This is a genomic window from Dyadobacter sp. OTU695, assembly GCF_038440355.1.
In the GTDB taxonomy this organism is placed as follows: domain Bacteria; phylum Bacteroidota; class Bacteroidia; order Cytophagales; family Spirosomataceae; genus Dyadobacter.
The window spans coordinates 57,672-115,342 of sequence record NZ_JASATN010000018.1 but is presented as its reverse complement, the minus strand read 5'-3'; the positions used below and the strand labels follow the sequence as shown (position 1 = coordinate 115,342).

At 49.4% G+C, this 57,671-nt stretch carries 54 protein-coding genes (1 of these 54 only partly in view); 26 read left to right on the top strand and 28 right to left on the bottom strand.

The features are described from left to right. Nucleotides 1–55: 55 nt before the first annotated feature. The 22 genes from AAHB90_RS26085 to AAHB90_RS25980 all read right to left on the bottom strand — a co-directional run bounded on the left by AAHB90_RS26085 (nucleotide 56) and on the right by AAHB90_RS25980 (nucleotide 22,765). Nucleotides 56–757: a hypothetical protein gene (locus AAHB90_RS26085; RefSeq protein ID WP_342088170.1), complete on the bottom strand. Its 702-nt coding sequence runs from the start codon at nucleotides 755–757 to the stop codon at nucleotides 56–58. Beyond that, a complete protein-coding gene (locus tag AAHB90_RS26080) occupies nucleotides 733–1,539 on the bottom strand; it encodes an urease accessory protein UreD (protein WP_342088169.1) in 807 nt (268 codons plus the stop codon). The genes AAHB90_RS26085 and AAHB90_RS26080 overlap by 25 nt, the downstream gene beginning before the upstream one ends. Continuing rightward, nucleotides 1,536–2,171, bottom strand: coding sequence for an urease accessory protein UreG (gene ureG / locus AAHB90_RS26075; RefSeq protein ID WP_342088168.1), 636 nt, complete (start codon nucleotides 2,169–2,171; stop codon nucleotides 1,536–1,538). The genes AAHB90_RS26080 and ureG overlap by 4 nt, the downstream gene beginning before the upstream one ends. Nucleotides 2,172–2,173: 2 nt before the next feature. Then, the gene (locus tag AAHB90_RS26070) at nucleotides 2,174–2,860 is read right to left on the bottom strand and encodes an urease accessory protein UreF (protein ID WP_342088167.1); all 687 of its coding nucleotides are present in this window, start codon (nucleotides 2,858–2,860) and stop codon (nucleotides 2,174–2,176) included. Nucleotides 2,861–2,867: 7 nt separating this feature from the next. Further along, entirely contained in the window at nucleotides 2,868–3,368 is a 501-nt protein-coding gene (locus AAHB90_RS26065) for an urease accessory protein UreE (RefSeq protein WP_342088166.1), read from the bottom strand. A gap of 36 nt (nucleotides 3,369–3,404) precedes the next feature. After that, complete coding sequence (gene ureC / locus AAHB90_RS26060; protein WP_342088165.1) at nucleotides 3,405–5,141, bottom strand: urease subunit alpha; 1,737 nt, start codon at nucleotides 5,139–5,141, stop codon at nucleotides 3,405–3,407. After that, the gene (locus AAHB90_RS26055; protein ID WP_446717929.1) at nucleotides 5,138–5,506 is read right to left on the bottom strand and encodes an urease subunit beta; all 369 of its coding nucleotides are present in this window, start codon (nucleotides 5,504–5,506) and stop codon (nucleotides 5,138–5,140) included. Before AAHB90_RS26055 ends, ureC begins: the two co-directional genes overlap by 4 nt. Nucleotides 5,507–5,516: 10 nt before the next feature. Continuing rightward, nucleotides 5,517–5,819: an urease subunit gamma gene (ureA, locus tag AAHB90_RS26050; RefSeq protein WP_342088164.1), complete on the bottom strand. Its 303-nt coding sequence runs from the start codon at nucleotides 5,817–5,819 to the stop codon at nucleotides 5,517–5,519. A gap of 81 nt (nucleotides 5,820–5,900) precedes the next feature. Further along, nucleotides 5,901–6,563, bottom strand: a complete 663-nt coding sequence (locus tag AAHB90_RS26045) for a response regulator transcription factor (protein ID WP_342088163.1) — start codon at nucleotides 6,561–6,563, stop codon at nucleotides 5,901–5,903. 36 nt (nucleotides 6,564–6,599) lie between these two features. Next, nucleotides 6,600–8,435 (bottom strand): sensor histidine kinase, encoded by a 1,836-nt coding sequence (locus tag AAHB90_RS26040; protein ID WP_342088162.1) that lies wholly within the window; start codon nucleotides 8,433–8,435, stop codon nucleotides 6,600–6,602. 83 nt (nucleotides 8,436–8,518) lie between these two features. After that, nucleotides 8,519–9,229, bottom strand: a complete 711-nt coding sequence (gene urtE, locus AAHB90_RS26035; RefSeq protein WP_342088161.1) for an urea ABC transporter ATP-binding subunit UrtE — start codon at nucleotides 9,227–9,229, stop codon at nucleotides 8,519–8,521. Nucleotides 9,230–9,232: 3 nt separating this feature from the next. Then, on the bottom strand, nucleotides 9,233–9,988 hold the full coding sequence (urtD, locus tag AAHB90_RS26030) for an urea ABC transporter ATP-binding protein UrtD (protein ID WP_342088160.1): 756 nt from the start codon (nucleotides 9,986–9,988) through the stop codon (nucleotides 9,233–9,235). 50 nt (nucleotides 9,989–10,038) lie between these two features. Next, the gene (gene urtC / locus AAHB90_RS26025; protein WP_342088159.1) at nucleotides 10,039–11,145 is read right to left on the bottom strand and encodes an urea ABC transporter permease subunit UrtC; all 1,107 of its coding nucleotides are present in this window, start codon (nucleotides 11,143–11,145) and stop codon (nucleotides 10,039–10,041) included. A 23-nt stretch (nucleotides 11,146–11,168) separates the two neighbouring features. After that, complete coding sequence (gene urtB, locus AAHB90_RS26020; protein WP_342088158.1) at nucleotides 11,169–12,806, bottom strand: urea ABC transporter permease subunit UrtB; 1,638 nt, start codon at nucleotides 12,804–12,806, stop codon at nucleotides 11,169–11,171. A 48-nt stretch (nucleotides 12,807–12,854) separates the two neighbouring features. Further along, entirely contained in the window at nucleotides 12,855–14,159 is a 1,305-nt protein-coding gene (urtA, locus tag AAHB90_RS26015) for an urea ABC transporter substrate-binding protein (RefSeq protein ID WP_342088157.1), read from the bottom strand. Between the two features lie 71 nt (nucleotides 14,160–14,230). Further along, entirely contained in the window at nucleotides 14,231–15,508 is a 1,278-nt protein-coding gene (locus AAHB90_RS26010) for a hypothetical protein (RefSeq protein ID WP_342088156.1), read from the bottom strand. A 309-nt stretch (nucleotides 15,509–15,817) separates the two neighbouring features. Then, complete coding sequence (locus AAHB90_RS26005; RefSeq protein WP_342088155.1) at nucleotides 15,818–16,561, bottom strand: amidohydrolase family protein; 744 nt, start codon at nucleotides 16,559–16,561, stop codon at nucleotides 15,818–15,820. Nucleotides 16,562–16,563: 2 nt separating this feature from the next. Beyond that, nucleotides 16,564–17,505, bottom strand: coding sequence for a hypothetical protein (locus AAHB90_RS26000; RefSeq protein ID WP_342088154.1), 942 nt, complete (start codon nucleotides 17,503–17,505; stop codon nucleotides 16,564–16,566). Nucleotides 17,506–17,538: 33 nt separating this feature from the next. Further along, complete coding sequence (locus AAHB90_RS25995; protein ID WP_342088153.1) at nucleotides 17,539–18,045, bottom strand: hypothetical protein; 507 nt, start codon at nucleotides 18,043–18,045, stop codon at nucleotides 17,539–17,541. A gap of 52 nt (nucleotides 18,046–18,097) precedes the next feature. Next, nucleotides 18,098–20,752, bottom strand: a complete 2,655-nt coding sequence (locus AAHB90_RS25990) for a hypothetical protein (RefSeq protein WP_342088152.1) — start codon at nucleotides 20,750–20,752, stop codon at nucleotides 18,098–18,100. Continuing rightward, nucleotides 20,721–22,043 (bottom strand): hypothetical protein, encoded by a 1,323-nt coding sequence (locus tag AAHB90_RS25985; protein ID WP_342088151.1) that lies wholly within the window; start codon nucleotides 22,041–22,043, stop codon nucleotides 20,721–20,723. Before AAHB90_RS25985 ends, AAHB90_RS25990 begins: the two co-directional genes overlap by 32 nt. A gap of 11 nt (nucleotides 22,044–22,054) precedes the next feature. After that, entirely contained in the window at nucleotides 22,055–22,765 is a 711-nt protein-coding gene (locus tag AAHB90_RS25980; protein WP_342088150.1) for a hypothetical protein, read from the bottom strand. Between the two features lie 347 nt (nucleotides 22,766–23,112). Between AAHB90_RS25980 and AAHB90_RS25975 the strand changes: the two genes are divergently transcribed. Next, the gene (locus tag AAHB90_RS25975) at nucleotides 23,113–24,381 is read left to right on the top strand and encodes a sigma 54-interacting transcriptional regulator (RefSeq protein ID WP_342088149.1); all 1,269 of its coding nucleotides are present in this window, start codon (nucleotides 23,113–23,115) and stop codon (nucleotides 24,379–24,381) included. A gap of 52 nt (nucleotides 24,382–24,433) precedes the next feature. On the opposite strand, the gene AAHB90_RS25970 is transcribed toward AAHB90_RS25975, so the two are convergent. Beyond that, nucleotides 24,434–25,525, bottom strand: a complete 1,092-nt coding sequence (locus AAHB90_RS25970; RefSeq protein WP_342088148.1) for a Gfo/Idh/MocA family protein — start codon at nucleotides 25,523–25,525, stop codon at nucleotides 24,434–24,436. A gap of 138 nt (nucleotides 25,526–25,663) precedes the next feature. Here AAHB90_RS25970 and AAHB90_RS25965 point away from each other — a divergent pair, with 138 nt between their 5' ends. Both AAHB90_RS25965 and AAHB90_RS25960 read left to right on the top strand, forming a co-directional pair. Continuing rightward, a complete protein-coding gene (locus tag AAHB90_RS25965; RefSeq protein WP_342088147.1) occupies nucleotides 25,664–26,029 on the top strand; it encodes a winged helix-turn-helix transcriptional regulator in 366 nt (121 codons plus the stop codon). Nucleotides 26,030–26,173: 144 nt separating this feature from the next. Beyond that, nucleotides 26,174–27,424, top strand: a complete 1,251-nt coding sequence (locus AAHB90_RS25960; protein ID WP_342088146.1) for a phthiocerol/phthiodiolone dimycocerosyl transferase family protein — start codon at nucleotides 26,174–26,176, stop codon at nucleotides 27,422–27,424. On the opposite strand, the gene AAHB90_RS25955 is transcribed toward AAHB90_RS25960, so the two are convergent. Further along, nucleotides 27,396–27,758 (bottom strand): winged helix-turn-helix transcriptional regulator, encoded by a 363-nt coding sequence (locus AAHB90_RS25955; RefSeq protein WP_342088145.1) that lies wholly within the window; start codon nucleotides 27,756–27,758, stop codon nucleotides 27,396–27,398. The two genes, AAHB90_RS25960 and AAHB90_RS25955, sit on opposite strands and share 29 nt — an antisense overlap. A gap of 129 nt (nucleotides 27,759–27,887) precedes the next feature. Between AAHB90_RS25955 and AAHB90_RS25950 the strand changes: the two genes are divergently transcribed. From AAHB90_RS25950 to AAHB90_RS25895, 12 genes are all read left to right on the top strand, one after another. Next, nucleotides 27,888–28,673 carry an SDR family oxidoreductase gene (locus tag AAHB90_RS25950; protein WP_342088144.1) on the top strand — a complete coding sequence of 262 codons (786 nt, stop codon included), beginning with the start codon at nucleotides 27,888–27,890 and terminating at the stop codon, nucleotides 28,671–28,673. A 78-nt stretch (nucleotides 28,674–28,751) separates the two neighbouring features. Then, complete coding sequence (locus AAHB90_RS25945; protein WP_342088143.1) at nucleotides 28,752–29,075, top strand: nuclear transport factor 2 family protein; 324 nt, start codon at nucleotides 28,752–28,754, stop codon at nucleotides 29,073–29,075. 126 nt (nucleotides 29,076–29,201) lie between these two features. Next, nucleotides 29,202–29,627, top strand: a complete 426-nt coding sequence (locus AAHB90_RS25940) for an XRE family transcriptional regulator (RefSeq protein ID WP_342088142.1) — start codon at nucleotides 29,202–29,204, stop codon at nucleotides 29,625–29,627. A 45-nt stretch (nucleotides 29,628–29,672) separates the two neighbouring features. Further along, nucleotides 29,673–30,710, top strand: coding sequence for a PDDEXK nuclease domain-containing protein (locus AAHB90_RS25935; RefSeq protein WP_342088141.1), 1,038 nt, complete (start codon nucleotides 29,673–29,675; stop codon nucleotides 30,708–30,710). Nucleotides 30,711–30,798: 88 nt separating this feature from the next. Further along, nucleotides 30,799–31,728, top strand: coding sequence for a hypothetical protein (locus AAHB90_RS25930; protein WP_342088140.1), 930 nt, complete (start codon nucleotides 30,799–30,801; stop codon nucleotides 31,726–31,728). A gap of 148 nt (nucleotides 31,729–31,876) precedes the next feature. Beyond that, entirely contained in the window at nucleotides 31,877–32,782 is a 906-nt protein-coding gene (locus tag AAHB90_RS25925) for an alpha/beta fold hydrolase (RefSeq protein ID WP_342088139.1), read from the top strand. 78 nt (nucleotides 32,783–32,860) lie between these two features. After that, a complete protein-coding gene (locus AAHB90_RS25920; RefSeq protein ID WP_342088138.1) occupies nucleotides 32,861–33,700 on the top strand; it encodes a helix-turn-helix domain-containing protein in 840 nt (279 codons plus the stop codon). A gap of 124 nt (nucleotides 33,701–33,824) precedes the next feature. Beyond that, on the top strand, nucleotides 33,825–34,421 hold the full coding sequence (locus AAHB90_RS25915; protein ID WP_342088137.1) for an RNA polymerase sigma factor: 597 nt from the start codon (nucleotides 33,825–33,827) through the stop codon (nucleotides 34,419–34,421). After that, a complete protein-coding gene (locus tag AAHB90_RS25910) occupies nucleotides 34,418–34,906 on the top strand; it encodes a hypothetical protein (protein ID WP_342088136.1) in 489 nt (162 codons plus the stop codon). The genes AAHB90_RS25915 and AAHB90_RS25910 overlap by 4 nt, the downstream gene beginning before the upstream one ends. 21 nt (nucleotides 34,907–34,927) lie before the next feature. Next, complete coding sequence (locus tag AAHB90_RS25905) at nucleotides 34,928–35,350, top strand: hypothetical protein (RefSeq protein ID WP_342088135.1); 423 nt, start codon at nucleotides 34,928–34,930, stop codon at nucleotides 35,348–35,350. Between the two features lie 21 nt (nucleotides 35,351–35,371). Next, complete coding sequence (locus AAHB90_RS25900) at nucleotides 35,372–36,763, top strand: S41 family peptidase (protein WP_342088134.1); 1,392 nt, start codon at nucleotides 35,372–35,374, stop codon at nucleotides 36,761–36,763. A gap of 334 nt (nucleotides 36,764–37,097) precedes the next feature. Continuing rightward, complete coding sequence (locus tag AAHB90_RS25895; protein ID WP_342088133.1) at nucleotides 37,098–38,150, top strand: DUF5694 domain-containing protein; 1,053 nt, start codon at nucleotides 37,098–37,100, stop codon at nucleotides 38,148–38,150. Nucleotides 38,151–38,220: 70 nt separating this feature from the next. Here AAHB90_RS25895 and AAHB90_RS25890 read toward each other — a convergent pair whose 3' ends face one another. Next, nucleotides 38,221–40,896, bottom strand: coding sequence for a cation-translocating P-type ATPase (locus AAHB90_RS25890; RefSeq protein ID WP_342088132.1), 2,676 nt, complete (start codon nucleotides 40,894–40,896; stop codon nucleotides 38,221–38,223). A gap of 167 nt (nucleotides 40,897–41,063) precedes the next feature. Here AAHB90_RS25890 and AAHB90_RS25885 point away from each other — a divergent pair, with 167 nt between their 5' ends. The 6 genes from AAHB90_RS25885 (at nucleotide 41,064) to AAHB90_RS25860 (ending at nucleotide 47,394) form a co-directional block, all read left to right on the top strand. After that, complete coding sequence (locus tag AAHB90_RS25885; protein WP_342088131.1) at nucleotides 41,064–42,248, top strand: acetate/propionate family kinase; 1,185 nt, start codon at nucleotides 41,064–41,066, stop codon at nucleotides 42,246–42,248. A gap of 20 nt (nucleotides 42,249–42,268) precedes the next feature. Next, nucleotides 42,269–44,674 (top strand): phosphoketolase family protein, encoded by a 2,406-nt coding sequence (locus tag AAHB90_RS25880; RefSeq protein ID WP_342088130.1) that lies wholly within the window; start codon nucleotides 42,269–42,271, stop codon nucleotides 44,672–44,674. Nucleotides 44,675–44,829: 155 nt separating this feature from the next. After that, nucleotides 44,830–45,135 carry a hypothetical protein gene (locus AAHB90_RS25875; protein ID WP_342088129.1) on the top strand — a complete coding sequence of 102 codons (306 nt, stop codon included), beginning with the start codon at nucleotides 44,830–44,832 and terminating at the stop codon, nucleotides 45,133–45,135. Continuing rightward, nucleotides 45,119–45,595: a hypothetical protein gene (locus AAHB90_RS25870; RefSeq protein WP_342088128.1), complete on the top strand. Its 477-nt coding sequence runs from the start codon at nucleotides 45,119–45,121 to the stop codon at nucleotides 45,593–45,595. The genes AAHB90_RS25875 and AAHB90_RS25870 overlap by 17 nt, the downstream gene beginning before the upstream one ends. A 37-nt stretch (nucleotides 45,596–45,632) precedes the next feature. Then, nucleotides 45,633–46,424, top strand: coding sequence for a hypothetical protein (locus AAHB90_RS25865; protein WP_342088127.1), 792 nt, complete (start codon nucleotides 45,633–45,635; stop codon nucleotides 46,422–46,424). A gap of 118 nt (nucleotides 46,425–46,542) precedes the next feature. Then, nucleotides 46,543–47,394 (top strand): HEPN domain-containing protein, encoded by an 852-nt coding sequence (locus AAHB90_RS25860; RefSeq protein WP_342088126.1) that lies wholly within the window; start codon nucleotides 46,543–46,545, stop codon nucleotides 47,392–47,394. Between the two features lie 114 nt (nucleotides 47,395–47,508). Here the strand turns inward: AAHB90_RS25860 and AAHB90_RS25855 are convergent, their stop codons facing one another. After that, nucleotides 47,509–47,700: a hypothetical protein gene (locus AAHB90_RS25855; protein WP_342088125.1), complete on the bottom strand. Its 192-nt coding sequence runs from the start codon at nucleotides 47,698–47,700 to the stop codon at nucleotides 47,509–47,511. A 128-nt stretch (nucleotides 47,701–47,828) separates the two neighbouring features. Between AAHB90_RS25855 and AAHB90_RS25850 the strand changes: the two genes are divergently transcribed. Further along, nucleotides 47,829–48,971 carry an ankyrin repeat domain-containing protein gene (locus AAHB90_RS25850; RefSeq protein WP_342088124.1) on the top strand — a complete coding sequence of 381 codons (1,143 nt, stop codon included), beginning with the start codon at nucleotides 47,829–47,831 and terminating at the stop codon, nucleotides 48,969–48,971. 245 nt (nucleotides 48,972–49,216) lie between these two features. On the opposite strand, the gene AAHB90_RS25845 is transcribed toward AAHB90_RS25850, so the two are convergent. Together AAHB90_RS25845 and AAHB90_RS25840 are read right to left on the bottom strand one after the other, a co-directional pair. Then, a complete protein-coding gene (locus tag AAHB90_RS25845) occupies nucleotides 49,217–49,870 on the bottom strand; it encodes a DUF2306 domain-containing protein (protein WP_342088123.1) in 654 nt (217 codons plus the stop codon). Between the two features lie 246 nt (nucleotides 49,871–50,116). Next, a complete protein-coding gene (locus AAHB90_RS25840; protein WP_342088122.1) occupies nucleotides 50,117–51,259 on the bottom strand; it encodes a hypothetical protein in 1,143 nt (380 codons plus the stop codon). Between the two features lie 795 nt (nucleotides 51,260–52,054). Here AAHB90_RS25840 and AAHB90_RS25835 point away from each other — a divergent pair. The 4 genes from AAHB90_RS25835 to AAHB90_RS25820 form a co-directional block, all read left to right on the top strand. Next, nucleotides 52,055–52,663, top strand: a complete 609-nt coding sequence (locus AAHB90_RS25835) for an RNA polymerase sigma factor (protein WP_342088121.1) — start codon at nucleotides 52,055–52,057, stop codon at nucleotides 52,661–52,663. 157 nt (nucleotides 52,664–52,820) lie between these two features. Then, complete coding sequence (locus AAHB90_RS25830) at nucleotides 52,821–53,771, top strand: FecR family protein (protein WP_342088120.1); 951 nt, start codon at nucleotides 52,821–52,823, stop codon at nucleotides 53,769–53,771. Nucleotides 53,772–53,807: 36 nt separating this feature from the next. Next, nucleotides 53,808–57,347 carry a SusC/RagA family TonB-linked outer membrane protein gene (locus tag AAHB90_RS25825; RefSeq protein WP_342088119.1) on the top strand — a complete coding sequence of 1,180 codons (3,540 nt, stop codon included), beginning with the start codon at nucleotides 53,808–53,810 and terminating at the stop codon, nucleotides 57,345–57,347. Nucleotides 57,348–57,369: 22 nt separating this feature from the next. Further along, on the top strand, nucleotides 57,370–57,671 hold the 5' end (the start) of the coding sequence (locus tag AAHB90_RS25820) for a SusD/RagB family nutrient-binding outer membrane lipoprotein (protein ID WP_342088118.1). The gene runs 1,300 nt beyond the window's last position; only the first 302 of its 1,602 coding nucleotides appear in the window; its start codon is at nucleotides 57,370–57,372; its stop codon lies beyond the right edge, outside the window.

Genomic DNA, 57,671 nt, shown 5'->3' with positions numbered 1-57,671 from the left:
ATTTACGAGTACTGATGCCATTTTCATTGCCATCAGACGCGATAAATTCAGCAACCTACCAGTCCAGAAACACCATTCCAGCGCCACAAATCGTGATCGTAAGCCCGCCCAGGGCGTGCATGTACTTTTCAAGAGAGGACAAGCGAAAAATTGAAATACCAAAGAAACCCAGCAGGACCATGAGGAGCATCATAGCCAGCGTGCAAACCGTGTAGACGGCGATCATGGTTACCATTGTCGCCCAGGAGCTTTTCGCTGCCGGGAAGTACAGCAGCGGGATCATCGGCTCACAAGGCCCTAGCAGGAATATGATAAACATCACCCACGGCGTGACCTTATGCCGGTCGCCCGATGCAACTACCTGATTATGATTATGCTCGTACACATACAGTTCCCCGTTGTCACCGGCGTCGAAATGTTTGTGAGAATACCCACGCCGCATTTTCCATAGGCCCCATATCCCATAAACAATCCCGAGGCCTAATAACATCCAGCCTGCAATGCCTCCCCTAACACCTTCCAGCCATTCTATCCTGCTCAGCGACCAGCCCGCCGCTGCACCGCCGAGACCAAGCAGCACCGAACTCCAAACATGGGCGCAGCCGCAAATTACCGTCCAGCCAATAGTCCTCGGAAGCGACCAGTTTCTGCTTCGGGACAATGCAATAAATGGAACATAATGGTCGGGGCCGCTTAGCGTGTGCAGACAAGCGATGCTAATCGCCGCAGCCATTAATACCTGAAACTCGGTTTGCATAATATATCGTCGTTTGTAATCATTTCCGATGTCATTTTGAGCGCGTTCATAAGCTGTTCGGAATGGTTGCCCAGCATTCTCAGCGCGAACCCGTTTACCGACAAACCGGTAATACCAAAGTCGATACCCGGGATTGCAGCCAGCATTTCCGACAAGAGCGGGATCACGCGCACAACATCCACCTGCGCATCAATGCAAAGCAGCCCTCCCTGGTGTGTAAAACCTTCCAGCTGCCCAATGCCGCGGGGATCGGTGCGTTGCGGAAGCAGGCGCAGATTTTCTTTTAAAATGAGTTTGCCTTCCAGGAACACTTCGGTCACCGAGCGGTAATTGGAAAACTGAAACACCTCACCGTTCAGCTTACGCCCGCAAGTGACGATTTCGCCCCATATCAACCTGCTGTTCGCAGAGATGGATATCCGGTTATCGGCCCGGAAATCTGCCCCGGCCTGGGGTACGCAGGGATGTGGCAAATAGGTGAATGAAGCCCCGGGCGCCAGGCCCACCCGCACCTGCTGCCGCGCCGCCGACGCCATGCTGAACAAGCGCTGATACGATTGCGTATGCCAATGCACAGCCGCACCTTCTTCCAGTTGAATGCCTATTTGGTAATGGTCCCCGGCCAGCACGCCTGGCGATGCGCTCATTTGCATTAAATGCAAGGTGGGACGTCGCCTGTCTTCGGTAACGTCCGCTATTTTGAACGGAGGTTGCCAAAAACTCTTTTTCAGGTAAGTGCGACCGTCTCGCCGGGCGGCTGTAATATCCAGGGAGGCGATCATCGGACCAGCTCGGGCTCGGCGATGTCCTCCATCAATGCGTACCGGCGTATCCATCCGATCACCTGATCGAGGCCTTCGAGCGTCATCAGGTTGGTGAAAACAAAGGGAGCGCCATTTCGCATCCTGCGCGCGTCGCGCTCCATCACGCCCAGGTCCGCGTGCACATAAGGCGCGAGGTCTATCTTATTGATCACCAACAGATCGCTGCGGGTAATGCCCGGGCCGCCTTTTCGCGGAATTTTATCCCCCTCGGCTACGTCGATTACAAAAATACTCAGGTCGGCAAGGTCGGGGCTGAATGTGGCAGAAAGGTTATCGCCGCCGCTTTCGATGAAAATAATTTCCAGATCGGGAAAGCGCTCCGCCATTTCCTCGACGGCTTCCAGGTTCATACTCGCATCCTCACGGATGGCCGTGTGAGGGCAGCCCCCCGTTTCGACACCGATGATCCGCTCCGGTGGCAACAGGCTGTTGACGGTCAGGAACGCGGCGTCTTCGCGGGTGTAAATGTCGTTGGTAATCACCCCGACGCTATAAACCGAAGCCATGTGCCGCGTAAGCCGCTCGATGAGGGCCGTTTTACCGGAACCTACCGGCCCGGCCACCCCGATTTTGATGTAGTTGCGGGTCATATTTAGGACATATAAAGTCTTGAATACAAAGTTTCATGCTGCATGCAGCGGATATCGAACCCGGTACAGCAAAGTCCGAGCAGGTCGCGGTCCGGGTTCATCGTGTTTTCAACCAGCTCCGCTATCAATGGTTGCAATGAAAACAGCAGCTCCTGGCCCTCCTGCTGACCAAGCGGAACCATTTTGACGCTATTGGTAACCATTCCTACGCTGGTGTTGTAATAAAATCCAGCGAGCATATCTTTTTTAAGAATGCCCATCGCTGCAGCGCACATCCCGAAAGCCAGGCAATAATGCCCTGAAGCGCTCTTTTTACGAATGGCTTTGGCATACTGGTCCAATACAGGGCTTTGCAAAACTGGCTGGAAGACTTTTAATAACCTGTTGCCCAGCTTCGCGCTGGCTTCGCGGATCTCCCTGGGCAGTTTAAGCGCCGTGCATTCGGTATCCAGGCTCATGCATTCCTCAATATCGTTACTACAAACCGCGTCGTAAGCCAGCGAAGCAAATGCGGCATCGCCATAACGGATATTTTCGGTGAGCATATGCCGGATATAATCGCAGGCGCTGTCCCGGCTCCGCACTATTCCCGACTGCACGTAAGTTTCCAGCCCGCCCGAATGCGCATATCCGCCGATTGGCAGGGTGGGATCGCTTAATTGTAACAGGCTCAGCATGCGCATTTCCATAGCTATTTCAGGAGTTGGTTAACTGCATGATTTTCGAAAACAAACTGCCGCTATTATTCGACGGATGTGGCGAAACGGTTGTTTTAAGCGGTTGGAGCAACTTCCGGTCTTCCCGCCGCACAGCATAACCCTGCGCTACCAGTAAGCGATAAAGCGGCGCCTCGAAAGGCACCAGCAAGGCATCATCTTCGAAAAATAGCGGCAGGTGCTTGTTCCCTATTTCGTAACAGAGCGAGGCCGTTTCAAACAGGCTGCCGGGTTTCACCACCATACAATCGCAAGCGAGAATGCGGGCAACGACCAGCCGTTCCGCGTCGGCATACAGCACATCTCCTTCCGTGATTTCAGGAGATTCCGCCAGGAATTTCAGAGAGACGGCTATTCCCCGGCTGGTTGTTTTGTGTAAAATGCGTTTTCTGGTCTCAAACCATTCGAGGTCAAGCCAGTCCGGTTCTGCTCCCAGCCCCTTGTAATCGCCGATGCGTCCAGCCTTTTCTCTGATGATCATTCCGTAAATGCTCCGATAATCAATTCAATACTCTTGTCAAAACAAAAAATAGCGCTGCGCCAGCGGCACCACTGAAACCGGCTCGCAGGTAATATGCACACCGTCCACCTTCACTTCATAGTTCTCCGGGTTCACGTCGATCTGCGGCGTTGCGTCGTTATGGATCAGGTCCTTTTTGGAAATGCTGCGACAGTTCCGGACGGGTCGCAGCAACTTTTCCAGCCCGTACTGCTGCACAACACCTTCATCCAGCGAACATTGCGAAACAAAACTCATGCAGGTACCCGTCAGCGCCTTGCCGTAAGCCCCGAACATATGTCGGTATATAACAGGCTGAGGAGTAGGAATAGACGCATTCGGGTCGCCCATTTTGCTGCCTATGATCATCCCCCCCTTAATGATCATTTCAGGTTTCACCCCGAAAAAAGCGGGTTTCCATAACGCCAGATCGGCCAGTTTCCCCGGTTCGATGGAGCCTACATAGTCGGAAATGCCGTGGGTAATGGCCGGGTTGATCGTGTATTTGGCTACATACCGTTTGGCCCGGAAGTTATCGTTTCCGGCCTGGCTGTCTTCGGGCAGGAAACCGCGCTGCTTTTTCATCTTGTCGGCCGTCTGCCAGGTCCGTGTGATCACCTCCGCCACACGGCCCATGGCCTGCGAGTCGGAACTCATCATACTGAAAACGCCCATATCGTGCAGAATATCCTCGGCGGCGATCGTCTCCGGACGAATTCGCGAGTCGGCGAATGAAACATCCTCGGGCACGGATTTGTCCAGATGGTGGCAAACCATGAGCATATCAAGGTGTTCGTCGATGGTATTGACGGTAAATGGCCGTGTCGGGTTGGTAGACGACGGAAGGATGTTGGGATACATCGCCGCCTTGATAATATCGGGTGCATGGCCCCCACCCGCCCCCTCCGTGTGGTAAGTATGGATAACGCGCCCGCCGATGGCCTCCATGGTACTTTCCAAAAAACCGGCCTCATTCAGCGTGTCAGTGTGTATAGCCACTTGAATATCGAGCCGATCTGCAACCCGGAGCGATGCATGGATAACTGCCGGAGTGGCACCCCAGTCTTCGTGGATCTTCAACCCTATTGCCCCTGCCCTCACCTGCTCTTCGAGGGGTGCTTCGGTGGCACAATTGCCTTTGCCGGTAAATCCGAGGTTCATAGGGAAAGCCTCCGCGGCTTCGAGCATTTTACGGATATTCCAGGCACCCGGCGTAACGGTAGTTGCATTGGTGCCATCGGCCGGACCGGTCCCGCCCCCGATCATGGTGGTAATACCGCTGAACAACGCGTGGTCTATTTGCTGGGGACATATAAAGTGAATGTGTGTATCAATACCGCCCGCGGTCGCGATCAGTCCTGCGCCGCCGTGCACTTCCGTGGCCGCGCCTATAACCATTCCGGGGGTAATGCCGTCGGTGGTGTCGGGATTACCCGCCTTGCCGACAGCCACAATATGCCCATCGCGGATACCGACGTCTGCCTTTACAATGCCCCAGTGGTCGATGATCATCACGCTTGTAATGACCATATCCAGCACGCCAACGTCGCGCACGGCCGTTCCCGATTGCGCCATGCCGTCGCGGATCGTTTTGCCTCCACCGAATTTAGATTCCTCCCCGTAACCCTCCGGCCCTCCCACCGAAAGGTCCCGCTCGATCTCGATAATCAGATCCGTATCGCCCAGGCGTACCCTGTCGCCCGTGGTGGGGCCATACATATTGGCATATTTAATGCGATTGATGGGCAGACTCATGGCAGTTCATTTTTGAAATCCATGTTTAACGCTTTCGCCAGCGCAGTGCCCTCACTCCCTTCCAGCGGGCCGTCTACCAGGTTATTGAACCCGAAAACACGGCCATTACCAGCTAACGTTACCAACCATACGTCCTTCTCTTCACCTGGCTCGAAACGGACCGCCGTACCCGCCGGGATGTTCAGGCGCATGCCGTATGCCTTCAATCGCTCGAATGCAAGCTGCTTGTTGGCTTCAAAAAAATGGAAATGCGAGCCTACCTGAACCGGCCTGTCGCCTGTATTGACGACCGTGAGTTGCTGAGTGCGGCGGCCTGGATTCGCCATAATGTCGCCTTCTGCCAGAAAGTATTCACCTGGTATCATATCGTGACTGTTAACGTATCGGATTGTGGACGGTCACCAGCTTGGTACCGTCCGGAAAGGTGGCTTCGATCTGAATATCGTGGATCATTTCGGGAATGCCTTCCATGACATCCTCCCGTGTCAGAATGGTAGCGCCAAACTGCATGAGCTGCGCCACCGACTGCCCGTCACGCGCCGCTTCCTGCAACCTGCTGCTGATTAATGCGATCGATTCGGGATAGTTCAGTTTGAGCCCCCGGGTCTTTCGTTTTTCGGCCAGCTCGCCGGCCAGAAACAACATGAGCTTTTCCTGTTCTCTGGGAGATAAATGCATAGCGCTCAGAATTACTTAGGTAGTATTACGTACGTAAATATAACTACCTAATCCGAGCGCTGCAAGTTTTTGAAGTGTTTTTTAAACCAATAATGAAGCCGCCCGCGCATTTTCCATTGCTTCTTCAATGGTGCTGACCTGAAACTTGCGAAGAATGTTCAAACGGTGCGCTTCGATGGTGCGGATACTGATACCAAGCGTCTCGGCGATCTCCTTGTTGCTCACGCCCTGATGGATCATGCGGATAATCTGCTGCTCCCGTTTGGAAAGCGCGATTTCGGGTGCACCGACCGTCGAGATTTCACCGGTAACATTGCGTTGCTCGTGGTATTTCCGCACAACGGTGTCGGTCACATCGCCAATAAAATAGAAATGCCCATTATGCACCGAGCGGATCGCGTGCAGGAAAATCTTGTTGCTCGTATCCTTCAAAATGTAGCCGCTTGCGCCCATATCGAGCGCCGTGCTTACATAGTCGGGGTTATCGAAAAGACTAAAAAACAGCAGTTTTGCATTGGAATTCGCCTTAATAACCGACTTACCGGTATCCAGCCCACTGATACCCTGCATGCGGATGTCCATAATGATCACGTCCGCTTGCATATGTACGAGCGATGTGATCGCCTCTTCGCCCGACGAAGCCTCGCCCGACACTTCCATATCAGGCTCGTTGTTGATGAGCTGTTTGAGACCGTTTCTGAAAATTTCATGGTCGTCGACTAAAAAAACAGCGATTTTTTTCATGTGCATATGGTTGATTGTCTGTTATGACAAGGTGGTTTACAGGTGTTTCCGCAAAGGGAGTTCAAGTTGAACCGTGGTTCCCTTTCCTGGCTCGGAGCTGATATTCAGCGTTCCCCTCAACAGATCGGCCCGCTCTTTCATGCCGCGCAAGCCGTGCGCTTTCGGAAACTTCTCCCGCGAATAAATATATTGGTTATCGAAATAAAATCCTTTCCCGTTGTCCTGAATAATCATGTTCAGAAACTCGCTGTCGCTATCCACGTGAATTTCAACCATGGTTGCCGCTGAGTGCTTGATCACATTGTTCAGTGCTTCCTGCAAAATCCTGAAAACCCCTACCTCCAGCTCGCGCGGCAATGTTTCGGCTTTGATGTTTTCTTCCAGGTAAAAAGCGACCTGACCTGATGCTTCCCGGCACATTTTGACCAACTCCCTGATCGCCGACCGCAGGCCGAAATCTTCCAATACGCTGGGCAAAAGATCTGCGCAAATGCGTTTGGTTTCAAATATAATCGCTGCCAACAATTCGTTGATGCGATGAATTTCCGGGTCTTTGCGTTCCATCCGGTCGTCGACCTGTTCGAGTTTCATCCGCAGGCTGGTCAGCATTTGCCCGATACCGTCGTGGATCTCGGCCGCCACCCGCTCACGCTCTTTTTCCTGGCCGGTAATGATCGACAGCGACCGGATATGTTGCTCAGTCTCCTGCCGCCGCATTTTCTCATCGGTCAGCAGCCAGAGTTCCTTTTCGGTGTTTTTGCGTTTGGTAATGTCGTTGCACACTACCAGATACTGATACAACTCGCCCTGATTGTTGATGATCGGCATCAATGTCACGTCCAGCCAGAACCCCGACCCGTCGGAAGCCGTGTCGTAAACTTCTCCCTGCCAAACTTCCGTACGCCGCCGCGGGTCGCGGATGTGGCTGTAAATAATGCTCTCATTTCCGCCTTGGTTGTTATAAAAAAGCGGTCGGTCGCGCAGTTCGGAGCTGCTGTACTTCGTCACGTGGCAGTATTTGTCGTTGGCATAAATAATCCTGCCGTCCTCGTCCGTTTTGACCAGATAAGTTGCTTTTTCCAATGCATAATTCGTCTCCCGGAGTTCCTTATGCGATTTTTCAATGGAAATACTGCTTTCCTGCAATTGCTTTGCGAGCTGCTTCGAACGGTTTTCCGAGTCGATGAGCCCGGTCATCGTCTGCCGGATGCGGATCGAAAGCGGGAAGAAGATCAGCGCCGCTTCCAGCAGGAGCGTAAACAGCACGACGCCGAGCAGGATATACTCGATCTCTTTCAACGTACGTACCTTCTGCCGCCAGAAACGGTCATAGTCAAACACGATCAGTTCCATGCCCAGCAAGTATGATTTTTCGTATTCGAGTATTTTTTTCACATAAGGCCCGATATTCAGCGAATCCCCTGCCTTTTGCTTTTCCATCGCAGCCACCATTTTGTTGGATGCCGCCAATATCTCCTGGTACGGGTCTTTCACCATGTCGTACATCATGGCGATTTCCTTACGGTTATTGGGGGGTAGGTTTAAAAAGGAATTGCCGCTGATGAGCGATACGTGTGCCTTCTGCCATTGTTTGAGGGTATTCACAAATTCCTTCCGGTTGGATTCAACATCCCTCCCCGACTCGATGAGCAATGCAGTTTTGCTAAGCGTCTGGCTATAAGTACGTAAGCGACCGGCATAGTTGATAATATGCGAATCGTCCCGCTGGGCTGTGAGATATCGCTGGATCAGGATCTGGCTGAGGATCGAGATCACCGCCACAATCAGCAATGCCGACACATAGAGCCAGGTGAAGTACAGAAATGTCTTCCGCTCCTGGGTTTCGTCCTGGACTACTTGTTTTTTTAACATGGGCTGAAACTGGAAAAACTCATGTACCTACGCGTAAAGATACGTAGGTACACGAGCATATGCGTTATGCGAACCTGTAAAACTTACAGCGAAATGTGATTTTGCAGCTCTTCCATGCTCATTTCCTCCGCGCTCCCCTCCGACACCACAGCGCCCCGGCTCATGAAATAGTAATAATCCGTTACTGGGCTCGCAAAGTCGATCTTTTGTTCCACCAGCAATACCGAAATGCCCCTTTCCCGCGCCAGAGTTTTCAAAATCTGCCCGATCTCCTGCGAAATGGATGGCTGAATGCCTTCGGTAGGTTCATCGAGCAGCAATAGCGACGGCCTTCCCGTGAGTGCGCGGGCGATAGCGAGTTGTTGTTGCTGGCCTCCGCTCAGGTTGCCGCCCAGGCGGTTGCGGAAATCTTTGAGGATCGGGAATAAGGTGTAAATCTCCTCTTCAGGAATCTTTGCTTTCCGGTCGGTTACCGCTTCCAGACCGAGTTTTAGGTTTTCATAAACCGTTAGTTTTGGAATAATTTCCCTTCCCTGGGGCACGTACGCTATACCCATTCTCGATTTTTTGAATGCAGGCAGTTTCGTGACCGATTCTCCATTGTATTCGATGGTCCCGTCTTTCGGCGGCACAATGCCCATGATGGTTTTCAGCAAAGTAGTCTTCCCCACCCCGTTACGGCCCATTACTGTGGTAACCGTTCCTTTTTTCACTTCCAGCGACGTGCCCCAGAGAATCGTGCTTTGTCCATAGGCGGATGTCAGCGAACTGACTTTCAAGATCGGTGTTCCCATTTCTCAGAAATTTTCAAGTTGAACATTTGCCCGTCCCAGGTAGCTGTCTATCACCCGCTGGTCGTTACGTACGTCTTCGAAAGTGCCTTCCATCAGCAGTTTCCCGCGCACGAGCACGGTTACCAGGTCCTGCGCGATTTGCTCCACAAACTTCATATCGTGCTCGATCACGATGATGGCGTGCTGCCGGGCGAGTTGCAGCAGCAGTTCACCGGTTTTCTCCGTTTCTTCGTCCGACATCCCGGCCGCCGGCTCGTCGATCAGCATCAGTTTGGGGTCTTGCAAAACCACAATGGCGATTTCCAGCCACTGTTTCTGACCATGCGAGAGTTCTCCCGCAATTTTTCCGAGACATTTTTGCAAACCTACTTTGAGTGCTACCTCGTGAATACGTCCGTTGATCTCCTCGCTGGGCTTGAAAAAAAGCGAAGCAAAAATGCCTTTGTTCATCTTGAAGGCCAGCAACATATTATCATAAACGGTCAGGCTGGGAAATACCGAAGGCTTCTGGAATTTCCGGCCTATGCCCATGTCGGCGATACGCACTTCGCTTTTGCCCAATACCGAATGGCCGTCGAAACTGACCTCTCCTGCATCCGCTTTGGTTTTACCGCACAGGATATCCAGGAATGTCGATTTACCCGCACCATTCGGACCGATAATAACCCTGAGTTCGCGGTCCAGCAAATTAAAATGGCTAAGGTTCAGCGCATGGACGCCCCCGAAAGAGACGGATAAGTTTTTCACTGTCAATAGCATGATAATGGCAGTTTTGTGATTTGAAACAACAGATAACCAACAATGTAGCGTTACGACTGCACTACTTCCTGCCCGGCGGGCTGAGCCTTTGGCCTGCGCTTTCCGCCCAGTTTAGCCATCACCGATTCGAGCATTCCCAACAGTCCTTTATCAAAATACAATACCGTGGTAATGAACAGGAAACCTAGGATAAACAACCAGGAGTCGGGGAAGAGGCTGGTGCAAATACTGTACAGGAAATTGACGATCAACGAACCTAAAATAGCCCCTTTTAATTTTCCCCTGCCGCCTATCGCCACCCACATCACCATTTCTACCGATGCCCTTACGTCCATTCTTCCGGGTGTAATAATGCCTGTTTGAGGCGCATAGAGCATTCCGGCAATGGCGGCGAGCAATGCGGCTACGATGAATATCGCCAGTTTGTAATGCATGACACGGTAGGCCGTGTAACTCGTCCTCGATTCGCTGTCGCGGATAGCTTGCAATACCTTGCCAAACTTGGAGTCGACGAGCTTCGTGCTCAGCCAGAGTGCTATGCCCAGCGTGACGAGCGAAAGCAGGTAAAGGCCGAGCTTCACACTTGGTACGGAAAGGCTAAGCCCGAGCAGTGTTTTAAAATCGGTCAGGCCGTTGGTGCCGCCGAGCATGGTTTCGTTGCGGAGGAAAATGAGCCACATCGCCAATGCCAGCGCCTGGGTGATAATGGCCATGTAAACGCCTCGGATACGGCTTCGGAAAATAAAATACCCGAAAACCAGTGCAAATGCAGCCGGAATGAGCAATCCCAGCACCACCGATAATCCAAACGACTGGAACGGCACCCAGAAAAACGGAAGCGATTCCACCTGGTTCCAGGCCATGAAGTCGGGCATTGGTATACCGTTGGTACCAGAGGCTGTCGCTCCTTTGAGCACAATGTGCATGGCTACACTGTATCCGCCCAGGCAAAAGAAAAAGGCCTGGCACATAGAAAGAATGCCGGTATAACCCCAGATGAGATCCACCCCCAGCGCAACTATGGCAAAGCAGAAGTAACGGCCCCAGAGCGAGATCGTGTTACCGGATACGAAACCCAGCACATTTCCCAGCGGTAAAATGATCAGGAACAATGCAATGCAGCATGCGTACAACCCGAAATCCTTTTTATTTCCCATAATCGATGTGAGATAAGATTGGTTTAATCCTCGGCAACACGCCCCTTGTCGGGAAAGAGCCCGCGGGGTTTGAATTGCAGGAAGATCACAATGAGCGCCAGAATGAGCACTTTTCCATAAACGGCTTCGTAGAACGATTCCAGTACTTTGGTCAGAAAACCGATACCCAGTCCGGAAACAATGGCCCCGGCGATCTTCCCGACGCCACCCGTCACCACCACCAGGAAAGAATCGACGATGTAGGTCTGGCCCATATCAGGCACCACATTACCGATCAGCGTCATCGCGCAACCGGCCAGGCCAGCCAGTCCCGAACCCAGAAAGAATGTGATCGCATCCACGCGGCGCGTTTCCACGCCCAGGCAAGCGCTCATGGTGCGGTTCTGAGTGACCGCGCGGATGCGGATACCCAACCGGCTACGGTAAAGCATCAGGTAGGTAAGCGAGACGACTACAATCGTTAATCCAATGATAAACAACCGGTTAAATGGCAATACCAAATGCGGCATCAGCTGCCAGCCACCCGCCAGGAATGCGGGTGCTTTCACGGCAGTAAGGTCTCCGAAAATACTTCTGGCGGTTTGTACCATAATGAGGCTTACACCCCAGGTTGCCAGCAGACTTTCCAACGGCCTGGCGTACAAATGCCTGATGACAAGCCTTTCAAGCACCAACCCGAACACTCCTGCCACCACAAATGACGCTGGTAGCGATACCCAGAAGTATAAGTCCGATTTCATCCCCAGCGTGTCCATGAAGAGCGATTGCATACAAAAGGTCGTGTAAGCGCCGATCATCAGAAATTCGCCGTGCGCCATATTGATGATCCCCGCCAGCCCGTACACAATCGCCAGGCCGAGCGCGATGAGGATCAGTATGCTACCAAGGCTAATCCCGCTAAACAGGTTTTGCGCCTTTTCGATACGGCTTTGCAGGCTTTCTAGGGCCTTCACTTTTTCAGCTGCATAGGCCCTTGCGGACACGACTTTTCCATTTTTCTGGTATTCACTCAGGATGAGCCCTACGTTTTCACCCCAGTTGCTGTCGAGGCTGTCGATATAGGCTTTGGCCTGATGCCCGGAAGCGGTTTCGTTCAGTTTCATCTGAAAAAACACTTCCCTGCCCGCCGTCCGCGCGCCGGGGTCCGTTTCCTGCCGCAATGCTTTTTCGAGCAATGCGATCCTGTCCGGATCCGGCGCATTCACAAGCTGACCATACGCCATGATCCGCTTTTGGGGATCATGGCTGGTCAGGTTCAGATACGGCAAAACAACGTTGAGTAATAGTCTTTCGGATCGGCTGATCTCTACTTTTTGCAGTTGATCGGCTGACAGCTTCGTGACCGCCTGCTGGTTTTGGGGATAGAGGTAAAAGACCGTAAAAACCTCTTTTCCGCCGGAAGTCTCCGCCTCGCCCGTGGTTACGGGTTTGCCGCCCAGCATATAAAGCTTTTTGTCATTGATCGCCGCGAGCAACGGGAAGGTTGCGGGGTCTTTTTGCGCCGCCAGATACCGGAGCGCCTGGCTCCGGGCCGTGTCGTTTGGCGGGTTCAGTACAGCCGCAATTTGAATGGAAATGCTATCTGCCTGCTGTGCAATCGCCCCGCGGCCCATTCCGATGGCCAAAAGGATCACCAGCCACACCTTTTGAATGCAGTTCATAACCAGGGAATTTAAATGCGGCCGCGATGGCCGCGTTGAAACGGATGCTTATTTGCTTGCGACCGTGTACGTTCCGCCGTGCGCCACGTGGTCGCAGTCCTTGTCGGGGGAAGTCAGTTTGGACCAGGGCTCAGGATTCACCAGGCCCGTAGATTGCCAGATAATGTCGAATTGTCCGTCGGGTTTGATCTCGCCGATCATCACAGGCTTGGCCAGATGATGGTTTTTCATGTCCATTTTTACCAGACCGTCCGGCGAATCGAATTCCAGGCCGTACAATGCAGGGCGCACTTTGGAAACTTCGAAAGAACCGGCTTTTTCGGCTGCCTTCGCCCACAGGTACACGCCCGTGTAAGCCCAGCAGATCGGATCGTCGGTTACTCTTTTGTCGCCGCCGGGAAGGTTGTTTTTCTTGCAGAATGCGCGGAAATCTTCTACAAACTTCTTGTTTTCCGGCGATTCTTTGGATTGGAAATAATTCCACGCCGCCAGGTGACCTACCAGAAATTCGGTATCCGTTGCGCGCAGCTCGTCTTCCGCTACCGAGAACGCCATGATCGGGCAGGTAGCAGCCGAAAGCCCCTGATTTGCAAACTCTTTATAGAAAGGCACATTCGAATCGCCATTGATCGTCGACAGCACGCAAGCCTTGCCGCCCGCTGCGAATTGCTTCACCTTGGAAACGATCGTCTGGTAATCCTGGTGGTGAAACGGCGTGTATTCTTCCACGATATTCTCTTTGGGAACGCCTTTCGAAAGCAAAAATGCTTTCAGGATTTTGTTGGCTGTTCTTGGAAAAACATAATCGGTACCGAGCAGGTAGAATTTCTTATAACCGCCGCCGTCTTCGCTCATCATGTATTCGGCGGCGGGGATCAGCTGCTGGTTCGGCGTGGCGCCTGTGTAGATCACGCTGGTGGAGCATTCTTCTCCTTCGTACTGCACGGGATAGAACAGCAGGCCATTGTTTTCCTCAAAAACAGGCAGTACCGATTTGCGGGAAACAGACGTCCAGCAACCGAACACCGCGGACACCTTCTTATCCAGCAACAATTCCTTCGATTTTTCAGCAAAAAGGTCCCAGTCGGACGCCGGGTCTACGATTACGGGTTCGATCTGCTTGCCGAGCACCCCGCCTTTTGCATTGATTTCGTCGATCGCCATTTGCACGACATCTTTCAGTGAAACTTCGGAAATCGCCATCGTTCCGCTCAGCGAATGCAGGATCCCGACCTTCACAGTCTCTTTTTTGCCCCCTTCATTTCCCCCTGAACCCGAACCGCCGCAAGCCGCCAGCGCAAGCACCAGCACAACCATCCATACTACCTGGTAAGACATTTTGAATGTTTTCATCGGTAAATTTTAATAGTGATATGAGTGAAAATTAAGATCAACAGAAACACTCCGGACCACGCCGGAACGGATCAAAATAGGAAAAACTGCACTTGCAACCAAACCTGGCCGTATGTCTTCGAGCTGTACGCCCCGCCCGCATCGGCCACATTGTGCTTGCGCGCTACGTAGGAAAGACGAAGGTTGGTGGCGCTTCCATTAAAGAAGTAGTTCAACCCGCCGCCGTAAACGCTGCTCGATTTGGCCTTGTCGAAATTATCGATCAGCTCCGAGCCGACCTGTTCCTTACTGGCAGAGATATTCTGATTTTCGTAACGCACCCACGGCTGGATACGCGATTTTTTGAAATAGTAACCCAGTTCAAGGAACTGCACGGTCTGTTTGGGGATCTGGCGTGCGAACGAATATTTCGAGTTGACATTCGTCCCGCCCGTCATATACTGAAATGCAGCATTCAGGGTCACAGAGCCCGCCTCACCCGCTTTTTTGTCAATGAAAAGGTCGGTCCCGACATTATAATAAGAACCCTGCGTATCGAAACCCGCACCCCAGGCAATGGTGTTACCGGCGCCGAGCTTGGTGCCGGCATAGTAATAGTCCTTCTCCGGATCGAGGAAATTATAAGCAACGCGGCCCACTATACGTAACGGTGCCTGGCCGTCCAGGTTTCTTCCGGTGAACAAACCCAACCGGTATTCCAGCTTGTCCTTCAAGAGAAACCCACGTGCATTCACACCCAGGTCGCGACCAAAATTCCCTTGCAAAGGACTGTTGGCAAACAGGTTATAGGGATATTGGAAATAGGTAAAATCGTTGGCCATTAACCCTGCCGCACCTTGAAGACCGTTCCGGTTGCTGGAAACGAGCTGCATACCTGCTATTAGCTGGAATGCATTTGAAAAAGCGTATTCATATTGGCAGTCGAGCAGGATTGGCGCCACTTTTACATTCTTGGTGCTATCGCCCAGCTGGATGCCGATCGGCGAAGGAAGATCCGTTTCCATAAAAAAGCTACCCTTCCTGGAAAGCTGCCCGCCTACCAGCACCCGCGCCCTGTAAAGCGAAAACCCTTTGTTCCAGTCACTTGCCTTGTCAGTAACATTCCCACCAAAGCCCGACTGCTCCGCAGAAGCGAACATGTGCACGATCGCGCCTACGTGAATGGACGGTTTGAAGTCGTCCTCCACAGCCGGCACCGAATCTTTCGGCGCCAGATAACCAGGAAGCTCACGCAGCACACGCACTTTGCGCGCCGTCTTGCGAGCCTTCGCGTCGGGACCGTCATCAGCCAGGGCGATACCCTGGCAGAGCATCAGCAACAAGCCTGCATTTAGGAAAAGTCTTTTCATGATGATCGTTGATTTGTTTACGTAAGTAATACAGTTCAAAAATAGAAAGAAATTACGTACGTACAACAGGGATGGCCATTTTCATGAAAAGTTTACAAATATCCTTAATATAGGAATAAATTACTTCGAAAACAGTATCTTACAGATAGCAACAAAGTCGCAATTCCGTACTGGCAGGGTCTGAAATACCTACCTAAGTACGTAAATGCGACTTAGCATAACAACGGGACAACCCCATGCAATACACATTTCCAGCGACATCCGCTCAGTAACACAGAATCGCTTCTTCCCATTGGTATAATTCGTTCTTTATTTACGGACGTGTTCTAACCTGAGCAATTTCAAAATATTACCCCCAAGCACCATTGCCCGCTCCCGGAGAGGTAGGTTCAATGCATCGATCTTGGCCAGTTCAACAGCCGGGTGCAGCCAGGGGCCATCGGTTCCAAAAAGGATCTTTGCCGCTCCTGCCCGCTTGTAGGCCGTTTCCAATACGTCAAACCTGCGGACACCCGAGGTGTCGGTGTACACGTTGGAGTGGCGTGCCAGCACATCAACAAATGCAATTTGTGCTCGCCAGTCATCGGCAAAGCTGCTTAGGTGGGGAATAATGAAATTGACATCAGGGTATTCCCCGGCGATAAGTTCGACGGTAGAAACTTCACCAGTTGGGTCGTATAGTATAGGAATGCGATATTGCCTGGCTGCCTCGCAAATCTCCCGGGAAATGCGCGCATCATGGCGATGCACTTTCAGGCCTTTGAAGCCATATTGCTCCACGGCAGTTTTTACCATCGCCCCGATCTTGCCCTTGTCACGCTCGGCATGCAAGAATGCAAAACCAAAGAAACGGTCGGGATACCGATGGGTAATGCCGGCCACCAAGGCATTAGCCCTCGCATAGTCGGTGTGGAATGCGGGGAAAATGACGGTTTTCCGAATCCCGGCCTCTTGTGACCATTGCATGAATTTTTTCAGAGGTGCACGGGTATCCCAGGGGCCTGTGAAACCGTCCCCTTCACCTGCGTGGCAATGGCAGTCGATGATCAGCATGGTCATGAAAGGTTGATCAGTTCAAGTTCCAGTTCTCTCGGCAGGTTAAATGCCGCCTTGAATGCGCCGACCTGACGTACGACGCCTATCTGCTTATTAAGGCTCAGGCCCGGCGAGGGTAAGAACTGCACATCGCTTACGCTGTTGAAGTAAGTCGGGTCGAGCTTTAATGGTCCGCTCCGCCATTGGCCCAGTTTATCGAGTACAGCCTCTATTTTCTTCCGGGTGGTGGGTTTCGGCCCGGCAGCCTGGTCAATAGCCGCTCCGACGAGCACGTGTGTGAATGCATCCAGCGGAATGCTGAGCCGGTTGAGCTGGTCGAGGGTGTATTCGGGAAACAAGGCGGCGTATTTAAAAGGTATCCAGTGATGTACCTCCACGCCGATAGGCTGATGGCGTTTGGGCCTCTTGAAATGGCCTGTCCGCGCGACATTGCGAGCCAGACCTTTGATGTAATTGAGTTTCCCCTGGCCTTCGAAGTCACTGATGATCTTTGTCCAGTTTTTCGTTTTCACTCCCTCGTAGGTTTCCGCGTCGAGTGTTTCGAGCAGCACTTCCGATAGAATGGACTCCGCTCCCGCACGCTCCCTGACTTTCTCGAACACGGCATGAAGTTCGCCCGACAGCAGGGCCATTTCGTATTCAAGTTCCTGCCCTCCGGCCGCTGGCGGCTTTTGTGAGTTTCCAGAAGAAATTCTGTCCTTGCGGTCTCGGTCCTGAGCTCGTTGGTGGTCGGCATACGCCTTCTGCTCAATCGGCGGCTTTGCCGGATTTTCTGTACCGCCCTGCGCCGGAGAAACCAACCTGCCGACGATCTGCGCCACGGCCATGAGCTGTTGCGCCTTGGATTTGTTCCTATGCCATAGCGCTTTCAGGCGCTCGGTGAACGAGTTGAACTCCATTTCCAGCTCGGCCTGTTCCCACTCATTGGTGATCTCGTACATGTTTCCGATGGTTTTAAATCAATAGTTTGTACACTAGCGCCACCGGTTCACCCGCGGGGTATAGCGCCGGTCACGAAAAAACGCGAAGCGCCGCTTCGGAGCGGGTTTTACCCATTTCACCTGTACCTGTGAACCCGGAGGAAGTACCTTACCCAGGGACGCTTTCAGATGGTGGAAACATTTAGTGCATGGCTGGCCCTGGATCAGCATCCTGACCTGCCTGATCCCCCTGCCGAATGAAGGGTCACGTTGTTTCTGGTCATATAGCCAGCGGACCGCATCGGATTCAGGGTGGCTACCCTCGTGGCCAGAGACTGGTCCCTGTTGCCAGGTCAGCAGGTCGATCCGGTTTTGGTGCGGAGCAAAAGGATCTTCACGGCTGAAAACCAGCCGAAGCGCCGCGTACGAAGGCGGATTGTCACCTTGCATATCGTACGGGTTGAAACTATCGCCATGATCGATCAGGTCAAATAAATCGTCCCATTCCTCAGCGGGTTCCGGATCGCCGGTTAACGGCTCATCATCGTGGAAGTATTGCATGATAGCGGAGCATTAGGGCCCGTACGCGGCGCGCACAGGCCCGGATGGATAGTTACGACTGTGGTTGCGGTTTGCCTACCAGCCTGCTGTTGCGAAGCGGACCACGCTGCTCACCCTGCAATCGGCGCTGAATGAGCGTGGACGGCTGCATAAAGCTCGATTCGGTCAGTTGGGCGTCAGCTGATAGGTCGGCGCCGGTAACCGTGCGGTAGGAATGGAGGTAGCGTTGGATTTCATTCCGGAATGAGCTTGCCCAGCTTCCGGCTACCGCCGATCCTTCTTCATTAGACCAGTCGTGGGCGCGGATCGTCAGCAGCAATACCTCTCCGAATTGGGCCAGGTCGTAATAATTGGTAATGCTGGTACTGCCCCAGTTCTGGATTTGCCGCATTCTGTCAACACGGTCCATCCAGGGCTCCCGGTACGGCACCATCACCCGTCCGCCCAAGAATTCCCGCATTTCGGGCCGGGCCAACAGATATTGCTGGATCAGCATTTCCTGCCGGGCAGTCCAGGTGAGGTTGCCATAAGCATTGTGGTTACCTTCGGCCAGGAGCAAATGTACTTCGCGCAGGTTGTTGAGCACCGAAAAAGGGTCTGCCACACGTGTAGTGTCATCGGATTCCTTGAAGAAGATCGACGCGCTATGAAGCAGGTTATGGAATGCCTCGATGAATTTGGAGCGGCTGTCCACCGACTTGAACACTGGCACGGCCCGACCTTCGAGCTGTAATCCATAGGTATGGTCATACTCATAAGCGCGGCGCTTGATGGTCAGCGTGTGCTGCTCGTCCTGAATGTACCCCCAGAACAGATTGGCTAGCGGGCGCAAGGGATCAATGTCCATTTGCGCAAGCGGATCGGCACCCTGGTTGGTGGTGATATTCTGGAAGCGCAAGCTGATGGCATTCATCGTTTGCACCATCATACCTTGCTCGGTCCAGTAGCTCCAGATCAGCTCAATAGCCGGCAAGTGATCGATTCCGAAGAAATTATGCCGCGGATCGGCCATGCCGGGGTTGCTTTCAAAAAGGCTTGTCCTCCATTCACCCAGCTGTGCCAGAATATTCTGGATGTAAGGTGTAAACGTCCGGTCTTCTTCTGGCGGATCGTAGCTGTTGATATAGAAGTCCAATCCCTCATTTACCGTCGTGCCATTGGTGAATGTATTGTTCGTTGCCCACAGATAGGCCTGGGTAGCCGACTTCAACAGCCGGTAAGCTTGGATATTTGTGAATGGCAACGGATGAAGAATTTGGCGTCTGCCCAGAACGCCGCTATTAAGAAACTGTTGCCGACCCGAAATTTCGTTGGCCGGTATACCATTGGCGATATTACCACTGCCCAGGATCTGATTCATTAGATTATTGTACCTGGCAAAATCCGGTACACGGTTTCTAATGGCACGCCAGAGCGTGTGTGTACGATGCTCCGTATCATCGCTGATATTCCGCTGGGTTTGTACTTTTAAAACACCATTGCCGAGGATGCTGGACAGGTTGGAAAGACCTTTAGTCAGCATTCTTTCACCATGAGGCGCGGCGACATTGTTAACGAAAAGCTCGGTCGTATCCAGATATCTGGTTACACGTTTGTCCGCCGGTCCCTCGTTGACCCCTAAGACAAATTTCAGTTTTTCTATTCCCGCGAACTGATCAAAGGCAGCCTTTTCGAAAACTACTATATGGGCTCCATCCTGGCCTCCTTTGTGTTTTTCAAAAAGCTTAAACTTGTCATGAGGCGCGAACCTAAGCAACTTTTTGAAAGGGATTTCATACGTTTTATCTGCCGAAGCCAATTCTATACTTGTACAGATCGTAGCTTTAAAGAACAGGTCGTACCGATCAAGTTCCGCAGGATCTGTAATCGGGCCCAAATTGCTGACCGCTCTGAAAATAGCCAGACTCTCCGTTTTAGGATCACTTAGATCTATTTCCGGCTCGCATGCTTCAAGGGACGCCGAAAATAACCTGCGTTCTCCCTCAGGCTCGCAAATGGACCTTCCTCCCTTCGTTTCCTCGCAAAGCCATTCTTTGAACTTCTGGTATTCATCATGCTGCGCCGGATAGGCAGCTTCGTCCATTTTTGGAGAAGAGGCAATTTCAGGCGGCGGCTCTGGCAATCTTGTGTTAATAATCTTTTTCAGTTCATCGACGCCATCTACCTTTTTCGAAATCTCGGATATCTCCGAATACAGCGTGTTCTGAAACTTGGCCATATCTCCCTGGTTGACTTCGAATTTATTCTGCTTCTGTGCGACGTTCCTAAGACTCTTACCGGTCTCATCCATGAATACAGTGCTCTTCCTATGCAATTCTTCATACGCCAGGATGCGTTCCTGGGTCCAATAGGTTCTATCACTGTAATCAGGTTCAGGATTTCTGGATATTTCCGGTGAATCGTCATCCAATGGTGATCCTGAATCACTGCTTACTGCTCCCATGTCCTGCGCTGATGTCTCCTGACCCGCATTGGGCTGTCTGGGTTCTTGCAGGGAACTCAATATCCCAACCACATCGTTTGCAGTTGCCCGAACATTGGCATCCTGCGTGACGGTTGTCTGTTCGGCAAGCGGTGTTTGAGGTGTACCACCTGTTGCCGCTGTGGCGTCTGTTGGCGCGGGCGATGGGTTGCTATCCGCTGGCGTCCGGGAAGGTGACGCTGGCGTGCCAGGTCTAACCGGCCTGTTTGCTGATTTCTTTGCCATTATTGAAATGATTTAAAATGATACTTTTTTGATTTGATCCCCGGCTTTCGGCACGGCTCATCGCCCAGTGGTTCAGAAAGCGGGACAGCAGGTGGCCCTCGCGGGCGGCAGTAATTCGTCCATCAGCCCGTGCTTGCCCAATGATCGCAAACACCAGCGACGGCGGGGCTTTGATGGCCGTTTCAGGTCTGCTCATCAGTTGACTGTACAATTCGCGCAGCCGCTCGGGCTGCCTTGCCTCCAGTGGAAACAGACCGCCTAATGTAAAATTTTGCAATGCATTCGACCTGTGCCCTATCAATAGTTCAGTAAATGCGGGCATGACTGCGTCAAGTTGCGCGATAATGCTGCGTTTTTCCTCATCCAGTTTGACTATTGGGTAAATTTGCTGCCAAAGTTGTTCGAACTTCTGCCATTGCCGGTCGGGGAACAACAATGCACCTACGGCAAGACTGAGTTTTACACGAATCCACGGAAAAGGGTGCGGATCGTCGAGCTTGACCCGGAACATGAAGTACTCCGGCAGGCTCACAACACCCATCAATCCTTGCGTAGCCGTGATACCCAGGTGGCCCATAGCCCAGAAATCGGCTACGATTTCAGAGATCCACCGTTCATAGAGCATCCAGGCAAGCTTTTCGGGTTGAGGTGCCAACCCTATCCTTTTCATGAGCGTTTCCCGTAAGCTTTCCACCAGGCTGAGTAACGCGGCGCCCTGATGGCCTACTTCGTGGATCAGTGAAGATGCGATACCGCTACCTACCATACGTTCCCGCGGGACCTGGATAATAGCCAATGGGTTTAGGTCGCCCCCCGGCAGTCTGGTCCGGGCCCTCCTGATCGCCGCACCGTGCCCCCTTTCAAGAAAGCACATCATCGGGGTAGTCTCGTACAGGCCTTTTCGCGGCTGTAGCGCATCTGCGGCAACTACATCGAGCCCCGCGATCCATACACCCGTTTGATGCTCGGTTCGTTGTGTGATAACATCCGCAAAAATGTCCTGCTGATCGAGGATGTTGTTGAAACGAAGCTTCAATATCGCATACGAAGCCTGCGCCTCGGAAGCAGTGGCAAAACCGTCGGCACCCTGGGTTTTGAGCTTTGCAAGAAAGGAATTCACCTTGGCCCGAAGTTCCCGCTTGGTGTTGATCAGGTGATCGGTCACTGCGCGCAGCGCTTCATCGGACGGGCTGGCTGCTGCCACCATAGGTGTGCTCAATGAGAAAGGTTGCAACTGTCCTAACCGGGAGAGCATCGACGTGGCTTCGTTTTGCAGATAAGTATGGACCATTTCGGGGCAGTTCAGATACCGTAGATAATTATACTGTTACCCCGTCGCACCCAACGTCCACTCCGGCCACCACCACCCTGAACACCTTGTGAATACCCGGAGCTGAGAATACCCGGGGCATGGCGGCGTGCGGCCTCTGTGATACCCGTGCGCGCCGCAATCATAGGTTGGCGCATTTGCTGAGGTGAGCGCGATGTGCGGCGTGCAGCATCCGAAGCGAAGCGCACATAGGCGCGAGCTACTTCAAACTCCCGGTCTTCGGCGCTCAGGCCTTCCAGTTCCAGTCCAAATGCCTTGCCGGCCATCCCGGCGAGCTTGCCGCCGATGGCACCGCCTACGCCCGGAACGATCAGGTTCCCCAGGGCGGCACCGGCAATCGGCAATGCTTTTTTTGCCACGCTTTTGAGCATCCCTCCCAGGGCCTTACCAGCTGAGGATTTGGCAAAGTTCTTCACGCCTCCCGCTACCTTTTTAAATAACCCACCCAGGAATTGCTCCAACTCGGCTTCATTGGTCACCGAAAGCAGTTCGGTAGCGAGTTCCATTTCCATAGTCTCGTTCATTTCGCCGGAGTACTCATTTTCGAATTCAAAGGTTTCGTTGCCGAATTCGAACGTCTCATTGCCGAACTCAAATTCATTGCCGAATTCGAATGTTTCATTGCCAAACTCGTTGCCAATTCCGAAGCTTGTTTCACCTACGGTACGATCAATGTTGTGCATGGTAATAAATGTTTAAGATGAGCATGATTGGTTTGTATTTACATAGGCCAAACTTGTACCAAAGTTCTGGAAAGCCCTTTCAGACCACTTTTTGGAAGCTATGCGAATTCTTTTTCGCAGGATTTCGGATTGAAAAGGAAATTTACTTCGGCCAGGCGAACCGCCCCTTTTACCGTTGAATAAAAGGAAGTTAATGTGCGTAGTAGCCGCTGCTATTTTCGATATATTCGTCCCCCCTCAACGATTGGGACAAGATTATGGAGTACTGCGCTTTATGGTGTAAGGACTTAACAAGACGGTCACCGCACAGGAGAGAAGCCTTCATGAATTCAATTTCATCCGGTAGGTTGCGAATCAATCACGACCACACCGGATGCCCTTTCTGCATAGTACTTTTAGACAATGCAGACCAACTTGACGAGGCCAAAGGCATAGTACGAGCGTGGTCTGCGGGGCAACAGAAAAGCATCGTTGTCCTTTTTGATACCTGCCTTTGTAAAGCTGCATTAGTTTGGGAGCTGCTCTTCGCGGGCGCCTCCTATGTTTATGATTTTGAGAATACGCCCTTTCTGAACAAAGTGATCGAAGATCAGATAGGTCGCTGGCAGACGGTAGAGAGTTTGTTGCAGACATCCTTTGTGAAAGAGAACCTGCTGGGCGAATCCAAGGCCTGGAAAAGCACGGTCCGGGAAATGATCGAAGTGGCTGTATTCTCGCAATCATCAGTGCTCATTATTGGGGAGAGCGGTACAGGTAAAGAGATGCTCTCCAAGCTCGTACACCACTTTGATACGCGCAAAAGCAAGGGTGAACTGGTGTTATTGGATTGTTCCGCCATTTCGCCCGAGCTTTCCGGCAGCGAGTTTTTCGGGCACGAAAAAGGGGCATTCACAGGCGCCCACAATGTGCGCGAAGGTGCGTTCAGCCTGGCCGACCAGGGTACCTTGTTCCTGGATGAAATTGGGGAACTACCCGCAAGGCTACAATCGGAACTGCTCCGGGTGATTCAGGAAGGAATGTACAAACCAGTTGGGGGCAATTATTGGAAAAAGACGAATTTCAGGCTGGTTGGTGCTACCAACCGTACGCTGCATGAAGAAGTATCCGCGGGCCATTTCAGGCTTGATCTTTTCTATCGTTTATCGACCTGGGTTTGCAAAGTGCCCTGCCTGTCCGAACGACAAGAGGATATCCCCTTGCTCGTAGAGGGCTTTTTACATAGGTTTTTCGGGAGCGGCGATATCCCCAGGATCGACGGGTCGGTCATGGAGTACCTTATCGACCGCCAGTATCGTGGCAATGTACGCGAACTGCAACAGGTCGTGCAGCGCATCGCCAATCGGCATGTGGGCAGGGGGCCTATTACATTGAGTGATATCCCGCCCCTGGACCGTCCGGAATGTCGGCAGTCACAAACCGATTATTCCACACACAGTGATTATGAGAGGGCAATACAAAGCATTCTGGATCAAGGCTGCAACCTGGATGACATCAAAAAACTGACATCGCAGATTGCCATTGATTTAGCTATAAAAAGTGAGAATGGCAGTATCAACAAGGCAGCCGAGCGCTTGGGCATTACCACCAGGGCTATTCAGTATAACAAACAAAAGTAACAGCATGACGGCGGGACAGAAGCCTTGTGGGCCAGGTAAGGCGTTGAGGGAGTTACCATTGCCTTCGGGTGGAAGAAAGACGAATGTCATCGATCAATTTGTGCAAGATAACAGCATCGTCAAATGAAGGGGCTGAACTCGTTCCATGTAAAATATCGCTAGCAATTCTGCCGTATATTTCTCTGACATTAGTATGGGGTCCAAAGGGATCATCTGCGCTAGCAGTGTTGATCAGCTCCGGCTGCGGGCTTGACGGAGTATAATGGGTAATTTCAAACTCTGCCATCTGGGTGTGCCCGGTTTGGGCTGTAAGGACAATTTTACCCCTTGACCCTTCTATTTCCCAAATAAAAGGATCGCCATATTCCGGATGACCACCCTGGAAATTAATTGAAAGCGGGGCACCATTATCCAGATTTGCAATCACAGAGATGTAATCGGGAGCGTCAGCATCTATAACCTTGCCGGTATCAAGCGCTTTAACTTTTGGATATCGTGTGTGAACTACTGCGGACAAATGCTTGATATCTCCTAAAATATCGCAGGCTGCTGCAAGTGTATGAGCGAACGGAATTGTCAACAGATCAGCACCACTCTGCTCTTTTCGTAGATATTCCTCATTTTTTGTGCTGTTGATCGTATCCCCCCAGGGAGCTGCCCACCCCCGTATGCTGCTTGACAGGATAGAACCGATAAGATCATTCTTAATCAGATCGGCCACTTTACGCAAGGCAACAGAAACACGGGCTTGCGTCCCTGCAACAGCAACGAGTGATCTTCCACGTGCCAGTGCTGCCAATTCCTCTGCTTCGGCCAGGGTGCGCCCGAGCGGCCACTCGCAATACACATGCTTTCCATGCGAAAGTATAGTCTTGACAGCATCGTAGTGCAGTGGAACCCGGACTGTCACAACAATCAAATCCACTTCGTCCGATGAAGCCATTTCTTTAATGCTGCCGAAAGCCAGCGGAACTCCGCAGGCTTCGGCAGCAGCGCGCGAACTTTCCGGACTGGAATTCACGACACCCACTACTTCATATTGGTCACTCAACTGACCAAGAGCGGGCAGATGCGCAACGGCAGCCCAGCTTCTGCCTGCTTGCAGGCCAACAATTCCAACCCTTATTTTTGAATGATTTTGCATTGCTCTTTTTGCTTACAAAGTTGACATCAGTACATAAGGCGTGCAATAAGAGCGATAATGTTCCACCGGGGATAATTTTGTCCCCTATATGCCTGGTCTGTATCTATGCTTACTTTTGTATATAAGACAAAAAAGAAGATGTACGAAAAAAAGATACCCCTGCCGCTCGAATGCGGCCTGGCGATGACAAGAGAAGTCCTGGGCGGCAAGTGGAAACCGAATTTGTTACTTGCTATATCGGAGGGCATCAACCGCCCAAGCCTGTTACACCGTGCCATCCCACAGTCAACCAAACGGGTTTTAAATCTGCAGTTGAAGGAACTGGAAGAATTCGAAGTGATTGAGAAGAAAATCTATCATCAGCTACCACCTAAGGTCGAATATCGCCTTACCGAGCGCGGAGAAACATTGATGCCTCTTTTGAGGCAGATGAACGAATGGGGAGACAAAAATCGCCCATTCATTAAGGAAGTCATCTTAAACCGGACAAAGGCACAGGATTAACCGATGGGTTTCGGGTACGAATTGGCGAAATGTACCTGCCCCATCAACTTTTGTCCATTCTCTCCCCTATTTCAGCCTGCCAATTTTGCATTCAGTTTAGGGATGCGGCGCGGTGCCGCTCCTCTCACTTCAACTCAATGCAAAATGAAAAGACAACAGAACCGCACATTAGGTGCATTCGAAAAAACGTTTTGGCTGCTGGATCAGATTGATTCAAAAGACTTCTGCCTGGCCGCCGACATCTCAGGAACACAGCCCGCTGAAAAATGGCGGAACGCCATCGACACAGCACAGCAACGCCATCCAAACCTTTCGGTAAAGGTGGTGCTCGACAAGTTGGGAAGACCAACCTTGCAGCATGTGGACAACCTGCACATTCCGTTACGTGTGGTGCATGCGGAGCAGCATTATCGCTGGGAACAGGAAGTTGAAAAAGAGCTTTCCATCAGGTTCAATACAGCCGAAGGCCCATTGCTACGGGTTGTTTTGGTTCAAAAAACAGACCGCACCGTTTTAATTCTCGCTTCAAACCATACCGTGGCCGATGGCACATCATTAAGCTATTTGACTCGTGATATATTGCTTGCCGTTACCGGAAATGAACTAACATTAATGGAGCCGCAAGTATCTAATGATGAGACCCTGGGCCTTCCGGAAGACATGCCTGCACAGACAATCGAACAGGTACTCGAACTGAGAATGAAGGCAGATGTCGTGAAGCCATTGGTTTCGTCGCACCGCTTTTCTGAAACTACAACCCACGACCTTCTCGAACGCGCAAGAGCGGAAAATACAAGCGTTCATGGCGCCATTTGTGCCGCCGCGCTAATCGCTTCAAGAAAACTGCGTCCGGAATGGGACGAGACCAGAATGGAGCTGGTTTCGCCTGTCTGCACCAGGGCGGCGCTTGATCTGGACGATAACTTTGGGCTGAACATTACCACGCAATCCGTGTTTTTTGAAAACCAGCGGCATTTATCCTTCTGGGATCTGGCAAGGCTGGCGAAGGCCGGGCTCGGCGGGACTAGTTCAGCTGAATATACAACGGGCTATCTGTCGTTTTTCCGGGACCTGGTTTTTGGTCACAATGATATGCAGCAGATGCTGGATGCATTGAAACAGGCATTCAACCACCACATTATGGTTACTAACCTGGTGCGGGTGAGATATAAAACTGATTTCGGGCCGTTGAAGCTCGAAGCCTTGTATGGTCCGATGGTTCGGTCGGGAAAGGGAATGGAGCAGACGATCGGCGCATTGACAACCAATGGTTCGCTGGGCCTCACCAATACAAGCGATACACCGATTCCTGGTCTACTTGATGAAATGGAGCTAATTCTGGAAAAGGCTTGTCAGGAAAATGTGGTTACGAAGTCAGTATGTTCTTTTCGATAAGCTCCCGCAAGCGCTGGTCATTCTGATCGCCCCACTGCCCGATGGCTCCGATAACCGGAATGAGTGACTTTCCGAAATCGGTAAGATAATATTCGACTTTGGGCGGAACGACCGGGTAAATGATTTTCCCGACCAGCTCGTGGTTTTCAAGCTCTTTCAATTGCACATTCAACACCCGGCGGGATGCATCCGGAATTTTCCGTTGCAGCTCGCTGGGGCGTTGGAAGCCTTGGTGAATGAACCACAAAAGCCTCATTTTCCATTTGCCATACAGCACTTCACCGATCAGGTCGAGCCCGCAATTCAGGTTGGGCATTGTCTTTCTTTCGTACATGCTGCAAATATAAACATATGCCTTGGGCGGTTCAATAGGGATAAATTTATCCCTATATGAATCGTAAATCCGTACTTGTCAACGGGAAGCATAGTGCTGAAATTTGTCCTAAACAAAACCAGTAAGGACATGGATTTCAATTTCGAAAACGAACTAAAATACAAAATTGCGCTCGTAACCGGGGGATCAAAAGGCGCCGGAAAAGCCATTGCAGACCGGCTTTTGAAGGCAGGTGCAACGGTGATCATCACAGCCAGAAACAAGCCTGAGGAAGATAATGGCGCTCATTTTATATCGGCCGATTTAAGCAAACCCGAAGGCACCCAACAAGTGGTGGAAGAAGTTCAGAAACGATTCGGGCGACTGGATATTCTGGTCAATAACCTGGGCGGCTCGGAAACGCCGGGCGGCGGCTTTGCGGTGCTCACCGACGAACATTGGGAAGAATCCTTTCAAACCAATCTGCTGGCACCCGTGCGACTGGATCGCGGCTTCCTGCCCGGCATGATCGAGCAGCACGGCGGTGTGATCATTCACATTGCGTCCATTCAGGCGAAGTTGCCTTTGTACGAATCCACATTGCCTTATGCGGCGGCGAAAGCGGCTTTGGTCAATTATAGTAAAAGCTTATCGAACGAAGTCACCCCGAAAGGCGTACGCGTGCTCACCGTTTCGCCGGGCTGGATCATGACGACGGCATCCGTCCGAATGATGGAACGCATTGCCGAAAGCTCAGGCCGCACGATGGAAGAAGCTGAAAAAAGCGTCATGGATGCATTAGGCGGCATTCCATTCGGCAGAGCGGCCTGGCCAGAGGAGGTCGCCGAGTTGGTCGGTTTCCTGGTCTCGCCAAGAGCAAGTTATCTCACCGGGACCGAATACATCATCGACGGTGGCACGGTACGTACGGTTTAACCAGCATTGACCAATTTATCTAATACTAATTTTCAATACTAAAAATCATTTGTTTAACAACATAAACCATTCATAATCATGGAACTTCCTAAAAATATAGACGGGTTAATTAAAGCACAAAACGAAGCAGATAGCACCACATTTGCCAGTTTCTTTACAGAACACGCAACCGTTGTCGACGAAGGCTCGTCCTACACAGGTAGGGAGGAAATCAAACAGTGGATCCAAGAGGCGACTGAAAAGTATAACATGCAGACGAAAATCATTGACTTCACGCAAACCGGTGAAAGAGGAGCGCTTACCGTGGAAGCAAGCGGCACGTTTCCGGGGAGCCCGGCGGTGATGCATTACCATCTTAGCTTGGATGGAACGCTCATTAGCTCGTTAAGGATTACAGGATAAAGCAAGCTGGCGGTATGCCAATGAATTGCCCCTGCCCGGTAACTTACACTGGAACACTTGTAAGTTACCCGGGCACATTCCGGCAGATTTATATAAATTGCTTTTTCTAACCAAAAACCTTTCCACATGGCACATACTACCTCCAACCCCAAGATCCACGAAGGCCGTAACTTAAAGAGATTCAGGGAAATGATGTCTGTAAAACAGGACGCACTTGCCTTTGAGCTTGGAGAAGACTGGAACCAGCAGAAGATCTCGCTACTTGAACAGAGAGAAAAGATCGATTCCGATATCTTGGAGCAGGTGGCCGCAATTTTAAAAATACCAGCTGAGGCGATCCGTAATTTCAATGAAGACCAAGCAATTAATATTATCACCACTACTTTCCATGACAGGGCTTTCGGTAGCTCTGTTAATCATGGTACCATTCAATCAGATCCAATTGACAAGATTATTCAGCTACATGAGGAGAAGATTGCTTTGTACGAGCGGATGTTGAAGGAAAAGGATGAGATGATGGAGCGGTTGGAGCGTTTGATTAAGAATCGTTAGTGGAGCTAATCTTCATTCAACCAACTATTTGAAATTATTACATCGATGAACGAATTTCACACTAATGCAACGTCTTTAACAAAGGATATTGTACAAATTTTAAATTCCGCACGTCAAAATGCTTACAAGGCCGTGAATACGGCAATGCTTGAAGCTTACTGGCATATCGGCAAGAGAATTGTGGAGGAAGAACAATCGGGGAATATAAGAGCTGCGTATGGAGAAGGAGTTATCAAGCAACTTTCCAAGGATTTGAGCCGTGAAATCGGAAAAGGTTTTTCGATAGCAAATCTTGAAAACTTTCGGAAATTTTACCTGACATTTTCTGATGAACAGAAATCCTACGCAGTGCGTAGGGAATTGAGCTGGACACATTATAGGATACTTATGAGAGTCGATGATCCCGCTGCTCGCACGTATTATGTAAATGAATGTGCAACCCAAATGTGGAGTACAAGAACTTTGGAACGTCACATTAGTACGTTCTATTATCAACGATTACTTTCCTCTCAAAAACAATACGACCCGTTATCAAACAATGAAAGATCCGAAATTGTTTCGGCAAATGATTTTATCAAAGACCCTTACGTTTTTGAATTCCTGAATGTCTCTGAACCGGTAAATGCATTAGAGCTGGAAATTGAAAAAGCGTTGATCAATAATTTGCAACACTTCCTTCTTGAATTAGGAAAAGGCTTTTCGTTTGTTGGCAGACAATTCAGAATAAGCACCGAAACAAGTCATTTTTACATTGATCTGGTTTTCTACAATTACCTTCTTAAATGTTTTGTTCTTTTTGATCTAAAAACTGCAAAACTAACGCATCAGGACACGGGACAAATGGATATGTACATCCGCATGTTCGACGACCTTAAGAAACAAGATGATGACAATCCTACAATTGGGATCATTCTCTGTACTGAAAAAGACGAGACTGTGGTGAAGTATAGTATTCTAAATGACAGTAAGCAGCTATTTGCGACTAAGTACATGCTTTATTTACCAACGGAGGAAGAGCTAATTGCGGAGATAGAGCGCGAAAAGCGTCTTATTCAAACACAGATTAACGAAAAAATTGGCTAGTTAATTGGCATTTTTATCGCTATCTAAATAGTAAACCCCAACTTATCAACAATAAACATATTGCTGAAATTTGTCGTAGCACACATATATGATCAAAAAACCCATCATAAAAGGGACGGCTTCTGCTTTACTTATACTTTTTGTTTCAACATTCGCTTCGGCGCAAAGTCTGGATTCTACTTTAAAAAATGAAACGGAGCAGCTGATTAAAATTGCCCCCGAAAGCGTCTTCAAAATGTTCCGCGAAGCCGGGATGAAGCCAGTTAACCGTACGCTGACGACAGCTGAACAACAAAAAGTAATCAATGCTTTTGCCCAATTGCCACCGCTGCACCAGCGGATTTTGAAACAACATCTGCTCAGCATCAGCTTCATGGACAACATGCCGAACACGGCATTGACCTCGCCGGTTGACCCGGTCGGTGGGATTAAAATGTTTAACATCACTTTTCGAGGCGGCTTATTGAATGAAAATGTTTCAGAATGGGCGACCTGGAAAGAGAATACTTGCTTTACGCCCGCAGCGGATTCCAGTTACAAAGTACGCGTGGAAGCCGGGAGGATGGACGCGATGATCTATGTGTTGCTGCACGAGGCCACACACATTGTCGATGTGGTAACCGGGATTACGCCGCATCCCGAAGATGCAGATGCAGTGGTGGAGCCGACAGCGTTCACAAAAGATATCTGGCGACTGATGAACAAGCCTGCCGAGCCCTACATTGATTCCCTGCTGGAACAAACGCGTTTCCGGAGCGGGAAGCCAGTTTCGATCAGCCTGGCGCCGGATGTTTATGCAAAGCTTTCGAAAACACCTTTTCCTTCCTTATATGCTACGGCGGCGTGGTCTGAGGATGCCGCAGAGCTGCTCTCGATCTACCACATGACCACCCGATTAAAGCAACCGTTTTATGTGGTGGTCACCAAGAACAATGTGGAAGTGGCCCGGTTTGAACCCATGAAAAATCCGCTGGTCAAGGGGCGATTGGGTCAGTTAGCGGCTTTCTATGAGCCATAATTTCACCTCACGGGAAAAATGTACAAGGAGCTTGGACTTTTATCCATTCTTCTGCGCGGTTTAACCTGCCACCTTTGTAATGTCAAAACGATATGACAATCGGCTAACGGTTAGCAGATTAACTCAAACATTCAAACTTACTACTCAGATGAAAACTATTGCCTTGACTATCGCATTCCTTTTCACTTTTATCCAAAGCCAATCCCTTTTCGCACAAACACGCAAGCCCGCAGCATTTGGAAGAGAAGAATACATTGAAGTTGAAAAAAACGTAAAACTGCACGTGATCGACCTTGGCGAAGGCCAGCCCGTCGTGCTCATCCACGGATGGCCGTTGAACAACGAGATGTATGAATATCAATACCAGTATCTGGTTGAAAAAGGGTTCAGGGTCATCGGCATTTCCCTCCGCGGTTTCGGAAAATCGGACAGACCTTATGGAAAATACGACTTCGATACCTTCTCCGACGACATTAAGGTGGTTTTGGAAAAACTGAAAATCGAGAACGCAACACTAGGTGGATTTTCATTGGGAAGCGCGGTAACATTGCACTTTATAACCAAATACAATGGGGCTCATATCAAGAAGTTAGCCTTATTCGGTGCAACAGGACCATCATGGAAACAACGCGAAGGCCATCCTTACGGAATCACCGAGCAAGGCGCTATCGATCTGATCAAACAAACCAAAACAAACCGGGAACAATTGGTAGCAGGATTTGGAAAAGCATTTGAAGGACAGGAAGGCGGACTTTCACCGGAATCGATCAAATGGTTGGAAAGCATCAACCTGAATGCATCACCATACGCTACTACACAGGCTATCAGTGCCTTGGGTGACCTCGATCTGCGCCCTGTGCTTGGAAAAATTAAAATGCCGGTTGCGATATTCCACGGTGTAAATGACAAATTGTGTGACTATGCTCAGGCTGAGCAGCTTAACAAAGCCATCAAAGGATCTTACATCGTGAAATTCGAAAAAGGCGGACACGGGTTGTTCTTGGAAGAAATGGATAAATTCAACTCCGAGCTTGAAAAGTTTGCAAGAAACTAACAGAAGATGACGCCTGTGAAGCAAAGATTTGCTTCACAGGTTTTTTGTCTATTTTAAAAAAAGAAAGCGTATATAGCCATGAGTACTGTTTTCAATAACAATTTAAAGACGCTGGGACTGCTGCAAGTAAGCAAGGAGCAAACGGAGATCATCAACGGGCCAGCCTACAAAGAATACATCAAGATCCTCTATCTGCCCGCTGGCTACAAGCTGAGGGTTGATTTTGCGTGTTACGATACCCAGCAGCCTACATTGTTTTTTATCAGCCCAAACCAATATCTTGAACTGGAAGTCGCTGGTGAGGAAAGCGGCTATTTTATTTTCTACAACCGTGATTTTTACTGCATTCAGATTCACGATCAGGAAGTTGCCTGCGATGGCTTACTTTTCAACAACATCCGGAACATGCCCAAAGTGGAGCTCCTGGAAAACGAAATTGCTTTCCTCGGAGGTTTGTTTAAGGAAATGATCGGGGAATTTCAGTTGAACGACAGCTCGCTGGAAGAAATGATGCGGACTTACCTTAAACAACTCCTCATCCGCGCAACGCGCTCCTGGAAACGGCAGCATTTGACCCATGATGTGACGGACCAGCAAAGTGATCTGGAATTTTTCCGCAAATTCACCAGGCTTGTAGAGGAGCATTATAAATCCAAACACACCGTAGCAGATTACGCTGATTTTCTTTGCATGGCGCCAAAAACGATCACGCACAAGTTCAACCGATTACGGTTACCACAGCCTAATGAGGTGATTAAAAACCGGATTATCCTGGAAGCAAAACGCTTGTTAGTCCATACTTCGCTAACAGCCAAAGAAATTGCTTACGAACTCGGTTATAATGACCCAGCATATTTTAGCAGACTATTTCAGACGAAAACGGGTGAATCTCCATCGGGTTTTCGGGCTAACTTTTAGGCTGACACTGCTTTATTGGGGTCGTAAGCGATTACAAGCAATTTGGATTGTGCGACATTATTTTCCGGCAGTAGTCTGTCAGTTTTTGCAACTTTTTGAAGCCATGGCTGTCCAATGACTAGCAATGGATCAGAAAGAACATTACAGGCCGACAGACCGCATACTGGTGGAACGAGTGCTCAGTGGAAACACGAGGGCATTTGGTATGATCATCAAGCAGACCGAAAACCTGGTTGCGCAGATTGTCTTCAAAATGATTTCCGACAGGGAAGAACGTCGCGACCTTGCACAGGATATCTATGTGCAAGTCTTCCAAAAGCTAAACACTTTCCGTTTTCAGGCCAAGCTCTCAACCTGGATAGCCAGGATCGCTTACAATACCTGCATCAATTATCTGGAAAAACACCGGTCATCACCGTTCCAAAATCCCGATGATCTGTGTAATGACGATGAAACGGGGCCTATTCAGCAATATGCCGATGAGAATGATATGGAAGAGAGGCTGCTCAATAGCGAGTTCAACGCGATACTACAATTGGAACTTGAAAAGCTCCCCGCGATATATAAACTGCTTGTCACACTTTACCATCACCAGGAACTGAGCTATTCGGAGATCGCGCAGATCGTCGCCCTCCCCGAGGGAACGGTTAAAAGTTACCTTTTCCGTGCCCGGAAAAGGTTAAGAAAGCAGCTTGAAATGATTTATAACAAAGGTTTATGAAAAACGAAAATCACTTAACGGATGCTGAAATCCAGCAATACGCATTCGGCGAAACAAGGGTAGACGAAGGCATAGCCAAGCATTTAGATCAATGCACGCATTGCTCGGCTCGTGCGGCATTATACCGGGAAATGGCGGCCTCAATTGCCGCCACTTCCGAGCTGGCTTTCGATTTTGAGCTCGTCCCCGCGGTACTGGCAAAGCTACCGGCGCCAAAGCCCCGGCGGCGGTCGCAAATCCGGTTGATCGTAGCCTCGGTCGCGATAACGGGCGTACTGGTCTGCATTTTCTGTTTTTACTATCTATATAATGGACTACTGAAGGGAATGTCTTTGGATTACGCACCGGCAATCTATGGCGTTGCCGCAGTCTGTGCGCTACTCTTTGCTTTGCTGATGGCAGACCTTTGGCAACAGTATACCCGTAAAGCCCAGTGGCTGGATACTTCTGGAATATTGCAACAAAATCTCCGCGGGGCGGTCTAATTCAAAAACTGGCTTATAATTATGAAAAAGATCTTATCGATATTGCCCTTCGCCTTATTTCCCAGGCAGGCAACTGCCCAGAGGTTCGAGTGCGCCTATATCGACCGCGACCAGATTGCGCTTGGTGTCACGGTACTGCTTGTTGTATTCATAATGGCTTTTTTGTTAGAACTCGTCAAACGGTACCTGGACTACCGTCTCAAAGAAAAAGCCCTTGAATCAGGCGTCACCCAGGAGCTGGCAGCGCTTTTGTTACAACGGGACCCGCAAGAGGTTCTACGGGCCAGCATTAAATGGCTGGCTATTTTTCTGGGCCTCGCCTGTGGTTTTGGCATTGTCGCTGTTATCCAGCTGCCGGTCTGGGGAGCTGTGGCCGTCATCGCGCTATGTCTGGCTGGCAGTTTTCTGGCTTATTACTTTTTTCTTAAAAGATCTGTTCACTAGGGTTTTATAAATTAACTGCTCATGCTATACGCAAAAATCCCCATTCAATGGGACAGGCTCCTTATTGCCCTTTCGCTGCTCCTTTCGACCTGTAATGCATCCGGGCAGATAACACAGCAAGTGGATTTTCGCCGTCCGCTGGAAACATCTCAGCTTCGGGAGGATTTTCAAAGATTTCGCTCGGCCTTAACCGAAAATCATCCGGATTTGTATCGTCACCGCTCCCAGGAATTGGTAGACCACATGCTGGACAGTTGCCAAACGAGCATTGTTGGGCCGATGGACCTGATTGCATTCGGCAACCTGGTCCGTTTTGCCGTCGGAGCCATTGAATGCGGGCACACCAGTGGTAGTCTACCGGGTGAGCTCATGGAACAATATGCGGCTTTGGTACCCATGTTTCCGCTCAAATTATGGTTTACCGGTGACCGGGCGTTCGTGTTGTGCAGTAAAGAAGCCGACGCACCCGTCGGATCAGAAATCCTTTCGATCGACAGTGAGCCTATTAAACGGATTCGTCAGAAGTTGTTTCATTACCTGCCCTCGGACGGCAAAATCCAGACCAAGAAAAATGCCACCCTGAACAATGACGCATTCCTGTTTCTATACAGTTTCATTTATGGCGAAAAAACGCATTTCAAAATCAAGTTAACAATGCCTGATGGACAGCATCGGGAAGTAACTTTGAAGGCGACGCATTTTGAAAATACCCAATGTCCAGCTTATCAAACTGCAGACAACGCCAAACCCCTCGAAATCAACTTCACCGACAGCACTAGCGCCTTGTTGACAATCCGGACATTCAGTAAAGACCGGATTTCCAATGCTGGCCAGGATTTTCCCGTTTTCCTGCAAACCGCATTTGAGCAAATAGGGCAGCGAAAAACTCAGCATCTACTTATTGATTTGCGAGGAAACGGCGGTGGTGACGACGTGTATGGGGCGATGCTTTATTCCTACCTGACCAGTAAACCATTCCGGTACTTCTCAACGCTTCAATCCAAGTCCAAGCCGGTGATGACCCCGGAGGATCATCCAGGATTGGCCGTGCAGCAACCGGCAAATATTAGTTTCGGCGGAAAAGTGTACATGCTAATTGACGGGCGGACATTTTCTACTGCGGCCGATTTTTGCGCCATCGCCCGAAGTAATGCAAGGGGTATTTTTATCGGCGAGGAAACCGGTGGAGGTTATGAAGGCAATAACTCGGGGGGAACCGTCCGGGTCGACCTTCCGCATTCGGGCATCCGGGTGGCGGTCCCCACCGTCAGGTATTCCAATGCCGTGACACCCGGCACTGAGCCGGGACGGGGCATTATTCCCGATTATCCCGTCAGCCCTTCCATTTGGGAGATACTGGCAAAAAAAGATGTGCAACTGCAAAAGGCGCTTGAAATAGCGCTTCATGATTGATCCCCCGGCGGCGTGGCTGCCCGGGAACTTAGCGCACCCGATGCTCCTGACGCGAGTTGCAAACTTTTTCCAGTATGGCCCGGCACTGGATCAAATGAACATTTGGCAAGAAATCGTAATAAAGGAGCTGAATATAAACCTACAAAAAACAATGATGTCACTTTCAATGCTATACAGCATTGATACCGTGAGTTGATTAAAAATGGACGCTTCGTCAAAAAAGATGGGTGAACTGATTGGGGGGCGATGCCGCGTCTTTTATAATTGGCATTTATTACAAATATTTAGTATTTGCATGCATAACTCGATAACGCATTATAATACCAACGGATATATGAAACATTCCTTTATTCTGATGCTACTTCTCTCAATTAGCGTGTCTGCTCAACGGGTGGAGGTTGTTCTGATAGGCGTATCTCATAATTACAGCCAATATCAGCAACAAGACCTTTCAGCGATTTATCGCAAAATCAAAAATTTCGGTCCAGCGGGCTTTTTTGGAGAGTTCCTGAGTAAGGAAGATGAGCGGTTAGTGATGGATTATTGGTGTAAACAGGACAATATTAAAAGGCTTGAAACACTAAGAAAAAAACGAAATATAGCAACAGACTTGCTCCCAAAAACCATTGATAGTTTGGTAAAAAGATCAATACAGAACCCAACAGACTATCGGATTAAGGCAGATTTAGCCCATGCATACTACCTTAACCAGGATGTTGCAAATGGCCATTACCAATTCTGGCAAGTATTCGACCATCTTCAACGAACACCCAATACAGCACTTGCGCACTATTTCAATGAACTGCTGAGCCCTCACCTGGATACAACAGGGCGAAGTATGAAAAGGCTGAAAACTTCCGAATATGCACTTATCGCATTTCCTGTGATGCGGGAACTGAAAATTCCAGAATTACTTTCAATGGATTGCCAGGATTATGATTTGAATTGGATGGCATCTTCGTCGGCGTTCCACCAGAAATTTAAAAAGTTCAGCGAAGACACCGCCGCAGCTTATACAAATGAATTTAACGCACTACTCACGAAAAGAGAGAAAGGGCTTGAAAAAACCGCGGGTATCGAAAAAAGCTCAACACACTTAACGGAATGGTTTAATACGGACGAGGCATCAGCCATCTTTGCCTCGGGGGACTTTTATGTCCCCGAGATGTATAACATTGAAGCATTTCCTAAGGAGGAAATGCTTTCGAAAATACATTGGTGGCTAATGAGAAATAAAGGAATGTGCGACAATGTTGTAAATCGGGCAAGGGCCCTGGGCTTAAACAAGGTAGTTGTCCTCGCCGGTGCTAATCATCGGAAGTATATGCAGGATATATTTCTTACAATGCCAAATGTCACAGTAAGAAACATTAATGAAATTAAATAGCGGAAACCTGGCTGTGTTAGGCTAATATTTCGAAAGTGTCCCAGAACGGAGTAGTCATTTTACTTAAAACTTATAGAGACCTATGTACCTTTCCCGAGGAGAAAAACCTTACTGACTGGATAATCAGAAGCGGAAACAACCCCGCCGCCAATATCAATCCCAGAGATTGCCTATCCAGATCCTGCAATGAGAGCATTTGTTTAATAAAAGGGATATAATACGTTGCCAACAGGATCAGAACACACAAAGCCTGTGCCTGCCAAATGAATTTGTTTCGGGTGATTTCATTGCCAAAAAACTTTCCTTTTCCCGAATACAGGTTGAAAACATGCAGCAACTGCGCCAGCGACAAGGCGTAAAAAGTGACGGTGTTGCCTTCCTGATGGCTAAGCCCTAGCTGACTTGTTCCAAACCAAAATACCCCTAAAACGCAGACCGTCATCACCAGCGCGTAGTAAACGATCCTGCGCCAGTCTTTCAATTCGAGAACCGGCTTTTTCGGATCTCTGGGCGGGAACCGCATTAGTTTATCATTCTCTTTGCCCACTCCCAATGCAAGGGCCGGAAATACATCTGTGACGATGTTGATAAAAAGGATTTGCAACGGCAGCAACGGGTTGCCTACATTCAAAAAACCTGCAAAAGTGACGACGAAAATCTCGCTCATATTACACGAGAGCAGGAAGACAATAAACTTTCTGATATTCTCGAAAATAACACGCCCCTGGCCGATTGCTTTCACGATAGACGTAAAAGAATCGTCCTTTAAGATCATATCCGCTGCTTCTGCGGCCACGGCTGTACCACGCAGTCCCATGGCAATGCCTATGTCGGATTTTTTCAGCGCCGGTGCATCATTCACGCCGTCGCCGGTCATGCCGACGATATCGCCCTGCTTTTGGTAGAAATCGATCATATCCAGTTTTTGAGCAGGGTTTACCCGTGCGAACACCTGGCATTTCAGCATCTTTTCCTGATCGGTTTTGGAAGAAAAATCAAACGACTGAAGATCCTTTCCTGTTAAGACCAGCTGCTCATCCGGCTGAACGAGATTGACTTGTTTGGCAATGTTCAAAGAAGTCGCGGGGTGATCGCCGGTTACCATAATTACCTTAATACCGGCATTATGGCAAGCCATCAGGGCTGGCGTTACTTCTTTACGCGGCGGGTCCAGGAAACCAATGAGGCCGAGGTAAGTGAGCTTCTCTTCCCTGGTAAAATCCGCGGAAGGCATTTGCGCTGACTCGCGGTAGGCAAAGGCCAGCGTGCGCAATCCGTCGGCAGCCATGCGCTCGGAAATTTCGAGTTCGTTTTTCCTGTCGGCATCATTCTCCCAATGGCAAAGTTCGGACACTTCCTCCACAGCACCTTTTGCAGCTACATAATAGGTCGCCGCCGACTCGTGCAGCGTGGCCATAATGCGCGTGTCCGAGCTGAATGCTTCTTCTGCCTTTCTGATGTAACTAGAACCTAAATCTTCCAAATCGATTCCTGTTGCCTGGGCAAATCGCAGTAACGCAATTTCAACCGGATCGCCTATTTGCTTCCTGTCCGAGTGACTGGAAGTCAGCTGGGCGTTGTTGGCTAGCGCTCCTATCCTCGCCAGTAATGCGAATTCTTTGGAACTGGAAAGCCCTGTTTCTGCGCCTGTTAGCTCCATAGCTTCACTTCCTTTTTTATCCGGGTGCAGGATCACCGATACATCACCGGCTGGAAAGTGAAGTTGGCGCACTTCGATCTTATTTTGAGTAAGCGTGCCCGTTTTATCCGTGAAAATAACATTGGTACCTCCCAGCGTTTCAACTGCCGAAAGCCTTTTGACAATCACTTTCTTTTCCGCCAATCTGAGCATTCCGTAAGCCAGCGCAACCGTGGCTACCACCGACATCCCTTCCGGTATGGCGGCAATGGCAAGCGCAACGGCCGTTTCTATCAATTGCTTGGTTTCGGCACCGCGTATGAGCCCTACTACTAAAAACAACATCGCTAAACCGATCGTGATCCAGATCAGCACTTTGGCAAGCGAATCGAGTTTGGCTTCCAGCGGCGTCGCGGTGCGTTTCGCTTGTTGGACCATCGTCGCGATTTTGCCCAATTCGGTTGCCTGCCCAATGCCGGTAACAATGGCTTTCGCATTCCCGTTGGTAATCGCGGTTCCTTTAAATAACCGGTTATGCTGATCACCCAAAGGCGCATCCGAGGCCGACGGGTCAACACGCTTGGCAGATGGGACGGATTCACCTGTCAATGTCGATTCATCGACTTCCAGCTGGTTGGTCTGGACGATGTTGGCATCCGCCGGGATCAAATCACCGGCTTCCAGCACCAGAATATCGCCCTCTGTGACAAGTTCAGAAGGTATTTCGTCAATTTGCCCATCCCTCAACACTCTCGCGGGCGTGGTGTCGAGCTTGCGGAGCGCCTCCATGGACTCGCGCGCGTTGTATTCCAATATGAAACCCGTTGCTGCATTGATGACAATGACGGCGAGCACGGCGAAGCCTTCAACGGTGTCCCCTAACCAAAATGACACGATTGCCGCGGCCGCCAATATCCACACGATCAGGCTATTGACCTGCCTCAGCAATATCGACCAAAGGCCTTCAGGCTTTTCCTGGTTCAGCTCATTAAGCCCCAAACGCTCGTTCCTTGCTGCCGCCTCCGCATTAGAAAGCCCTTTTGTAATATCCGTTTGAAGCTCTTCCGCCAATTGCGGCGCACTTATTTCCTGCAAGGATTTCGACATAGATTTTCATTCAAAAACATGTATTAAACGACTCGTTGCAAAATGCGTGCTACCTCATGGAAAGATGGTATTGATACTCATTTCAAAAGATGATCTTGATCACCCTTCTGCAGGCCCGATAATAGTAGCTTGCATTAAACACGATCCGATGAAAAGGCTTGATCAATATGAACACGGAGAAATCACTGCTTATCATCAATGGAGGCTCATCGAGCATTCGGTTTGCCTTTTATCGGGTGACTGGTGCGGCGTTTACATTATTACTTAAAGGGAAGCTTCATAACATTGGGAACAATACTACTGAGCCTGTTTTAACTACGAATACTTCTGATAAGCCCAAAAACCTGCACGTCGGGGAAAACACCTATGAACATGCCGCACAGTTTCTCGTAGAATGGCTGGAAAATCAGCAAGAATTTCCCCAGGTTTCTGCCATCGGGCACCGGATCGTTCATGGGATGGAACAGACAAAGCCGCAGGAAATAACGCCTGAATTATTAGCCTATCTTAAAACGATCAGCCCTTATGATCCGGAGCATTTACCGGAAGAGATCAAGCTGATCGAGCTTTTCAGCAAACGCCATTCTGCATTAAAACAAGTCGCTTGTTTTGACACTGCATTCCATTCAAACATGCCCGCCGTCGCAAAACGGTTGCCTATCCCCCGTCGATTTAGCGGGAAGGGTCTACATAGGTACGGCTTTCACGGCATTTCCTATGCATATCTGATGGAAGAACTGGAACGCCTGGCAGGCAGCGAGGTTGCTAACGCGAAGGTTATACTGGCTCATTTGGGCAACGGGGCAAGTCTGGCCGCTGTAAAGGAAGGCCGATGCCTAGATACCAGCATGGGCTTCACCCCGGCCTCGGGCGTGATGATGGGAACCCGCAGCGGAGATTTGGACCCGGGTGTTGCCTGGTATATGATGCAATTTGAAAAGCTTAGCCCAAAAGAGTTTAACCACCTGGTCAACCACGAATCCGGACTGCTGGGTGTGTCTGAAACAAGTTCCGACATGCAGGAATTAATGCAGTTACAAGCTACCGATCACCGCGCGGCAGAAGCAATCGCGCTTTTTTGCTATCAGATAAAAAAACACATCGGCTCTTTCGCTGCTGTGCTGGGAGGCGTTGATACCCTCGTTTTTTCGGGTGGTATTGGTGAAAATATCCCGCAGGTCCGCAGCCGGATTTGCGAGGATCTTGGCTTTCTGGGCATTGGCCTGGATGAAGAACGAAATCAAAAAAATGGGGCAATTATCTCGGGCGTCGCTGGCAAAGTGACTGTTCGGGTAATCGCTACGAATGAAGAATTAATGATCGCAAGGCTCGTCAGCCAGGTTTTGAATTAAGTTATTAAACAATAAGGATTATGGAAATGGAAGATGTTAATACGGAGGTAAAAACCCTATCGCCAGAACTGTTAAGGAAAATGAATGCTTACTGGCATGCGGCCAACTATTTGTCGGTCGGCCAGATATACCTGTACGGAAATCCGTTGCTCAAAGAGCGATTGACGCTCGAACATATTAAGCCCCGCCTGCTAGGCCATTGGGGCACGACGCCCGGATTGAACTTCATCTACGTCCACCTGAACCGCATCATCAAGCAGTACGACCTGAACATTATCTACGTCGCCGGCCCCGGCCACGGCGGACCCGGACTGGTAGCGAATACCTATCTGGAAGGGACGTATAGCGAGGTTTACCCGGACATTTCAGAGAACGAAATGGGAATGGAGAAACTTTTCAAACAGTTTTCCTTTCCCGGCGGCATTCCCAGTCACGTGGCGCCGGAAACGCCTGGTTCCATCCACGAAGGCGGCGAGCTCGGTTACTCGCTCGTGCACGCATTCGGGGCTGTTTTTGACAATCCTTACCTGATCGCGGCCTGTGTCGTGGGCGATGGGGAGGCCGAAACCGGGGCGCTGGCCGCGAGCTGGCATTCCAACAAATTCCTGAACCCGGCCCATGACGGCGCAGTACTTCCGATCCTGCATTTGAATGGTTATAAAATTGCCAATCCTACTGTGCTGGCACGGATTCCGAAAGCGGAATTAGAGCAGCTTTTCCGCGGGTATGGCTATAATCCGTACTTCGTGGAAGGTGACGACCCGGATACCATGCACGAATTGCTGGCTTCGACTTTGGATATTGTCGTGGAAGAAATCAGGCAAATTCAAAGCGACGCGCGGGTGTATGGATTCAAGGAACGAACCGCCTGGCCGATGATCATTTTCCGCACGCCCAAGGGTTGGACGGGCCCTAAAACCGTGGACGGCCTGCCCATTGAAGGCACCTGGCGCGCGCATCAGGTTCCATTGGCCGAGCTCGCTACGAAACCCGAGCATGTGCAAATGCTGGAAGCCTGGATGAAAAGCTATCATCCTGAATTGCTTTTCGATGAAAATGGAAAGCTCGTTCGCGAACTGGCCGAACTCGCCCCGGAAGCGAACAGGCGAATGGGCGCCAATCCGAGTGCCAATGGCGGCTCGCTGCTCGTTGACTTACAAATGCCTGATTTCCGCGCGCATGCCGTGCCGGTGCCGGCGCCTGGAAACAGTAAGGCCGAAGCGACGTCGGTTATGGGTGAATTTCTGAGGGACATCATGAAAGCCAACTGGCGCGAACGGAATTTCCGGATATTCGGGCCGGATGAGACCTCCTCCAACCGGCTTTCTCACCTGTTCGACATTACCGACCGGACTTCCACGGCGGAAATCATTCCGGGCGACAACCATATTTCCCCCGATGGTCGTGTGATGGAGGTTTTGAGCGAACATCTTTGTCAGGGCTGGCTGGAAGGTTACCTGCTCACCGGCAGGCACGGGCTGTTTTCCTGCTACGAAGCATTCATTCACATTGTGGATTCGATGTTTAACCAGCATGCGAAATGGCTGAAAGTTACCCGAAACCTGCCCTGGCGCAAGCCGATCGCTTCGCTGAATTACCTCCTTACCTCGCACGTATGGAGGCAGGACCATAACGGAAACAGCCACCAGGACCCGGGATTTCTGGACGTTGTGGCGAACAAAACATCGGATATCGTCCGCATTTACCTCCCGCCGGATGCCAATACGCTGCTTTCGGTAACCGATCACTGTCTCAGAAGCCGGGACTATATCAACGTGATCGTCGCCGGAAAACAACCCGAAATGCAATGGCTGGATATGGATGCGGCTGTCAAACACTGCACAGCCGGTCTGGGGATCTGGAAATGGGCCAGCAACGACGAAGGTTTCGAACCCGATGTGGTGATGGCCTGCGCCGGAGATGTGCCCACACTCGAAACGATCGCCGCCGTTCAAATCCTGAGAGAACACTTACCGGAATTGAAAGTGAGGGTGATCAATGTGGTGGACCTGATGACGCTCCAACCCGCAAGCGAGCATCCGCACGGTCTGAACGACAAGGATTTCGATATCCTTTTCACCAAAGACAAACCCATTATTTTCGCCTTTCACGGCTACCCGCTACTGATCCACCGCCTCACCTACCGCCGGACAAACCACAAAAACCTCCACGTACGCGGCTACAAAGGCGAAGGGACCACCACGACACCGTTCGATATGGTGGTGCTCAACGACCTCGACCGGTTCCATCTGGTGAGCGACGTGATCGACCGCCTGCCCGACCTCGGCGCAAAAGGCGCATATATCAAACAATATCTCCGAGATAAGCTGATCGACCACAAGGCTTATATTGAAATGCACGGGGAGGATATGCCTGAGATTTTGGAATGGAAGTGGGATGTGGCGGCCCCGACGAATCTGGTTTAAAATATGATCCTGTTTGAAAAGATGTTCTATCCAGTAAATCGGCTTAGTGTTAGTATCATCCGGCGGTACCGTTGTTGGTTTTTGGTAAGATGTAGGGCGCGAGTGCAAACCTCATTCCAGTTAATTTCCTATCTTTGAGTGTAAAACTTTCGGCAATGGACGCAATCAAAATAAAGGTAAACAAGCAAATGGATGGATATTCATTTAGTATCTCGCCATCTATTCGTGAGCTCATCAGGAAACTTTTCCCTAATGCTCATCCTGCTAATAATATTTTCGTTGGGTATGACACACAAAGCAATTTTGAAATTTATGCCGGGAAACTGGAGAGTCATATATATCCAGCTTTATTAGGTGTTGAAAATAAGAGTGATCTTGATCAATTCGACGAAATTCAGTTCGTTGACACTCAGACTGGAAACGTACTACACAAAGTAAAACCGCGTGACGAAAAAATTTAATCAATATCTCGGGAAGGCTGGGCATCTGGCAATTATGTCTGAGTTTTTGATGCTCGGCTGGAATGTCGCTATTCCCGAAGTTGATATCGGAGATGACATATTTGTGGTTCAGGACGACAATGGTACATTAAGACGAGTACAAGTCAAAACGTCAACTTCAACCTCACGAAAAGATAGTTTCAGCGACCAATTCAGTGTGTCTGTTAAAAATCTTCAGAATATTTCTAATATCCCGGTTCACTATGTATTCATTGTCAGGCATAACGATGAGTGGTCGAAGCCAGTTATCATTAGGCAGGATTATCTACTCAACCATTTTGAGAATAATAAAATAGGTTCGGAATCTAGGGGAAATATTACGTTCTATTTTTCTTTCACAAAAGGGAAAGCGGAATGTTCCGGGCAAGATTTCACGAAGTATATTAATGATTTTACAGATTTTCCTAAGATAGAGCATTGATTCGCCTATTTCCACCGGTATTTATAATACATATCAAATGTCAATTTACCATTACACGACGATAAAATCATTAGCTCTAATCTTAAATTCAAAGAAAATAAGATTTACGAGACTCGATTTGCTAGATGATTTGAGCGAAATTGATGGGCTAACTGACGAATTTAAAACTCTTTTTTATGTCTCTTGTTGGACCGAAGATAGTGAAGAAAACATATCCCTATGGAGTCTATACACAGATATGAAAGGAATTAGACTTGAATTCCCTAATTACTTCTTTCAAAGTCATTACATAGAAAAGGGAGATTATGGATACTGGGGATATACGAAAGATTTTATTTCACCCCTACCGATTGAAAAAATTAGAACTGATGACTATTTTATTGGAAACCTTACTGGGGAGCAAGATTCATTTTATGTTCAAGTAAATTACACAAGTAACCATACGAAGCTGAAAACAAAGTCTATTACTACAATCAATGATCAGACTCAAGTAACGCCAATTTGCAACCTTTTGCGCTTCAAACATCCTATTTGGAAATTCCAGAATGAATCACGATTTTTCTTGATGTCAGTTCCACTTCCTCCCCTACAATCTTTCAATGGAGATAGAATTGAACAAATGAAGAGTTACCAGGGTATCGGGTTATCTAACGAGCATAAGTTTATAGATGTTGATATTGACACCGCTATTTTGAACAATATAATTGTTCGACTGCACCCAAACTGTGACTATGCGGACAAACTTATAGTTGAATCTTTATTAAAGATGTACTCTTCAAATGGTGAAATGGAAAATAGCAATCTAGACGGGATATTCAGAAGCAAATAAAGATGACCCATTTTATCTCTGTAATAATGCTCAACCAATGACGTTCATTAGAGAACTCATAAAAATTTGCAAAAAACCCGGCAAAAATTAATTGCCTAACACCCCCCCCCACACACACATGAAATCCACCCTCTCCCACCTCCCCGAAGACAAACAGGAAGAACTAAAAACACTCACCAAGATCATTGTTGAAAAAGTCCCCGCCGAAATGGTCATCCTTTTTGGCAGCCACGCGCGCGGCGATTGGGTGGAAGATTTTCAGGAGAATTATGAGTATGTAAGCGATTATGACATTCTTGTCATTACCAAAGACAGGAAGTCTGCCAAGGATGGCGAAAAGTGGTGGGACCTAAACAAATACATTAACGGTAATGATGAGCACACAAGAGTTACCATCATCCAGCATAGCATTGGGTTTGTAAATGATAAAATTGAACGGAATGAATATTTTTTCGTCGATATTTTAAAAGAAGGAGTTATGCTTTTTGATTCGGGAAAATGCAAATTATCTGAGTCAAAAAATATGAATCCCGAGGAAAGACAGAAAAAAGCAAAAGAGCAGTTTGAACCTTGGTTTAGTTCTGCGAATGAGTTCCTGGATATAGATGCAGATTTGGAAAAGGGCCATTTTAAGAAAGCAGCTTTCCTACTTCATCAATCAACAGAAAGATATTATGCCGCTATTCTCCTCGTCTTCACCGACTACAAACCAAAAATCCACGACATAGAGAAATTAGGCAATCAGGCTGAAAAACTTCATTCTGCTTTTGGAACGGTTTTTCCGAAAAATACACCGGAAGAAAAGCGGCTGTTTGAACTCTTGCAAAAGGCATACATCGATGCGAGATACAATATGAACTACAAGATTGAAAAAGAAGAATTAGATTATTTATCCGATCGTGTAAAACTGCTGAGAGATTTAACGGAACGCATTTGTAATGAACGCATTGCGCAATTTACGGAAGGGTGACGCGGGAATACGATTAGCTATTAAGCACGCAGTTATATTGAATATCAATGCGTTCGAAAGTCCCGTAAGTCAGTTCCCGGCCGGGATAATTGTAAATGGTCTCCGCATTACGCATCAAATTGTACCCATTGATGATGCTTCTACCTTATAGCCTTCAACGGCCAGCCACTCGTCGGTGGGCGTACCGGTGGCCAATGCGCTGTTACTGGTAACAAACGATGAAACGTTGTGGATATTCGTGGGTTTGCTGTAACCGTCCAATCCATATCGAAAAATGGCCGGGTCCCGTGTTCGAGCGCTATGCAAATTTTCATAAATTGCGTTTAAACAGTCCATTAACTTAACGAGCCCGGGGATCCATTGAGTCACCCCCCCGCAATCTGCGTAAGGCATTGTCTCGCCGATAGCATCCTCGTATCAAAAATCTAAAACCCATGGCAGGACAACGGGTAGTTACCACAGCGATGCTCGATGCCGCTGTCAAAGCTGGCGACGAGATTGAACTGTCTTCCCTGCTTGACAATTTTCCTCATCCTGAGCAGCTGCCTGACCTGTACCGGGATAATGGTTATCAGCCGGGGAATTTAGCTGAAAGCAATGCCAGGCAAATCATTTGTTGTCACCACTGCTTCGATACCTGGCAAGAATATGCTGCATTCCGCGCCGAATTATCGGAGGCAAATTCCCGGTCTGTTTACTTTGAAGCCGCCGCCGGAGCGATTGCAAATGGTGATATCGATATACTCCGTGGCTTGCTGGCCGCATTTCCCGAAATGGTCCACATGCGCTCGCCGCGAAATCACCATTCGACGCTCCTGAATTACGTCGGGGCCAATGGCATTGAATCCTGGCGGCAACAAACACCCTACAATGCTGCAAAAATAGCCCAATTGCTTTTGGAAGCCGGAGCCGAGGTTGACGCCTGGGGAGATATGTACCGCGGCACTTCCACCCTTGGGCTGGTGGCTACCAGCGTACATCCGGTTATCACCGGTGTACAACAGGAGCTGATGGATGTTTTAATCCGTCACGGGGCAGACCCGGACCACGCCGTCGCCCCTGATTACACCGAAGGTATGCTCATACTGGCCTGTATACATAATGGCAGGTACGAGCCGATTCACTACCTGGCCAGACATGGTGCCAGGGTTGATTTTGAAGGGGCCTGTGCATTGGGAGACCTCCAAAAAGCCCAGCTGCTTTTCGCAAATGCCAGTCCTGAAAAGCATGCTATGGGCCTGATCTGGTCGTGCCAATATGATCACCGGGAAGTAGCCGCTTTTTTGCTTGGTCAGGGCATTCCCATCAACATATATATCAATGGAACCACGCCATTGCTTGCAGCGGCCTACGAGGGCCAGCTGCAAATGGTCAAGATCCTGTTGGAGCGTGGCGCAGATATGGAAGTCACCAATGATTATGGTGGCACGGCGCTGGGCCAGACCCTGTGGTGCCTTTCCCATCATCGCAGGTCAGCGCATATGCAGATCATGGAGCTGCTTATTGCCAAAGGAGCCATTATCCATCAAGACTGGCTGGCCTCTATCAATGAACTTCGTAAGCAAGCGCAACCGTAAACACTTGCCTGACCGAAGCAGGATAGCTATTTGAATATTTACTGGCTGACCTCGGTTTGATAAAGAAGTCTACGTGAGCGCCTTATCGCAGGGATTGGCACATGACAGCAGTATGCTACGCCCATTTAGACGGGAAGCTTTCTAATAGCCGCTGCCTGATTGGTATGGTTTCAAAAATCAGTCCGTTAAAAATTCGCCAATTCAAAGATGATAAACAACAACGAAGTCCTAGATGATTTTGCCCTTCAAGAACTCGTTTGTACCTGTTCTCCGAGGTTCCTGACTATCAAGTAAGCAACAATCATATTCGGTATCCAGCACGCCCATGCAACAATGATATAAGCTGTAACAAAATCATTAAGGATATACACCAGCAGTGGTAGAAGAACTCGCAGTGAAACGGCGGCAAGACACGCCGCGTAGCTGTATACCATCATTTTTCGGTGCCTGTCGATGTCTCTTTTTACAATTGACTTGTATCCGCTGAACGTAGTTGTAAACCAGGCGAATGCAAGACAGAGAAACCCCGCTGTTGCCATGACGCCTCCGGCTGCATAAAATGCTATATAACCGGCTGACAACGAGCTCACCAGCGCCATCACAGTGTATATTTTCCCGATATTGCGGTGCAATCCCGGTTTGGCTATTCTCAGTCTGTGGTTGAACTGAACCCATCCAATCATGAGTGCTAGCCCACCGGTGCTGATGTGCAAATAGAATGCGGAATTCCAAATCATACTTCCCAATACTGCCGGGCCCTTGTTTGCTAAAATTCCAAATCTTTCAGACACAAAATATAGAACCGGGTAGAACCCTATTACCGACGCCAGTAGGGCAATCAGTATCCGGACGACCGCTTTAAATTTCGGCTGCACTCTTTCATATAGCATTGTTTCCATTTTCTCTTATGATGCAGATAAGCTAATCTGGGTTGCGTCAGGGCACAAGTAAGTTGGATGTGTGAGGCAACGTTCCCATATTTTTGTGAAAGGTGCTCGCAGCCGCAATACCCATACACCAATATACCGTTCTGGCGGCTATTCCTAATATGCGTTCTGGCGGTCAATTTGTCACGAAATCACGCGGTCTGCGGCACCGCATTTTCCACTTCCCCGCCTATCCATATTGTTGATAAGTCAGCGCCCTTATTTAACGTTGACAAACACATTGATTTTACCGACGCCGTTCCCATCGAAATTCTGTAAGGCTTTACCCAGAACTTGACCAGCCTGTACCCTGCCCTTATCGGCCTTCATCGCAACGCCAGGTATCGACGAAGTGACCAGCAAATCACCTCGCCGGATCATACCGCCCTCCCCACATACCTTCGTGGGAATCACACCGACGACACCCATGGGCACTTTTCCGGTTAGATCGCTATCGATATTTTCTTCGGTCAGCAACACGCCCGGCTTGGTCGCATACACGCCTAGCACCAGATCCGAATAGGCACCGGCGCTTTTTTCAATGGTGCGATCTCTGGACGTAGCGATACTTAGAACATCGCCTGGCTCATAATCAGAAACTTCGCTGAGTACGTCGAATGATTCCGCGATATCAGCGCCACTGTTTTGAGTCCCTCCGTTAAAAAAGCCTACTCCTGTTTTGCTGATGCGCACTACATTCACACCGAAGTTTTGGAAAATCGCATGATCTCCGCCTGCTCCTGTATGGTCGGCTGATATGGTCGTCCCTAAACCTGCGTTGGAAACGGAGAGTACCGGATTGGGAGTCCACGTGTTGAAGTTGACAAACCGTGCGACGCCACCTATTCCAGAGAATGAATTAGAGCCAAAAATGGCATGGCCATTGCCGTATGCGGTGGCTACTACTCCATTCCCGTGGCCAAGAGCATTTGCGATAATGCCATTTCCCTCTCCTTCCGTCATCGCGACCAAGGCGTGGCCAGCACCCTGATTCTTAATTGAAAACAAGGGGGTCGCATCGTTCCCGGACCCGGAGTAAGGTAATGTAAATGCCGCATTGTTGATCGCTACCCAGCCCGTCCCGTTTTTGAAATACCAAAAACCTTTTGCATCCGTGTCATAAACCAGCAAACCGTCCGCGGGAGTCAGGATAGCTGTGCGCTGTACCGTTGTCAGGCGAGGAACCAATACGCCTTTTTTGTCAGACGTCACATCGAGTTGTGCGCTTGCGTCCGGCATAGTGGTTCCGATGCCGACCTGAGCATCGGCCGCTAATGCCATAAGGACCAAAAGGGCGGTAAGGGGCACAGCATTCCATTTAGAACGGGTGGAAAAGACATTGGAAACAGACGTTACATTCATAAACATAAGGTAATTATTGCGCACTATTAAAAGCTCCGGACTTGCCGGTAACTGTTTTTATCTTGGTGACAAACTTCAAACCAAATCTGGTGTTGCCTTCACAATATAGCAGTTCAAAGCAGGATAATTATCTCGAATGTTCACCTTCTTCCTGTCGACCGCGCTGACGAAATTATTTTTGCTAGCTAAGCTAGCTCGAACCAAAGAAGTTAAATATTACATGAGACTGAGGGTGAGTATAATAGCGGCAAGCTACCTTATTGACTCTACCGCGCGTTAAAAAAATACTCATTGATTTGTCTTCTGTTAAATAATATGCTCTCTGTAATACAAGACGTGCTCCATACAAATACATTTCAATCACCTCAATTGGCTAATTTGCCCTTTGCCACTTAAGAACTTCCTGGCTGGCGACGAATGGCAATAACCCAATCATAACCCTTACAAAAATGACGAAACTTGTCAACCAACTCGGAGTAGAGAGTCATGATGTTCACAACTGACCTGTGACCAGAACAATCCCGAAAGATGGGCGGTACGGTTTTTCCGCTGCCCGGGACCCATTTTGTGTTAATTCAATAATAAACTATAATATTTATACAAAATTTGTCAAAAATTAAAAATCGAAGTATAATTGTTAAGTCCACATTTAGTTACAGAAAATAATAGTTGGCCTTTTCTTTCTATCGCCGCGCATCGCCAAACTCTTATTTGTAACTGGTCCAGCCGCAGGGATTAATGGATTGTGTATAAATCGAATTCATACATGTGATGACATTTACAATATCCTAAACCATGACCCCCCACTACGACGAAAGATCGTTGGTAAGGCGAGTTTCAGAAGGTGACGAAAAAGCCTTTTCAGAGCTCTACTATCGCTACAAGCCGGTTTTATACCGTTTTGTATTCAACATCCTGAAATCTGCGGATCAGACAAACGACTCCTGCCAGGATATTTTTATCAAAATTTGGGAGGATCGCACCAGGCTGGCGGATGTCTTTTCTTTCAGGTACTATCTGCTCACGGTCGGTAAAAACCACAGCCTCAACACCCTCAAAAAGATACTCGCCGATGAGAAAATGCAGAGTGCATTCGTCAGCGCCTACAATGAACGTACCAATGATCTGGAAGACGAGATCCAGTCCACCGAGTACAAACAATTCATCACTTCAGTTTTCGAAACTTTAACACCTCAAAGCCAGCGTATTTTCCAGCTTTGCCGCCAGCACGGTATGTCCTATGACGAAGCTGCGCAGGTAATGGGGGTTTCGCGAAATATTATCAAGAAACACATGGTGAGATCGATGAAGATCTTTCGTAATGCGGTTGAAAAAGACCTCGGCATTGCGTTTCATTCTTTACTCTACTCTTCCTGCACAGCAATTAGCAAATACTTTTTCTAGCGTGATATGCGACAAAACCAAACATTATGCTGCGACTCAGTCGAAATTGCAAAATAACGCTCAAAAATATAAACTTTCTCCAAATATTAATTATTTCTCAGAACAGGGGGATCCTGCCGCCCGCCGGGAACTGTCTTACAGTTGAGAATCGAAAACTATGACTGATCCCAGATTACTTCGGAGGCTTGTCGAGAGATATTATGCAAACGAGGCGACCGCCGAAGAGCTTGCTGTTTTTGCACAACTGCTCCAAGAAGGGGTGTTGGACAACGTCCTGAACGATTACCTGGATGAACAGATCGCCGGAAAGTCGCAAGAGCCTGAAAATGCTGAAAAGAATTGGCTGCCACGCAGACATTTCTGGAAATACGCTGCGTCGGTCGGCCTTTTACTGATTAGCGGATATTTACTGACAATCAGCTATCTGGCAAAAGACGATTACATTACCGTTCAGACTGATCAGTATAAAGAGAAAAAAATAGAATTGTCGGACGGTTCCATTGTGACATTGAACCGGAACAGCGAGTTTACCTATCCAAAAAAATGGACGGGGCTGACTCGCGAGGTCAGGCTGGAATCAGGCGAAGCTTATTTTCAGATAACCAAAAACAAAGATTATAAATCGTTCATCGTCCACATGCCCGACAAGCTGGAAATTGGCGTGCTAGGCACGGCGTTCAATGTGACAAGCCGCGGGGGCGAAACGCGTGTATACCTGGAAACGGGTGAACTGGAAATTGATTGTGAGGGCAAAAATGCCCATTTAAAACCCGGCGAGCTGGCCTACTTCAATGCATCAACAAAAGAACTGGAAGTCAAAGAAGGCAATGCCGACGCATCGCTGGCATGGAAAGATAATATGTTTTTCTTTGACGACGCCCCGCTTTCGGAAGTCGCTGAAACATTGAAAGACTTCTATCACACGGATATCGTGATGGAAAGCAACAGTGGACAAGACCTGAGATTTACGGGAAAAATGTCCCGCGCCGATATGGATGCGGTGCTCACGATCATCTCCCGCACACTTCAGATCGAAGTCAAGGCAGACACTAGCCGGATTGGCCCGGCCGGCACTGCTCCGGCCCCTCTCCCTCAGCTATCGGATTAGTATCTAACTAATTTACCTACATAAACTTGCAGACTTATGAGATTCATCTTATCCAGGGAGAAATTCCTGTGGCTGACGTTTCTTTTGCCCGGGGCTGTCTGTCCGGCAAATGGGCAGGGGGATGTTTGGGCACGGGGAAACGATAGGCAAAAAGCGGGGACCGTGAATGTGCGACCTACCACATTAACCGAGGTTTTACTGGAACTGGAAAAAAAGTACAACATTACTTTCGCTTACCAGAAAGGTCAATTACAAGGAAAACGTATAGCAAGACCGTTAGCAAAGGATGAGCCGCTCGAAAAATATCTGAATGATGTCCTGGTGCCGCTGAACCTGTCTTATGAAAAAGTCCAGAAAACCTATGTAATCTCCGAATCCGTGAGGCCGGTACCGGTTAAAAAAGGCGGGTTGCCCGAACAATCACCAAAGGTTTTGCTTGATGTCCGGGTAAAGGGAAAAGTATCGGCTAAGGAAGACGGGGCTGCACTCGCAGGTGTGAACGTGATCGTGAAAGGCACCCAGATAGGCACCACGACGGACACAGAGGGAGCTTATACCATTCAGGTACCCGGACCGGAATCGGTACTGGTTTACTCCTTCCTCGGTTTCACGACGCATGAGGTACCCGTTCAAAGTCAGGCGGTGATAGATGTGCAGTTACAGGCAGATACCAGGCTGCTTAGTGAGGTCGTGGTGACGGCAGCGGGTATTGAAAGACAGTCGAGTACGCTCGGCTATTCGGTTGCTACATTGAAAGCCCAGGACCTCGCACAAAAAAGTGAGCCTGATCCAATGCGAGCGCTCACAGGCAAAATGGCCGGTGTGAACATTCAGGGCGGTGGCGGTGTAGCAGGTGGCTCCACCAATGTGACGATCCGCGGAAATTCATCACTGGGCAACAACAACCAACCGCTGTATGTAGTTGACGGTGTCCCATTTGACAATTCCACATACGCACCATCCGGTGACCGGCAGACTCAAAGTAACCAGTCGACAGCAAGTCGGGCATTTGACATTGACCCTAACAACATCCAGAGCCTGACGGTTCTGAAAGGTGCGGCGGCGGCGGCGCTATATGGCTCACGAGCCGCAAACGGCGCGATCATCATTACGACAAAGGCATCTGCGAAAAAAGGCAAAAAAGGTACAGAGATCACCTACACCTCTTCCTATTCGCTGGAAGAAATTGCAGGATTGCCTGACTACCAGCATACGTACGGGCAAGGAACGAACTTTGATTACCGCACAGCTGTATACGGCTCCAATGGCTCGGCATATAGCAGCCGCGAAACAATCCCTCATCCGCTCGCCCGACCCGGGTACAATTCCACGGATTTCCCTTCATTTTATATGGAAGATGGCGTGACGCCCGTACAGGTTCCTTACCGATCATACGCGGGCAAAAGTCAGCGGGATTTTTTCAGGACCGGCTCGGTATTTGAGAATGGCCTGACGATTAACAGCGGTAGTGAAAAAGGAAATTTCACAGTCGGTTTGGGACGCACCAATAACAAAGGGATCGTGCCTGGCAATGAAATTTCGCGCACTTCTTTCAACGTGGGCGGCAATCTCCGGCTCGAAAACAAGTTTTACACCCGCGGAACAATCAATTACGTAATGACCGATCAGAAAAGCCCACCGATCGGCGGCAGCGGTGATATCATGAGCAACCTCTATTATCTGCCCACCAGCTACGATCTGTCGGGACTGCCATTTGAAAACCCGAATACAGGCGCGAACGTCTACGACCGCGACGGTCTTGACAACCCTTACTGGTCGGTACGGCACAGTCCCTCGACATCGAACGTGGACCGCTACTATGGCAACTTTGTGCTCGGATTTGACCCAACTCCCTGGCTGAACATTCAAAACACGGCAGGTTTTAATGCCTACACCGACCGCCGGATGAGCGTTTTGGGAAAGGGCTCGTCGGTTTACGCAAATGGCACGATCAACACGGATCACATCTACCGCCAGGAGCTCGACAATACATTGCTCTTAACCGTCACAAAAGATCTTACACCGAACCTGGCGATCCGTGCGATTCTTGGAAATAACATCAACCAAAGAAAAACAGAGCGATCCGCATTCAGCGGCGACAACATTATTACGGCGGGGATTAACGATATCACCAATACTTCAACCATCACATTGGGCAGTCTCCCGAATAACAGGGCGAGGATCAAACAGCGGTATTTCGCATTTTTTACCGATGTAACGCTGGATTACAAAAAATTCTTGTCGTTGAACATCGTGGGCAGGAACGATGTATCCTCTACCCTGCCACCACAGAACAGAAGCTATTTTTATGGCGGTGCAAACGGCTCTTTGGTTTTCACGGAGGCATTCAAGATGAACAACAAAACGCTGACTTCCGGTAAAGTGCGACTGGGTTATACGCGTGTCGGCAATGAGGCTAACCCCTACCTTACTACGAATGTATTTACAGCCAATGCAGATGCAAATGGACTCGGCGCACCGTTCTCCAATGGTGTGGCAACAAATGTGAGTACATTGACCATGTCCGATATTTTGACCAACGCAAACCTGAAACCCGAGTTTATTACTGAATTTGAAACAGGTACAAACCTGGAATTTTTCAATGGCCGCTTTACATTCGATTTGACTTATTACCACAAGAAAAGTACCTCACAGATCTTTACGGTAAGATCGGCGCCATCGACAGGCTACACCGACCGGATCATCAACCTTGGCCAAACTTCTAACCGCGGAATCGAGGTAACCCTGGGTGCGACGCCGATCGAAGCGCCAAATGGTTTCAGATGGAATGTTGATGCCAATTTTACCAAAAACAAAAACATGGTGGACGAACTGGGGGGCTTTGCACAGCTCGTTTATGGCAACAACGTGCATATCGCCGGACAACCCTATGGTCAGATTTATCGCGGACGTTACGCGCGTGACGAAGAGGGAAATATCCTTGTAAACCCCCAAACGGCGAAACCGATCTCGGCATCCACCTCAGGCGTGGTAGGAAACCCGAATCCCGATTTTATGGCGGGTATCAGCAATACACTATCCTTCAAAAGGTTCACCCTGGGTTTCCTTTTTGACTGGAAACAGGGTGGAGCGATCTATTCGAGCAACATTGGCGAGGCGATGGCGCGTGGAGTGAGCAAGGACACAGAAGACCGCTACCGGCTGCTGATCGCCCCGGGAGTATTGGGAAATGTCAATACGTTACAGCCGATTTTGGATGAAAACGGCAACAAGATCCCCAACAACACTGCCATTACGGTGATCGATTACTATTTCTCCGGGGGGTATGGTCCCGGTGGAGTTGCGGAAGGTTCGGTTTTCGATGCCACTGTATTTCGTCTGCGGGAGGTTTCACTTGGCTACCAGGTGCCCGCCGGCATTTTGAACAAAACGCCGTTCGGGGCAATCTCCATCTCAATCAGCGGACGCAACCTTTGGTACAAGGCACCGAATTTTCCAAAATACATGAACTACGACCCGGAAGTAAGTACCGGCGCGGCCAACAATGCAGGTGCGGATTCTTACGGCGTCCCCACCACACGTCGCTACGGTGTGAATCTGCGAATCAGTTTTTAATCCTATCAAAACCGAAAGTATTATGAGAGGAAAATACAACTTATACAAAATGCTCCTGCCGGTATTATTACTGGTGGCGAGTTCCTGCAAAGATTTTGTGGACATTAACAATGACCCCAACAACCCTACCGAACCGACTTTGGCGTTGCTTTTGCCCGCAACACAACTGTCGCTGGCAGGACATTTCAACGCTGTCAATGGTGCCGGATCGGCTGTAATGCAACACTTTGCATCGGGAAACCTCAACCGATGGAACCAGTCGGGAACGACGTTTTCGACGGCCTGGTCCGGATTTTACACCGCCACCATTCCCGATCTCGAAAC

Excerpts from the sequence above, each read along its gene's own strand:
- AAHB90_RS26065 (WP_342088166.1), bottom strand. The coding sequence starts at position 3,368 with ATGATCATCAGAGAAAAGGCTGGACGCATCGGCGATTACAAGGGGCTG.
- urtA (WP_342088157.1), bottom strand. The coding sequence starts at position 14,159 with ATGAAAACATTCAAAATGTCTTACCAGGTAGTATGGATGGTTGTGCTG.
- AAHB90_RS25910 (WP_342088136.1), top strand. The coding sequence starts at position 34,418 with ATGAAAAACGAAAATCACTTAACGGATGCTGAAATCCAGCAATACGCA.
- AAHB90_RS26000 (WP_342088154.1), bottom strand. The coding sequence starts at position 17,505 with ATGTACGAGATCACCAATGAGTGGGAACAGGCCGAGCTGGAAATGGAG.
- AAHB90_RS25980 (WP_342088150.1), bottom strand. The coding sequence starts at position 22,765 with ATGCACAACATTGATCGTACCGTAGGTGAAACAAGCTTCGGAATTGGC.
- AAHB90_RS25865 (WP_342088127.1), top strand. The coding sequence starts at position 45,633 with ATGTCAATTTACCATTACACGACGATAAAATCATTAGCTCTAATCTTA.
- AAHB90_RS25950 (WP_342088144.1), top strand. The coding sequence starts at position 27,888 with ATGGATTTCAATTTCGAAAACGAACTAAAATACAAAATTGCGCTCGTA.
- AAHB90_RS25835 (WP_342088121.1), top strand. The coding sequence starts at position 52,055 with ATGACCCCCCACTACGACGAAAGATCGTTGGTAAGGCGAGTTTCAGAA.
- AAHB90_RS25945 (WP_342088143.1), top strand. The coding sequence starts at position 28,752 with ATGGAACTTCCTAAAAATATAGACGGGTTAATTAAAGCACAAAACGAA.
- ureG (WP_342088168.1), bottom strand. The coding sequence starts at position 2,171 with ATGACCCGCAACTACATCAAAATCGGGGTGGCCGGGCCGGTAGGTTCC.
- AAHB90_RS25825 (WP_342088119.1), top strand. The coding sequence starts at position 53,808 with ATGAGATTCATCTTATCCAGGGAGAAATTCCTGTGGCTGACGTTTCTT.
- AAHB90_RS25830 (WP_342088120.1), top strand. The coding sequence starts at position 52,821 with ATGACTGATCCCAGATTACTTCGGAGGCTTGTCGAGAGATATTATGCA.
- AAHB90_RS25900 (WP_342088134.1), top strand. The coding sequence starts at position 35,372 with ATGCTATACGCAAAAATCCCCATTCAATGGGACAGGCTCCTTATTGCC.
- urtE (WP_342088161.1), bottom strand. The coding sequence starts at position 9,229 with ATGGGAACACCGATCTTGAAAGTCAGTTCGCTGACATCCGCCTATGGA.
- AAHB90_RS25885 (WP_342088131.1), top strand. The coding sequence starts at position 41,064 with ATGAACACGGAGAAATCACTGCTTATCATCAATGGAGGCTCATCGAGC.
- urtC (WP_342088159.1), bottom strand. The coding sequence starts at position 11,145 with ATGGGAAATAAAAAGGATTTCGGGTTGTACGCATGCTGCATTGCATTG.
- AAHB90_RS25895 (WP_342088133.1), top strand. The coding sequence starts at position 37,098 with ATGAAACATTCCTTTATTCTGATGCTACTTCTCTCAATTAGCGTGTCT.
- AAHB90_RS26005 (WP_342088155.1), bottom strand. The coding sequence starts at position 16,561 with ATGCTGATCATCGACTGCCATTGCCACGCAGGTGAAGGGGACGGTTTC.
- AAHB90_RS26080 (WP_342088169.1), bottom strand. The coding sequence starts at position 1,539 with ATGATCGCCTCCCTGGATATTACAGCCGCCCGGCGAGACGGTCGCACT.
- AAHB90_RS25935 (WP_342088141.1), top strand. The coding sequence starts at position 29,673 with ATGAACGAATTTCACACTAATGCAACGTCTTTAACAAAGGATATTGTA.
- AAHB90_RS25880 (WP_342088130.1), top strand. The coding sequence starts at position 42,269 with ATGGAAATGGAAGATGTTAATACGGAGGTAAAAACCCTATCGCCAGAA.
- AAHB90_RS25925 (WP_342088139.1), top strand. The coding sequence starts at position 31,877 with ATGAAAACTATTGCCTTGACTATCGCATTCCTTTTCACTTTTATCCAA.
- AAHB90_RS26040 (WP_342088162.1), bottom strand. The coding sequence starts at position 8,435 with ATGTTAAAAAAACAAGTAGTCCAGGACGAAACCCAGGAGCGGAAGACA.
- AAHB90_RS25860 (WP_342088126.1), top strand. The coding sequence starts at position 46,543 with ATGAAATCCACCCTCTCCCACCTCCCCGAAGACAAACAGGAAGAACTA.
- AAHB90_RS25840 (WP_342088122.1), bottom strand. The coding sequence starts at position 51,259 with ATGAATGTAACGTCTGTTTCCAATGTCTTTTCCACCCGTTCTAAATGG.
- AAHB90_RS25845 (WP_342088123.1), bottom strand. The coding sequence starts at position 49,870 with ATGGAAACAATGCTATATGAAAGAGTGCAGCCGAAATTTAAAGCGGTC.
- AAHB90_RS25960 (WP_342088146.1), top strand. The coding sequence starts at position 26,174 with ATGAAAAGACAACAGAACCGCACATTAGGTGCATTCGAAAAAACGTTT.
- AAHB90_RS25875 (WP_342088129.1), top strand. The coding sequence starts at position 44,830 with ATGGACGCAATCAAAATAAAGGTAAACAAGCAAATGGATGGATATTCA.
- AAHB90_RS25915 (WP_342088137.1), top strand. The coding sequence starts at position 33,825 with ATGGATCAGAAAGAACATTACAGGCCGACAGACCGCATACTGGTGGAA.
- AAHB90_RS25995 (WP_342088153.1), bottom strand. The coding sequence starts at position 18,045 with ATGCAATACTTCCACGATGATGAGCCGTTAACCGGCGATCCGGAACCC.
- AAHB90_RS25990 (WP_342088152.1), bottom strand. The coding sequence starts at position 20,752 with ATGGCAAAGAAATCAGCAAACAGGCCGGTTAGACCTGGCACGCCAGCG.
- AAHB90_RS26045 (WP_342088163.1), bottom strand. The coding sequence starts at position 6,563 with ATGAAAAAAATCGCTGTTTTTTTAGTCGACGACCATGAAATTTTCAGA.
- AAHB90_RS25920 (WP_342088138.1), top strand. The coding sequence starts at position 32,861 with ATGAGTACTGTTTTCAATAACAATTTAAAGACGCTGGGACTGCTGCAA.
- AAHB90_RS25930 (WP_342088140.1), top strand. The coding sequence starts at position 30,799 with ATGATCAAAAAACCCATCATAAAAGGGACGGCTTCTGCTTTACTTATA.
- ureA (WP_342088164.1), bottom strand. The coding sequence starts at position 5,819 with ATGCATTTATCTCCCAGAGAACAGGAAAAGCTCATGTTGTTTCTGGCC.
- AAHB90_RS25970 (WP_342088148.1), bottom strand. The coding sequence starts at position 25,525 with ATGCAAAATCATTCAAAAATAAGGGTTGGAATTGTTGGCCTGCAAGCA.
- urtD (WP_342088160.1), bottom strand. The coding sequence starts at position 9,988 with ATGCTATTGACAGTGAAAAACTTATCCGTCTCTTTCGGGGGCGTCCAT.
- AAHB90_RS26055 (WP_446717929.1), bottom strand. The coding sequence starts at position 5,506 with ATGATACCAGGTGAATACTTTCTGGCAGAAGGCGACATTATGGCGAAT.
- AAHB90_RS25965 (WP_342088147.1), top strand. The coding sequence starts at position 25,664 with ATGTACGAAAAAAAGATACCCCTGCCGCTCGAATGCGGCCTGGCGATG.
- AAHB90_RS26085 (WP_342088170.1), bottom strand. The coding sequence starts at position 757 with ATGCAAACCGAGTTTCAGGTATTAATGGCTGCGGCGATTAGCATCGCT.
- AAHB90_RS25940 (WP_342088142.1), top strand. The coding sequence starts at position 29,202 with ATGGCACATACTACCTCCAACCCCAAGATCCACGAAGGCCGTAACTTA.
- AAHB90_RS25850 (WP_342088124.1), top strand. The coding sequence starts at position 47,829 with ATGGCAGGACAACGGGTAGTTACCACAGCGATGCTCGATGCCGCTGTC.
- AAHB90_RS25955 (WP_342088145.1), bottom strand. The coding sequence starts at position 27,758 with ATGTACGAAAGAAAGACAATGCCCAACCTGAATTGCGGGCTCGACCTG.
- AAHB90_RS25905 (WP_342088135.1), top strand. The coding sequence starts at position 34,928 with ATGAAAAAGATCTTATCGATATTGCCCTTCGCCTTATTTCCCAGGCAG.
- AAHB90_RS25890 (WP_342088132.1), bottom strand. The coding sequence starts at position 40,896 with ATGTCGAAATCCTTGCAGGAAATAAGTGCGCCGCAATTGGCGGAAGAG.
- ureC (WP_342088165.1), bottom strand. The coding sequence starts at position 5,141 with ATGAGTCTGCCCATCAATCGCATTAAATATGCCAATATGTATGGCCCC.
- AAHB90_RS26070 (WP_342088167.1), bottom strand. The coding sequence starts at position 2,860 with ATGGAAATGCGCATGCTGAGCCTGTTACAATTAAGCGATCCCACCCTG.
- AAHB90_RS26010 (WP_342088156.1), bottom strand. The coding sequence starts at position 15,508 with ATGAAAAGACTTTTCCTAAATGCAGGCTTGTTGCTGATGCTCTGCCAG.
- AAHB90_RS25985 (WP_342088151.1), bottom strand. The coding sequence starts at position 22,043 with ATGGTCCATACTTATCTGCAAAACGAAGCCACGTCGATGCTCTCCCGG.
- urtB (WP_342088158.1), bottom strand. The coding sequence starts at position 12,806 with ATGAACTGCATTCAAAAGGTGTGGCTGGTGATCCTTTTGGCCATCGGA.